The organism is Streptomyces sp. NPDC054932, assembly GCF_053610205.1.
The window spans coordinates 52,299-93,635 of the sequence record NZ_JBSGXU010000008.1 but is presented as its reverse complement, the minus strand read 5'-3'; the positions used below and the strand labels follow the sequence as shown (position 1 = coordinate 93,635).

The 41,337-nt window shown below is 71.6% G+C and carries 42 protein-coding genes and 1 riboswitch; of the genes, 21 read left to right on the top strand and 21 right to left on the bottom strand.

Annotated features, from left to right (window positions below):
• Positions 1 to 33 precede the first annotated feature (33 nt).
• Entirely contained in the window at positions 34 to 426 is a 393-nt protein-coding gene (locus ACWGE1_RS04140; protein ID WP_030385946.1) for a CBS domain-containing protein, read from the bottom strand.
• Between the two features lie 170 nt (positions 427 to 596).
• Positions 597 to 1,409: a histidinol-phosphatase gene (hisN, locus tag ACWGE1_RS04135; RefSeq protein WP_453419003.1), complete on the bottom strand. Its 813-nt coding sequence runs from the start codon at positions 1,407 to 1,409 to the stop codon at positions 597 to 599.
• Positions 1,410 to 1,534: 125 nt separating this feature from the next.
• Here hisN and ACWGE1_RS04130 point away from each other — a divergent pair, with 125 nt between their 5' ends.
• Positions 1,535 to 2,077: a TetR/AcrR family transcriptional regulator gene (locus tag ACWGE1_RS04130; protein ID WP_453419002.1), complete on the top strand. Its 543-nt coding sequence runs from the start codon at positions 1,535 to 1,537 to the stop codon at positions 2,075 to 2,077.
• Here the strand turns inward: ACWGE1_RS04130 and ACWGE1_RS04125 are convergent.
• The 4 genes from ACWGE1_RS04125 to ACWGE1_RS04110 all read right to left on the bottom strand — a co-directional run bounded on the left by ACWGE1_RS04125 (position 2,043) and on the right by ACWGE1_RS04110 (position 5,649).
• The gene (locus tag ACWGE1_RS04125) at positions 2,043 to 2,366 is read right to left on the bottom strand and encodes a DMT family transporter (RefSeq protein WP_453419001.1); all 324 of its coding nucleotides are present in this window, start codon (positions 2,364 to 2,366) and stop codon (positions 2,043 to 2,045) included. The genes ACWGE1_RS04130 and ACWGE1_RS04125 overlap by 35 nt on opposite strands.
• 103 nt (positions 2,367 to 2,469) lie before the next feature.
• Positions 2,470 to 3,480, bottom strand: a complete 1,011-nt coding sequence (gene rsgA, locus ACWGE1_RS04120) for a ribosome small subunit-dependent GTPase A (RefSeq protein ID WP_453419000.1) — start codon at positions 3,478 to 3,480, stop codon at positions 2,470 to 2,472.
• Positions 3,481 to 3,488: 8 nt separating this feature from the next.
• Complete coding sequence (aroA, locus tag ACWGE1_RS04115) at positions 3,489 to 4,871, bottom strand: 3-phosphoshikimate 1-carboxyvinyltransferase (RefSeq protein WP_453418999.1); 1,383 nt, start codon at positions 4,869 to 4,871, stop codon at positions 3,489 to 3,491.
• Between the two features lie 64 nt (positions 4,872 to 4,935).
• The gene (locus ACWGE1_RS04110; RefSeq protein WP_453418998.1) at positions 4,936 to 5,649 is read right to left on the bottom strand and encodes a M50 family metallopeptidase; all 714 of its coding nucleotides are present in this window, start codon (positions 5,647 to 5,649) and stop codon (positions 4,936 to 4,938) included.
• Positions 5,650 to 5,702: 53 nt separating this feature from the next.
• Here ACWGE1_RS04110 and ACWGE1_RS04105 point away from each other — a divergent pair, with 53 nt between their 5' ends.
• The 9 genes from ACWGE1_RS04105 to ACWGE1_RS04065 all read left to right on the top strand — a co-directional run bounded on the left by ACWGE1_RS04105 (position 5,703) and on the right by ACWGE1_RS04065 (position 14,898).
• The gene (locus tag ACWGE1_RS04105) at positions 5,703 to 6,521 is read left to right on the top strand and encodes an SOS response-associated peptidase (protein WP_453418997.1); all 819 of its coding nucleotides are present in this window, start codon (positions 5,703 to 5,705) and stop codon (positions 6,519 to 6,521) included.
• 25 nt (positions 6,522 to 6,546) lie between these two features.
• A complete protein-coding gene (locus ACWGE1_RS04100) occupies positions 6,547 to 7,197 on the top strand; it encodes an alpha/beta hydrolase family protein (protein WP_453418996.1) in 651 nt (216 codons plus the stop codon).
• Positions 7,198 to 7,485: 288 nt separating this feature from the next.
• Positions 7,486 to 8,130, top strand: coding sequence for a sigma-70 family RNA polymerase sigma factor (locus ACWGE1_RS04095; protein ID WP_453419007.1), 645 nt, complete (start codon positions 7,486 to 7,488; stop codon positions 8,128 to 8,130).
• Positions 8,127 to 8,432: a mycothiol system anti-sigma-R factor gene (rsrA, locus tag ACWGE1_RS04090; protein ID WP_453418995.1), complete on the top strand. Its 306-nt coding sequence runs from the start codon at positions 8,127 to 8,129 to the stop codon at positions 8,430 to 8,432. The genes ACWGE1_RS04095 and rsrA overlap by 4 nt, the downstream gene beginning before the upstream one ends.
• Positions 8,433 to 8,622: 190 nt before the next feature.
• On the top strand, positions 8,623 to 10,125 hold the full coding sequence (locus ACWGE1_RS04085; protein WP_453418994.1) for an HD-GYP domain-containing protein: 1,503 nt from the start codon (positions 8,623 to 8,625) through the stop codon (positions 10,123 to 10,125).
• Positions 10,122 to 11,381 carry an HD-GYP domain-containing protein gene (locus tag ACWGE1_RS04080; protein WP_453418993.1) on the top strand — a complete coding sequence of 420 codons (1,260 nt, stop codon included), beginning with the start codon at positions 10,122 to 10,124 and terminating at the stop codon, positions 11,379 to 11,381. The genes ACWGE1_RS04085 and ACWGE1_RS04080 overlap by 4 nt, the downstream gene beginning before the upstream one ends.
• 132 nt (positions 11,382 to 11,513) lie before the next feature.
• Positions 11,514 to 12,500 (top strand): tetratricopeptide repeat protein, encoded by a 987-nt coding sequence (locus tag ACWGE1_RS04075; RefSeq protein ID WP_030385957.1) that lies wholly within the window; start codon positions 11,514 to 11,516, stop codon positions 12,498 to 12,500.
• 82 nt (positions 12,501 to 12,582) lie between these two features.
• Positions 12,583 to 13,218, top strand: a complete 636-nt coding sequence (def, locus tag ACWGE1_RS04070) for a peptide deformylase (RefSeq protein ID WP_453418992.1) — start codon at positions 12,583 to 12,585, stop codon at positions 13,216 to 13,218.
• 27 nt (positions 13,219 to 13,245) lie between these two features.
• Entirely contained in the window at positions 13,246 to 14,898 is a 1,653-nt protein-coding gene (locus ACWGE1_RS04065; RefSeq protein ID WP_453418991.1) for a PQQ-binding-like beta-propeller repeat protein, read from the top strand.
• 157 nt (positions 14,899 to 15,055) lie between these two features.
• Here the strand turns inward: ACWGE1_RS04065 and ACWGE1_RS04060 are convergent, their stop codons facing one another.
• On the bottom strand, positions 15,056 to 16,021 hold the full coding sequence (locus tag ACWGE1_RS04060; RefSeq protein ID WP_453418990.1) for a helix-turn-helix domain-containing protein: 966 nt from the start codon (positions 16,019 to 16,021) through the stop codon (positions 15,056 to 15,058).
• Positions 16,022 to 16,102: 81 nt separating this feature from the next.
• Here ACWGE1_RS04060 and ACWGE1_RS04055 point away from each other — a divergent pair, with 81 nt between their 5' ends.
• Positions 16,103 to 16,330 (top strand): hypothetical protein, encoded by a 228-nt coding sequence (locus tag ACWGE1_RS04055; protein ID WP_453418989.1) that lies wholly within the window; start codon positions 16,103 to 16,105, stop codon positions 16,328 to 16,330.
• A gap of 72 nt (positions 16,331 to 16,402) precedes the next feature.
• Here ACWGE1_RS04055 and ACWGE1_RS04050 read toward each other — a convergent pair whose 3' ends face one another.
• From ACWGE1_RS04050 to ACWGE1_RS04025, 6 genes are all read right to left on the bottom strand, one after another.
• Positions 16,403 to 17,419 (bottom strand): ribonucleotide-diphosphate reductase subunit beta, encoded by a 1,017-nt coding sequence (locus ACWGE1_RS04050; RefSeq protein WP_453418988.1) that lies wholly within the window; start codon positions 17,417 to 17,419, stop codon positions 16,403 to 16,405.
• Positions 17,419 to 19,812, bottom strand: coding sequence for a ribonucleoside-diphosphate reductase subunit alpha (locus ACWGE1_RS04045; protein WP_453418987.1), 2,394 nt, complete (start codon positions 19,810 to 19,812; stop codon positions 17,419 to 17,421). The genes ACWGE1_RS04050 and ACWGE1_RS04045 overlap by 1 nt, the downstream gene beginning before the upstream one ends.
• Before the next feature lie 144 nt (positions 19,813 to 19,956).
• A riboswitch (cobalamin riboswitch) is annotated at positions 19,957 to 20,078 on the bottom strand.
• A 51-nt stretch (positions 20,079 to 20,129) separates the two neighbouring features.
• Positions 20,130 to 20,627, bottom strand: coding sequence for a GNAT family N-acetyltransferase (locus ACWGE1_RS04040; RefSeq protein WP_453418986.1), 498 nt, complete (start codon positions 20,625 to 20,627; stop codon positions 20,130 to 20,132).
• A gap of 108 nt (positions 20,628 to 20,735) precedes the next feature.
• The gene (locus ACWGE1_RS04035) at positions 20,736 to 20,933 is read right to left on the bottom strand and encodes a CstA-like transporter-associated (seleno)protein (protein ID WP_030016682.1); all 198 of its coding nucleotides are present in this window, start codon (positions 20,931 to 20,933) and stop codon (positions 20,736 to 20,738) included.
• A complete protein-coding gene (locus tag ACWGE1_RS04030) occupies positions 20,930 to 23,149 on the bottom strand; it encodes a carbon starvation CstA family protein (protein WP_453418985.1) in 2,220 nt (739 codons plus the stop codon). The genes ACWGE1_RS04035 and ACWGE1_RS04030 overlap by 4 nt, the downstream gene beginning before the upstream one ends.
• Before the next feature lie 163 nt (positions 23,150 to 23,312).
• Positions 23,313 to 24,077 carry a GntR family transcriptional regulator gene (locus ACWGE1_RS04025; protein WP_030016685.1) on the bottom strand — a complete coding sequence of 255 codons (765 nt, stop codon included), beginning with the start codon at positions 24,075 to 24,077 and terminating at the stop codon, positions 23,313 to 23,315.
• Positions 24,078 to 24,366: 289 nt separating this feature from the next.
• Here ACWGE1_RS04025 and ACWGE1_RS04020 point away from each other — a divergent pair, with 289 nt between their 5' ends.
• From ACWGE1_RS04020 to ACWGE1_RS04005, 4 genes are all read left to right on the top strand, one after another.
• Positions 24,367 to 25,647 (top strand): extracellular solute-binding protein, encoded by a 1,281-nt coding sequence (locus ACWGE1_RS04020; RefSeq protein ID WP_453418984.1) that lies wholly within the window; start codon positions 24,367 to 24,369, stop codon positions 25,645 to 25,647.
• Between the two features lie 75 nt (positions 25,648 to 25,722).
• Complete coding sequence (locus tag ACWGE1_RS04015) at positions 25,723 to 26,718, top strand: carbohydrate ABC transporter permease (protein WP_453418983.1); 996 nt, start codon at positions 25,723 to 25,725, stop codon at positions 26,716 to 26,718.
• Complete coding sequence (locus ACWGE1_RS04010) at positions 26,715 to 27,596, top strand: carbohydrate ABC transporter permease (RefSeq protein WP_453418982.1); 882 nt, start codon at positions 26,715 to 26,717, stop codon at positions 27,594 to 27,596. The genes ACWGE1_RS04015 and ACWGE1_RS04010 overlap by 4 nt, the downstream gene beginning before the upstream one ends.
• Before the next feature lie 7 nt (positions 27,597 to 27,603).
• A complete protein-coding gene (locus tag ACWGE1_RS04005; protein ID WP_453418981.1) occupies positions 27,604 to 29,085 on the top strand; it encodes a glycoside hydrolase family 3 protein in 1,482 nt (493 codons plus the stop codon).
• Between the two features lie 162 nt (positions 29,086 to 29,247).
• On the opposite strand, the gene nagB is transcribed toward ACWGE1_RS04005, so the two are convergent.
• Both nagB and ACWGE1_RS03995 read right to left on the bottom strand, forming a co-directional pair.
• Complete coding sequence (gene nagB, locus ACWGE1_RS04000; protein ID WP_453418980.1) at positions 29,248 to 30,033, bottom strand: glucosamine-6-phosphate deaminase; 786 nt, start codon at positions 30,031 to 30,033, stop codon at positions 29,248 to 29,250.
• 138 nt (positions 30,034 to 30,171) lie between these two features.
• Entirely contained in the window at positions 30,172 to 30,933 is a 762-nt protein-coding gene (locus ACWGE1_RS03995) for an SDR family oxidoreductase (protein WP_453418979.1), read from the bottom strand.
• Positions 30,934 to 31,017: 84 nt separating this feature from the next.
• Between ACWGE1_RS03995 and ACWGE1_RS03990 the strand changes: the two genes are divergently transcribed.
• Both ACWGE1_RS03990 and ACWGE1_RS03985 read left to right on the top strand, forming a co-directional pair.
• Positions 31,018 to 31,689, top strand: coding sequence for a TetR/AcrR family transcriptional regulator (locus ACWGE1_RS03990; protein ID WP_453418978.1), 672 nt, complete (start codon positions 31,018 to 31,020; stop codon positions 31,687 to 31,689).
• A gap of 293 nt (positions 31,690 to 31,982) precedes the next feature.
• Entirely contained in the window at positions 31,983 to 33,452 is a 1,470-nt protein-coding gene (locus tag ACWGE1_RS03985; RefSeq protein ID WP_453418977.1) for a sensor histidine kinase, read from the top strand.
• Between the two features lie 169 nt (positions 33,453 to 33,621).
• Here ACWGE1_RS03985 and ACWGE1_RS03980 read toward each other — a convergent pair whose 3' ends face one another.
• Both ACWGE1_RS03980 and ACWGE1_RS03975 read right to left on the bottom strand, forming a co-directional pair.
• Entirely contained in the window at positions 33,622 to 33,879 is a 258-nt protein-coding gene (locus ACWGE1_RS03980; RefSeq protein ID WP_003953983.1) for a WhiB family transcriptional regulator, read from the bottom strand.
• Between the two features lie 324 nt (positions 33,880 to 34,203).
• Positions 34,204 to 35,169 (bottom strand): diacylglycerol/lipid kinase family protein, encoded by a 966-nt coding sequence (locus ACWGE1_RS03975; protein ID WP_453418976.1) that lies wholly within the window; start codon positions 35,167 to 35,169, stop codon positions 34,204 to 34,206.
• Between the two features lie 84 nt (positions 35,170 to 35,253).
• Here ACWGE1_RS03975 and ACWGE1_RS03970 point away from each other — a divergent pair, with 84 nt between their 5' ends.
• Positions 35,254 to 35,703 carry a hypothetical protein gene (locus tag ACWGE1_RS03970; protein ID WP_453418975.1) on the top strand — a complete coding sequence of 150 codons (450 nt, stop codon included), beginning with the start codon at positions 35,254 to 35,256 and terminating at the stop codon, positions 35,701 to 35,703.
• A 19-nt stretch (positions 35,704 to 35,722) separates the two neighbouring features.
• Here the strand turns inward: ACWGE1_RS03970 and ACWGE1_RS03965 are convergent, their stop codons facing one another.
• The 3 genes from ACWGE1_RS03965 to ACWGE1_RS03955 form a co-directional block, all read right to left on the bottom strand.
• Positions 35,723 to 36,751 carry an RNA polymerase sigma factor SigF gene (locus ACWGE1_RS03965; protein ID WP_453418974.1) on the bottom strand — a complete coding sequence of 343 codons (1,029 nt, stop codon included), beginning with the start codon at positions 36,749 to 36,751 and terminating at the stop codon, positions 35,723 to 35,725.
• Positions 36,748 to 37,161 carry an ATP-binding protein gene (locus tag ACWGE1_RS03960; RefSeq protein ID WP_030012703.1) on the bottom strand — a complete coding sequence of 138 codons (414 nt, stop codon included), beginning with the start codon at positions 37,159 to 37,161 and terminating at the stop codon, positions 36,748 to 36,750. Before ACWGE1_RS03960 ends, ACWGE1_RS03965 begins: the two co-directional genes overlap by 4 nt.
• Before the next feature lie 205 nt (positions 37,162 to 37,366).
• On the bottom strand, positions 37,367 to 37,627 hold the full coding sequence (locus ACWGE1_RS03955) for a UBP-type zinc finger domain-containing protein (protein WP_453418973.1): 261 nt from the start codon (positions 37,625 to 37,627) through the stop codon (positions 37,367 to 37,369).
• Between the two features lie 212 nt (positions 37,628 to 37,839).
• Between ACWGE1_RS03955 and ACWGE1_RS03950 the strand changes: the two genes are divergently transcribed.
• Positions 37,840 to 39,420 (top strand): Na+/H+ antiporter, encoded by a 1,581-nt coding sequence (locus tag ACWGE1_RS03950; protein WP_453418972.1) that lies wholly within the window; start codon positions 37,840 to 37,842, stop codon positions 39,418 to 39,420.
• Between the two features lie 40 nt (positions 39,421 to 39,460).
• Here ACWGE1_RS03950 and ACWGE1_RS03945 read toward each other — a convergent pair whose 3' ends face one another.
• Positions 39,461 to 40,369 (bottom strand): 1-aminocyclopropane-1-carboxylate deaminase/D-cysteine desulfhydrase, encoded by a 909-nt coding sequence (locus ACWGE1_RS03945; RefSeq protein ID WP_453418971.1) that lies wholly within the window; start codon positions 40,367 to 40,369, stop codon positions 39,461 to 39,463.
• A 51-nt stretch (positions 40,370 to 40,420) separates the two neighbouring features.
• Here ACWGE1_RS03945 and ACWGE1_RS03940 point away from each other — a divergent pair, with 51 nt between their 5' ends.
• Together ACWGE1_RS03940 and ACWGE1_RS03935 are read left to right on the top strand one after the other, a co-directional pair.
• Positions 40,421 to 40,891, top strand: a complete 471-nt coding sequence (locus ACWGE1_RS03940; protein WP_453418970.1) for an NUDIX hydrolase — start codon at positions 40,421 to 40,423, stop codon at positions 40,889 to 40,891.
• A gap of 108 nt (positions 40,892 to 40,999) precedes the next feature.
• Complete coding sequence (locus tag ACWGE1_RS03935; protein ID WP_453418969.1) at positions 41,000 to 41,197, top strand: superinfection immunity protein; 198 nt, start codon at positions 41,000 to 41,002, stop codon at positions 41,195 to 41,197.
• Positions 41,198 to 41,337: the final 140 nt, after the last annotated feature.

Sequence of the window (41,337 nt, the reverse complement as noted above, 5' to 3'; positions counted from 1 at the left end):
GCCCTCCTCGGAGGACTGCGGCCCGGCGTCGTTTCACGCGGGGACCGTGCGCCGCGCCGGTACCCAGCAGCGGATGACGTCGCGCACGGACACGATGCCGACCGGTCCGCCGTGCTCCAGCACGATCAGGTGCCGGAAGCCGCCGTGGGCCATCGCCTCGGCGGCTTCCTGCACAGTGGCCTCCGGCGTGCAGAACACGACGTTGTTGGTGGTGTGCGCGCCCACGGACTCCCGGTCGGGATCGTGGCCCGCGCCGATCGAGTTGAGGATGTCGCGCTCGGTCAGGATGCCGATTCCGCTGTGGTCGGGGTCGAGGACGACGGCCGCGCCGACGCGCCGGCCGGACATCAGGCAGGCCGCCTGCCGGAGGGTGTGTGCGGGTCCGAGGGTGAGGATCACGGTGCTCATTGCGTCGCGGACGAGCATGAAGAGAGCCACCTCCTGGGGTGTGTCCCCCCGCTCGGGTGGGTGCGCGGAGAAGCCGCCTCCTAGAGAAACGCTTCACAAGCGCACAAGCGTGGGGAGTATCAGATTCCCACGGGCACGGAGGGCCGACAAGGAGGCGCGGGGCGGAGCGTGGGAGGCGCTCGGGAGCCTCAGGCGCGCGGGCGCAGCAGGCTCAGCATCTCCTCGTGGAGCAGTCCGTTCGACGCCGCGGCGTTCCCGCCGTGCACCCCGTCCACCCCGTCGAGGCCGGTGAAGCGGCCGCCCGCCTCCTGGACCACCACCGCGATGGCCGCCATGTCCCACAGGTTGAGCTCCGGCTCCGCGCACAGGTCCAGCGAGCCCTCCGCGACCATCATGTACGGCCAGAAGTCCCCGTAGCCGCGGGTGCGCCAGCACGCGCGGGTCAGGTCCAGGAAGCCGGGGAGCCGGCCCTGCTCCTCCCAGCCGCTCAGCGAGGAGTACGCGAACGAGGCGTCGCCCAGCCCGCCCACCTGCGAGACGCGGATCGCCGTGGGCTCCGCGGTCCCGCCGAGCGCGCCGCCCGCGTACGCGCCCCCGCCCTGCGCCGCCCACCAGCGGCGGCCCAGCGCCGGCGCGGACACCACGCCGACCACCGGCCGGAAGACGCCGTCGGCGTCCTCGGCCATCAGGGAGATCAGGGTCGCCCAGACCGGGACCCCGCGCACATAGTTCTTCGTGCCGTCGATCGGGTCCACCACCCAGCGGCGCGGACCGCTGCCCTTGAGCCCGTACTCCTCGCCCAGGATGGCGTCGTCCGGCCGGGCGGCCGCGATGCCGGCCCGGATGATCTCCTCGGCGGCCCTGTCCGCCTCGCTCACCGGGGTCATGTCCGGCTTCGTCTCGACCTGCAGGTCGAGGGCGCGGAACCGCTCCATCGTGGCGGCGTCCGCCGCGTCGGCGAGATCGAGGGCAAGGCGCAGGTCATCGTCATACTCGGGCATGCCCGAACAGTATCGAGACTCCCGGACCCCGACCAACGCAGTCCACAGTGCGGCCCGAACGCGCCCTTGACAGCATCTGGCGACCCGTCAACTCTGGCGGGGGAGAGCCGAACGGGGAGGCGCGGATGCCGGCAGCCCGGGAGTCCTTGCTGGAGGCGGCACTGGCGGCGCTCTCGGCGCGCCCCTGGCCGGACGTGCGGATGGTCGACGTGGCCGCCGCCGCCGGGGTGTCCCGCCAGACCCTCTACAACGAGTTCGGCGGCAAGGCGGGCCTGGGCCGCGCCCTGGTCCGCCGCGAGGCCGACCGCTACCTCGACGGGGTGGACCGGGCCCTGTCCGCCCCGGCCCAGGCCGCCGAGCGGCTCGCCGCCGTCGCGGAGTGGACCGTACGGGCGGCCCGCGCCCAGCCCCTCGTACGAGCCCTGCTCACCGGCAGCTGGGATGCGGGCCTGCCCGCGGCGGGCGGCCGCACGCCCGGGCCCGGCGAGCTGGCCCGGGCCGTCCGGGACCGGGCGGCCGCCGCGCTGACGCCGGGGGAGGGGCCGCAGCGCTGCGAACTCGCCGTACGCCTCGCCCTCTCCTACGTGGTCGCCCCGGGGGAGGAGCCGGGTCCGGGGGAGCTGCGCAGGCTGCTCAGTGTGCCGATCCGGACAGCTGGAGCCCGATGATGCCGAGGATGACCAGCGAGATCGAGACGAGTTTGAGGGTGGAGACCAGGTCGCCGAGGAAGACCATGCCGTAGATCGCCGTACCGGCCGCGCCGATGCCCGTCCACACCGCGTACGCCGGTCCCACGTCCAGTTTCTTGAGCGCCAGGGTCAGCAGACCGAAGCTGCCGAGCGCGAAGCAGGCGAAGGCGACGGTCGGCCACAGCCGGGTGAATCCGTGGGAGAGCTTGAGGCAGACCGCGAAACCGGTCTCCAGGAGTCCCGCGACCACGACCAGCAGCCACGCCATGTCGAATGCCTCCCCGCGTCACGTGACATCACGTCACTTGGTGCGATTATGCATTTATCCAGACAGGGCCCTCGGCAAACGCGGCCGAACCACAGCCGGACGGTCAGTCGCCCTCGCGCCGCTCGCGCGTCTCCAGCAGCCGCCGCAGCGAATACAGCCGCGCCGGGTCCGCGTGGCCGTCCTCCACCCACTTGTCGAGCGCGCAGTCCTGCTCGTCGTGGCTGCACGCGCGCGGGCACTCCTCGGTACCCGGCACCAGGTCCGGGAAGGCGAGGATCACCCGGGACGGGTCCACGTGGTGCAGGCCGAAGGAGCGCACGCCCGGGGTGTCGATGACCCAGCCGTCGCCGCTCGGCAGCGGCAGCGCGAGCGCGGAGGTGGTGGTGTGCCGACCGCGGCCGGTCACCGCGTTGACGTGGCCGGTGGCGCGCTGGCGGCCCTCGGCGACCAGCGAGTTCACCAGGGTGGTCTTGCCGACGCCCGAGTGTCCGACGAAGGCGGTGATGCGGCCGTCGAGCCGCTCGCGCACCCGGTCGGCCGCGTCGCCCGTGGCCAGCTCCTCGCGGTTGGTCACCACGTAGTTCACGCCGAGCGTCGAGTAGATCTCCAGGATCTTGTCCGCGGAGGTCAGGTCGGACTTGGTGAGCACCAGCAGCGGCTCCAGCCCGGCGTCGTACGCCGCGACCAGGCAGCGGTCGATCATCCGGGGCCGCGGCTCCGGGTCGGCCAGGGCCGTGACGATGGCCAGCTGGTCGGCGTTGGCGACGACCACGCGCTCGTACGGATCGTCGTCGTCGGCGGTGCGCCGCAGGACGGACCTGCGCTCCTCGATCCGCACGATGCGGGCCAGGGTGTCCTTCTTGCCGGACAGGTCACCGACGATCCAGACGCGGTCGCCGACCACCGCCGCCTTGCGGCCCAGCTCGCGGGCCTTCATCGCGTGCACCGTGCGGTTCTCGACCAGGCAGGTCAGCCGGCCGCGGTCCACGGTGAGGACGAAGCCCTCGGCCGCGTCCTCGTGCTTGGGGCGGATGCTGGTCCGAGGCCGGTTGCCCTTGGGGTTCGGGCGCTGGCGGATGTCGTCCTCGTCGGTGTGCTTGCCGTACCTGCGCATGACGGGCCCTACGCTCCCGCACCCGTTCCGGAGGTCCCGGAGCCACCGGCGTCCCCGGCGAGCATGTCCGTCCACATCTTCGGGAAGTCCGGCAGGGTCTTCGCGGTCGTCGCCACGTTCTCGATCTGCACGCCCTCCACCGCCAGGCCGATCACCGCACCCGCGGTGGCCATCCGGTGGTCGTCGTACGTGTGGAAGGTGCCGCCGTGCATCCGGCGCGGCCGGATGCGCAGGCCGTCGGCGGTCTCGGTGACATCGCCGCCGAGCGCGTTGATCTCCTTGGTCAGGGCGGCCAGCCGGTCCGTCTCGTGCAGCCGCAGGTGCGCGACACCGCGCAGCACCGACTCGGAGTCGGCCAGGGCCGCCACCGCCGCGATGCCCGGGGTGAGCTCGCCGACCTCGCTCAGGTCCACGTCGATGCCGTGGATCTTGCCGGTGCCGGTGAAGACCAGGCCGGCGTCGGTCAGCTCGCAGGAGCCGCCCATCTCGGTGAAGATCCGGCGCAGCGCGTCACCGGGCTGCGTGGTGCGGCTCGGCCAGTCCGGGACGGTGACCGTGCCGCCGGTGATCAGGGCCGCGGCCAGGAAGGGCTGCGCGTTGGAGAGGTCCGGCTCCACGACCATGTCGCGGCCCAGCAGCGCGCCGGGGGCGACCCGCCACACGTCCTTCTCGCCGCCGGCCTCGGGGGTGTCGACCTGGGCGCCGGCCGCGCGCAGCATCTCCACCGTCATCCGGATGTGCGGCATCGACGGCAGGTTGCCGCCCACGTGCCGGACCTCGACGCCCTGGTTGAAGCGCGGGGCGGAGAGCAGCAGCGCGGAGACGAACTGCGAGGAGTTGCTGGCGTCGATCTCGACCGTGCCGCCCTCCAGGGCCCCGCCGCCCAGGACGGTCATGGGCAGCGCGCCCCGGCCGTCGTCGTCGATCCGGGCCCCGAGGGTGCGCAGCGCCGTGATGACCTGGCCGAGCGGGCGCTCGTAGGAGCGCGGGTCGCCGTCGAAGCGGATGTCGCCGTCGGCGAGGGTGGCCAGGGGCGGCAGGAAGCGCATGACCGTGCCCGCGTTGCCGACGTCCACGGTCGTCGGGCCGTGCAGGGCCGCCGGGATGATCCGCCATGCCTCGCCGCCGACTGCGCCGTTGGTGGCACGGGCGGAACTGGAGGAGACGGTCTCCTCGATGCCGACGCCCATCGCGCGCAGGGCGTCGGACATCAGCTGGGAGTCCCGCGAGCGCAGCGGGCGGCGCACCCAGCCGGGCTCGGCCGCCAGCGCGGCGAGCACCAGGGCCCGGTTGGTGACCGATTTGGATCCCGGCACCGTGACGGTGGCGTGGACGGTCCCATCGGCGAGCGGAGCGGGCCAGAGGGCAGGGAGCGCGGGGGTCTCGGTCATGGCCACCACTTTAGTGGCTTCCCCCGATGCCAGATCTTGATCCCGGTTCCGTCTCAGGGAGCGGTCACAGGTCGAGCAGCCAGCGGGCGCCGCCGATCAGCGAGCACAGGGCGACGACGTGGAAGAAGAGCAGCCACACCACCGGGTGCAGGTGGGTGAGGCGGCCGAGCTGGTCGGCGTCGGAATCCGGTGCTCCGCCGTGCCGGCGCTTGGCCCCCAGCTCGAAGACCGGCCGGACCCCGCCGAGCAGCAGGAACCACACCACCAGGTACGCGAAGCCGGCCTGCACCTCGGCCGGGGTCAGCCAGGAGACCAGCAGGAAGGTTCCGCCGGTCAGCACGACCGTCAGCGCCCCGTACGCGTTGCGGATCATCACCAGCATCGCCAGCAGCAGGGCGGTGGCCGCCCACAGCAGCAGCGTGATCCGGTGCGCCGACAGCAGCGCCGCGCCGCCCAGCCCGAGCAGCGAGGGCGCCGTGTACCCGCCCGCGGCGGTCAGGATCATCCCGAGCCCGGTCGGCCTGCCCCGGCTGACGGTGACGCCGCTGGTGTCGGAGTGCAGCCGTATCCCGCTGAGGCGGCGCCCGGTCAGCAGGGCCAGCAGGCCGTGCCCGCCCTCGTGCGCGATGGTGACGGCGTTGCGCGACAGGCGCCACAGCGGGCGGGGCCCCACCGCGGCCAGCGCGACCACCCCCGTCACGATCACCAGCCACAGGTCGGGCGCGGCCTGTATGCCCGTGAGCCGGTCCCACAGACCGGCCGTCGTGCTGCTGTCCATAAGGTGGCGGACTCCTTGCGGTGGTGAGGGGGCGACATGGCAGTGTGACAGCCATGTGCGGACGGTATGCGGCGGGTCGTGGGCCCGAGGAACTGGTGGCGGCCTTCGGCATCGAGAGGTGGGAGCCGGAGGAGGCCCTGGCCCCCGACTGGAACGTGGCGCCGACGAAAGAGGTCCATGTGATCCTCGACCGTCCCCTCAAAGACGCCTCGCACTCCCGTCCGGTTCGCCAGCTGCGCGTCCTGAAATGGGGGCTGGTCCCCTCCTGGGCCCAGAACCCCGACGGCGCCGCCCGGATGATCAACGCCCGGTCGGAGACCCTGCACGAGAAGCCGTCCTTCCGCAGGCCCTTCGCGCAGCGCCGCTGCATCGTCCCCGCCGACGGCTACTACGAGTGGGTCACCGCCCACGACGAGCGCCAGCTGGAGGTGGAGGGGAAGAAGAAGCGGGCCCGCAAGCAGCCCTACTTCGTGCTCCCTTCCGACGGCTCCGTCTTCGCCATGGCCGGCATATACGAGTTCTGGCGCGACCGGACCCTGCCCGACGAGCACCCGCTCGCCTGGTGGGTCACCTGCTCGGTGATCACCACGGAGGCCGAGACCGGTCCGCTGGGCGTGGCCCCCGCCGAGGGACCGCGCTCGCTCTCCGACATCCATCCGCGGATGCCGCTGATGCTGCCCCCGGACCGCTGGGACGCCTGGCTGGACCCCGCGAACACCGACACCGAAGGCTCCCTGCGGGAGCTGCTGGCACCGCCGCCCGGCGGGCTGATGCGGGCCTACCCGGTGTCCACCGCCGTGAGCAGCGTGCGCAACAACGGGCCGGAGCTGCTGACCGAGCTCGCCGCGCCGGAGGAGGGCACCCTCTTCTGAGCGGGCGGGGCGGCACGATGGGGGCATGACCACGCGTACCGAGAGTGTCGACACCCCGGCGGGAGAGGCCCGCATCACCTGGCACGAGGCACCGGAGCCGAAGCTCGTGCTCGCCGTGAGCCACGGCGCCGGCGGCGGTATCGAGGCCCGGGACCTGCGGGCGCTGGCCGCGGCCCTGCCCGCCCGCGGGATCACGGTGGCCCTGGTCGAACAGCCCTGGCGGGTCGCCGGGAAGAAGGTCGCTGCCGCACCCAAGGTGCTGGACGAGGGGTGGCGCGGGCTGTGGCCGGCGCTCGCCGGGCCCGGACTGCCGGTGGTCGCGGGCGGGCGCAGCGCCGGGGCCCGGGTGGCCTGCCGGACCGCCGCCGAGCTGGGCGCCGCCGGGGTGCTGGCGCTGGCCTTCCCGCTGCACCCGCCGGGCCGCCCCGAGAAGTCCCGCGCCGGGGAGCTCACCGGGGCCGGCCGGCCCACCCTCGTGGTCCAGGGCGGCCGGGACCCCTTCGGGCGGCCCGAGGAGTTCCCGCCGCCGGGCGGGCCGGACCCGTACGAGCTCGTGGAGGTCGCGTACGGGGACCACGGCTTCGCGGTGCCGAAGAAGGCGGACACCACCCAGGAGGAGGCGCTCTCGACGATCACCGCAGCGGTGGGGGAGTGGCTCGCCCGGCTCCCCGTGTGAGCGAGGCCGGCCCGGCCCGTGGACGGACCGAAAACCCGCCGGGTGCCCGGGAATGCGCCGCACGCCCCTTCTGTTGTCTCGGATGTCGGAACGTACGGGAACTCGTCGGAGGAGAGGGAGCGCATGACCCAGGTCATCAGCCAGAACCGTCGGCAGGCCGCTGACCTGGACTGGACCGTGCTGCCCGCGCCCAAGCGCAGCTCGCTTCGGGCGGCGGACGGCCGGGAAGGTCGACTATTCTCCGATTCGAGCGGATCCGCTTTCGGAGCCGCCACGCTGTCGGAGGAGGTGGGTCCTGTCGCTGGGACCGACGAAGGCCACGCGGAGGAGACGACCCTGGAGCGCAATGCGCGCTTCGAACGGGACGCCCTCGGCTACCTCGACCAGATGTACTCGGCCGCGCTGCGCATGACGCGCAATCCGGCCGACGCCGAGGACCTGGTCCAGGAGACGTACGCGAAGGCGTACGCGTCCTTCCACCAGTTCCGCGAGGGCACCAACCTGAAGGCGTGGCTGTACCGCATTCTGACCAACACCTTCATCAACTCCTACCGCAAGAAGCAGCGCGAGCCCCAGCGCAGCGCCGCGGAGGAGATCGAGGACTGGCAGCTGGCGCGCGCCGAGTCGCACATGTCGACCGGACTGCGTTCCGCCGAGTCGCAGGCGCTCGACCACCTGCCCGATTCGGATGTGAAGGAAGCCCTGCAGGCCATTCCGGAGGAGTTCCGCATCGCGGTCTACCTTGCCGACGTAGAGGGCTTTGCGTACAAGGAGATCGCGGACATCATGGGTACACCCATCGGTACGGTCATGTCGCGACTGCACCGTGGCCGCCGTCAACTCCGCGGAATGCTGGAGGACTATGCCCGTGAGCGCGGGCTGGTTCCCGCGGGCGCGGGGGAGTCGAACGACCGGAAAGGCACGGGCTCATGAGTTGCGGAGAGCCGCACGAGACAGAGTGCTCGGAGGTCCTGGATCACCTGTACGAGTTCCTCGACCAGGAGATGCCGGACAGTGACTGCACGAAGTTCGAGACGCACTTCGGCGAGTGCAATCCCTGCCTGGAGAAGTACGGCCTGGAACAGGCCGTGAAGAAGCTGGTGAAGCGTTGCTGCGGGTCGGACGACGTGCCGACCGACCTGCGGTCGAAGGTGATGGGCCGGATCGAGCTGATCAGGTCCGGTCAGGCAGTGCCCGACCACGATGTCACCGCCGACAACCCGGCTACCGGCTGACCACTCGACAAAGCGTTCAACATCCGCCCCCGGAAGGGCACTTCGTTCACCCGAATGTGCTAATCCGGGGGCGTCCGCATGGCCCAATGCGGAAATGTGGCCCACCTCGCTCCGGGCCCCACCTATTCTCCCCAATCGGTGCCGGTTCGATTTCGGTACCCGGTGTCACGGCACAGGGGAGGAGAGCGCCATGCGGACACTTCCGCCGGTGGCGCGCGGATACATCCTGTGCGCCGTCCTCGCGGCCGTCGCGTGCGTCACCCCGGCCCTCACCGATTCCGGTACGCCCTGGACCTCCGTGACCGTGCTCGCCGTGCTCCACCTCGGCTGCGAACTCGTCCGGGTCTGCCCGCTGCTCGGCAGCCGGGTGCCCGAGGGCATCGGCTCCTTCTTCCCGGTGGTGCTCGCCGCCGTCTTCCTGCTGCCGCCCGCCGCCGCCGCGCTCGTGGCGCTGCCCGGGGGCTTCGCCGGGACCGTCGTCCACCCGCCCGTCCCGGTGCGCCGCGTGTGGCACGGCGCGCAGCAGGCGACAGCCGCCTGGGCCGCGGGGCAGGCGTACGGACTGCTGCACGGCCCGGCCGCCCCGGGCGGCGGGCCCGCCACCGGGGGCGGGCCGCCCGCAGGGACGGCCGACTTCCCCCACCTGCTGCTTCCCGCGATCGCCGCGGCCGTCGTCTTCTGCCTGGTGCTCACCGCCCTCGACGGGGGCGTCCTGGCCGCCGCCGAACGCCGGCCCGCCGCCACCGCCTGGCGCGCGGCGCTGCCCCGCTCCCTCGCCCCGCACTGCGTCCACGGCCTCGCCGGCCTGATGATGGCCGTCATGTGGCGCAGCCCGTACGGGCTCCCGGCGGCGCTGCTGGTCCTGCTGCCGATGTACATCTCCTGCTGGGTCTTCGCCCAGTACCACCGCGAACACGCCGCCCACCGGGCCACCATCCGCGCCCTCGTCCAGGCCGTCGACATCAAGGACCGCTACACGCGCGGCCACAGCGAACGGGTCGGCCAGGCCTCCGCGATGATCGCCCGCGAGCTGGGCATGACCGAGGACCGGCTGGAGACGGTGCGCATCGCGGGGATCCTGCACGACGTCGGCAAACTCGGCGTCCCCACCCGGCTGCTGCGCAAGGACGGGCCGCTCACCCCGCAGGAGCGCCGGATCATCGAGCTGCACCCCGAGTACGGCCACGAGATGGTGCGCGGCATCGGCTTCCTCGGGGAGGCCCGGTCCGCGATCCTGCACCACCACGAGCGGGTCGACGGCTCCGGCTATCCGTACGGGCTGACCGGCGAGCAGATCCCGGTGCTGGCCCGGGTGGTGGCCGTGGCCGACGCCTTCGACGCGATGACCTCGACCCGCTCCTACAGCCGGGCCCGGCCGGTGCCGGTCGCCCTCGCGGAGCTGGAACGGTGCGCGGGGGCGCAGTTCGACCCGTCGATGGTGCGGGCGCTGGTCGACGCGATCGGCCGGACCGGCTGGCACCCGGTGGTGACCTCCGACGAGGACCTCCAGGTGATCCCGGCGGGTACGGCCGCGCCGGGTCCGGGGCCGGACCCCGCGGCCCTGGCCGGGCTGCCGGACCGGGGCTCCCGTCCCCTCGCACCCGTCCCGCCGCCACCGGGCAGGGTCCCCGCCGTCCCCGGCCCGGCCGGCGGGTCCGCCCCGGACGCCGACGGCACCGGGGCGGGCGGATGAGCGCCCCGGCCGTGTGGACGGTGCGGGGGGCCGCGGCCGCGCTCACCGTCGCCGGCCTCGGCCACACCCTGTGGAACGGCGTCGCCGAGCCGGGCGCCGCCCTGGCCTTCGGCACCCTGATCGCCGTCGGCGAGCTCGCCCGCCGGGACCGCCCGGGCCCCCTCGACCGCCGGCCCGCCCCGCTCGGCTCCGCCGGCGCCCTCGCCTACGCCCTGCTGGGCCAGAGCGCCGGGCTGCCCACCCACCACGGGGTGCTCCAGATCGTCGCGGTCGCCGTCGCCGCCGCCCTCGCCGGGATCGTCCCGCACATCGCCCGCGGCCGCGGCCCCGCCCTCGACCACCTGTCCCGCCGGGTCCTCACCGTCGCCTTCGCCGCCGCCTGTTTCCAGCCGCTCTACAACTCGGGCCGACTGGAGCAGTGGGTGGGCCAGGGCCCCTACCTCGTCCTCTTCCTGCTCCTCCTCCTGGGCCTCACCGCCCTGTGCGACGCCGTGCTCGCCGCCGCACTGGCCGGGGCCCGGACGGGCTGGCCGTACGGTCCCCTGCTGCGCGACGAGCTGCGCGCCCAGCTCGGCATCGGCTCGGCGATCTGTGCCACCGGGGTGGTGATGGCGCTCGGCGCGGCCGTCGCGGGCCTGTGGGCCCTGCCCGTCTTCAGCGTGCCCCTGCTGCTGACCCAGCTGTCCTTCCACCGGATCACCGCGATCCGCACCACCTACCGCCAGACCATCACCTCGCTGGCCCGCGCCACCGAGATCGCCGGCTGCACCCGGCCGGGCCACGCCCGCCGGGTGGCCGCCCTGAGCTGTGCCGTCGGCCGGGAGCTGGGCCTGTCGGAGCGGGAGCTCACGGTGCTGGAGTACGCCGCGCTGATGCACGACATCGGGCAGCTCTCCCTCGTCGACCCGGTCCCGGACGGGGCCACCGCCGGGCTGCCGGACGCGCAGGCCCGCCGGATCGCCGAGCTGGGCGGGGAGGTCGCCCGGCAGACCGGGGTGCCCGCCGAGGTCGCCGTGGTGGTGGAGCGGCAGGCGGATCCGTACCGGGAGCAGCCCACATCCGCCCGGATCGTGCGTACGGTGAATGCGTACGACGATCTGGTCGGCGGGAGTCGTCACCCGGGCGGCTCACTGGCCGCCCTGGAGCGGCTCCGCCTGGGCACCGGGCATGATTACCAGCCGGAGGTCGTGGAGTGCCTGGCAAGGGTTCTGGCCAGGGGTGGACGTGACAGAGTTGTTCCCGTCCCACCTGGGTAACCCATGGGTAATGAGCGGCCGTCCGAGTGGGCATGGTTGGATGCCAGTAAGAGGGACCGTAGGAGTGTCCGCAAGGCTGCACCGTTCTCCCCCAGCCACCGGCTGGGAGGTGCCCCCAGGCAGGCGGGAATCGTGAGGATCTTCGGGAAGGTACGGCATCGGCCCTCCGCCTCGTGGCGGCAGGCCACCGACCGCGCGTTCACGCTGATCGGCGACGGGCGGTACGAGGACGCGGGCGCGCTCCTGACCAGAGCCGCGGACCTGGAGCCCTGGCTGTCCGAGTCCTGGTTCAATCTGGCGCTGCTGCACAAGTTCCGGCACGACTGGGAGCAGGCGCGGGCCGCCGGGCTGCGCGCCGTGGCCCTGCTGGACCGGGAGACCGGCGCCCCGGACTGGTGGAACGTGGGGATCGCCGCCACCGCGCTGCAGGACTGGCCGCTGGCCCGGCGGGCCTGGCAGGCGTACGGGCTGAAGGTGCCCGGGGACGCGGCCGGGGCGGGCGAGCCGGTCGGGATGGAGCTCGGGAGCGCCGCCGTGCGGCTCTCGCCCGAGGGCGAGGCCGAGGTGGTCTGGGGCCGCAGGCTGGACCCGGCCCGGCTGGAGGTCCTCTCGATCCCGCTGCCCTCCTCGGGGCGGCGCTGGGGCGAGGTCGTGCTCCACGACGGCGTCCCGCACGGCGAGCGGGTGACCGCGGCGGGGCCCTCGTACCCCGTGTTCGACGAGATCGAGCTGTGGGCGCCGTCCCCCGTGCCGACCTGGGTGGTGCTGCTGGAGGCGGCCACCGAGGCGGACCGTGACGCGCTGGAGCAGCTGGCCTCCGACGCCGGGTTCGCCGCCGAGGACTGGTCCTCGTCGGTGCGGCTGCTGTGCCGGACCTGCTCGGAGAGCGAGATGCCGAGCGACGAGGGCGACGGCGAGCACCTCGATCCCCACGACCACAGCGAGCCGGGGCATCCCGGACCGCTGGGGCACCGTACGGCCGGCTCCGGCTCCCTGTGGGTGCCCGAGCGCGAATGCGGGATCGCGGCGCCGGCCGGTCTGGTGCGCGGACTGCTCGACGGCTGGGTCGCCGACAGCCCGGGCACCCGCGAGTGGCGGGATCTCGAAGAAGTCTGCTGACCCGGGGCCGTAGGCTGTACCGGCACATCGGTGGCCACCACGGCCATCGGTGACCGGGACTTACGGAAGGCGTACGGCGGACATGGCGCAGCAGGAGAACGAGGTTGTCGAGGTCGTGAACGACGGGTACGTCGTGGACACGGAGGACTGTGCGGAGCGCGAGCTCGCCCACCGTGAGCGCGGCACCGCCCGCCCGATCACCGTCGTCGGCAACCCGGTCCTGCACCGGGAGTGCAAGGACGTCACCGAATTCGGCGACGAGCTGGCGCAGCTGATCGACGACATGTTCGCCAGCCAGAAGGCCGCCGAGGGCGTGGGCCTGGCCGCGAACCAGATCGGCGTGGACGCCAAGGTCTTCGTCTACGACTGCCCGGACGACGACGGCAAGCGCCACACCGGTGTGGTGGTCAACCCGAAGCTGATCGAGCTGCCGGCCGGCGCGCGGGTGCTGGACGACTCGAACGAGGGCTGCCTGTCGGTCCCGACGGCGTACGCCGCGCTGGCCCGCCCGGACTACGCCGAGGTCGAGGGCCAGGACGCGCAGGGCAACCCGATCAAGGTGCGCGGCACCGGCTACTTCGCCCGCTGCCTGCAGCACGAGACGGACCACCTGTACGGCTACCTCTACATCGACCGCCTCTCGAAGCGGGACCGCAAGGACGCCCTGCGCCAGATGGAGGAGGGCACTCCCCGCTACGAGACTGTCCCCAACGCCTAGGGGGCGGAACCCGGGGGGAAGAACCGTATGACCCGTGAGGCCCCCGGGATTCCCGGGCCGACCGTGGGGCGCGTGCTCGGCGGCGGGCCGTTCTCCGAGATCGGGGAGCCCGCCGTGGCCGTCGCCGACGACCGCTCGGGGCTGCTCGCGGTCGGCGGCGACGTGGGGTCGGCCCAGTGGACCGGCGGGACCTGGTACAGCGGGTGGAGCGGCCACAGCATCGGCGTGTACGAGCGGGACGGCCTGCGCTGCCGGTACGTGCTGCGTTCCGGCAAGCCCGTGCACTCGCTCGCCTTCCACCCCGTCCTGCCCCTGCTGGCCGTGGGCACCGGACGCTACGACGGCGGCTGCTTCTTCGAGGGTGAGCTGCTGCTGGTCCATCTGGACACCGGCGACGTCGTGTCCGCCCTGGAGTACGAGCGGGAGGTCCTCGACCTCGCGTGGCGCGGCGCGGACGCACTGCGCCTGGTGCTGAGCCCGTCCGAGGACTGGGAGGGTCCGGTCGCACACGAGCAGGGGCACACGGCCGTCGTCCGTCGTGCGGACTGGGCCGCGGTCGGGGCGGGGGGCGTCCTCGGCGAGGAGCTGGACGTGCCCGTGGCGCCGTACGACCGGCCGGACCGCGGCCCGGAGGCCCGCCGCCTGTTGACGGAGCTGGCGCGGGCGGCCGGGCGGGAGTGGTCCCTGCGCCGGCGGGTGTGGGCGGTCGAAGGACTGGCGGACGGCCGGGTGCTGGCCGCGCTGGACGGGGTCCTCGCGGAGTCCTGGCTGCCGTCCGGGGAACGGCAATGGGCGGTCGGGGACGAGGAGGGCGGCCGCCAGCTGGTGATGTCCGGCGACGCGGCGTCCGTGTGGGCCAACGCCGAGCGGATCCGGCGTCACGTTCCCCCCGGCTGGAAGCCGGGCGGGGCCCGGGTCGCCCGGATCGAGGTCGACACCGGTCGGGTGGTCGGGACTGTGCGGCCTGACGGGTACGCGGTCCTGGTGCCGGGCGGCGGGCGGCAGATGGTCCTGTGGCCGGTGGGGGAGCCGAGCGCGGGACGCGAGCGGCTGTCGATGCTCGAACTGGACGGCATCACCGACGGACCGGCCGCCGGAGGACCGGCCGCCGACGGGCACCAGGGGCCCGGGGCGGGGGGCTTCGCCCTGTTCAACCATCCGTTCCCGGTGCGCCGTCCGAGCCGCCCCTACCTCCTGGTGAGCGCCCGTACGGAGTGGTCCCAGCGGGACCTGTGGGTCAGCGCGGTGGACGAGGACGGCACGCCGCGTCCGCTCTTCCCGCACGGCCGGCCGCCGGAGGAGCAGCACTTCGGCGGTCCGGCGGTGGAGATCGGGGAGTCCCTGGTGTACGCCGGGTCCGTCCACGAGCCGCACGGGCGCAGGCCGGGCAGCTGCTTCGTCGTACGGCGTTCCCTGGACGGTGCGGTGTTGTGGGAGCACCGCGGCGACCACCGCGCGACGGCCCTGGACTCGGACGGGGCGAGCGTCTACGCGGCGGACGGCTCCGGGGCCCTGACCGTCCTGGACGCCGAGACGGGCGCGGTGCGCCACCGGATCACCCTCGCCGTCGACGGGGTCCCGACCTGCGCGCTGTCCCTCGCGGTGACGCCGCAGGGGCGGTTGCTGGTCGGGACGGTCGACGGCCGCATCGTGGAGTACCGGTGGGACGACACGGCCTAGTGCTGTGACCGGCAAGGTTCACCGCGTCGCGGCCCCCGGCACGGCCCCTCGCCGCGTTGTCGGACCTTGCTGGTACGTCCAGTACGAGCCGCGGCCCTCCGCCTTGCGACGCACCGCACCGGACGCCGCGACCCGGCAAACCTTTCCGGCCACAGCACTAGGCGGCCTGCGGGCCCCGGAAGGTGCGCCGGAAGGAGTTCGGCGTGGTGCCCAGGGTCCGCAGGAAGTGGTGGCGCAGGGCGGCCGCGTTGCCGAAGCCGGAGCGGCCGGCGATCGCGTCGACCGTGTCGTCGGTGGACTCCAGCAACTCCTGCGCCAGCAGGACCCGCTGGCGCAGCACCCACTTGTACGGGGTGGTGCCGGTCTCCTGGAGGAAGCGGCGGGCGAAGGTCCGCGGCGACATGTGCGCGCGCTCCGCGAGCTGCTCCACGGTGATCTCGTCCTCCAGGTGGCGGGCCATCCACTCGATCACCTCGCCCACCGTGTCGCAGGCGGTGCGGGGCAGCGGCCGCTGGATGTACTGGGCCTGCCCGCCGTCCCGGTGGGGCGGTACCACCATCCTGCGCGCGATGATGTTGGCCACCTCGGCGCCGTGCTCCTGGCGGACCACGTGCAGGCAGGCGTCGATGCCCGAAGCCGTGCCGGCGGCGGTGATCACCGAGCCCTCGTCCACGTAGAGGACGTCCGGGTCGACGAAGGCCCGCGGGAAGCGGCGGGCCAGGGCCGCGGAGTGCATCCAGTGAGTGGTGCACCGGCGGCCGTCGAGCAGCCCGGCGGCGCCGAGGACGTAGGCCCCGCTGCACACGCTCAGGACCCGCGCACCCCGGTCCACGGCCCGGCGCAGGGCCGCCAGCAGGGGCTCGGGGTAGACGCGTACGCCGGCGTCACCGGCGGCGGGCAGGCAGATGAGGTCGGCCTCCTCCAGCCGCTCCAGCCCGTGCGCGGGGGTGATCCCGAAGGCGCCCCCGCCCACGGTCAGCGGCCCTTCCTCCGCCGCGCACACGGCGAAGTCGTACACCGGTACGCCCATCTCACTGCGATCGATTCCGAACACCTCGCAGAAGATCCCCAGCTCGAAGGGGGCGACTCCGTCGACGAGGGCCACGGCCACGTTGGTCAGCATGAGAGCAGTGTGGCAGTAATTCGGTCTTCCATGACAGTCCTGCCACTGTCGATCATGGGCGATCAGGCGGACAGTAGAGGTATGACCACTTTCGTGAGTTACCTCGTCGTCATCGCCTTCGCCGCCCTGCTGATCGGGCCCGGCCTGTACGGGATCCTGCACGACCGGCGCATCGACCGGCAGCTGCGGGCCGTCGCGACCCGGCTGGTGTGGCTCCCCCGCCAGCGCGCGGGCGGCCTCCCGCCCACCCCGCGGCGGCGGGCCCTGCGGCCCTCCGTCCGGCGGCACTGGGGCCCCATCGCCCACTGAACACCGGGGAACGCGAGAAGCCGGGACACGGAAACTCCGCATCCCGGCTCCCCGGTCGGACCGCACGAGGTCTCAGAAGTCCTCGTCCAGGTCGACCGTGCCCTCGACCGCGACCTGGTAGGCCGACGGACGGCGCTCGAAGAAGTTCGTCAGCTCCTGGACGCCCTGCAGCTCCATGAAGGAGAACGGGTTCTGCGAGCCGTACACCGGCGGGAAGCCCAGACGGACCAGACGCTGGTCCGCGACGCACTCCAGGTACTCGCGCATCGACTCGGTGTTCATGCCCGGCAGGCCGTCGCCGCACAGGTCGCGGCCGAACTGCAGCTCCGCCTCCACGGCCTCCTTCAGCATGTCGGTGACCTGCTGCTGGAGGGCGTCGTCGAAGAGCTCCGGCTCCTCCTTGCGGACCGTGTCCACGACCTCGAACGCGAAGTTCATGTGCATGGTTTCGTCGCGGAACACCCAGTTGGTGCCGGTCGCCAGGCCGTGCAGCAGGCCGCGCGAGCGGAACCAGTAGACGTACGCGAAGGCGCCGTAGAAGAACAGGCCCTCGATGCACGCGGCGAAGCAGATCAGGTTCAGCAGGAAGCGGCGGCGGTCGGCGGCCGTCTCCAGGCGCTCGATCTTCTCGACCGAGTCCATCCACTTGAAGCAGAACTGCGCCTTCTCGCGGATGGAGGGGATCTCCTCGACCGCGTCGAAGGCGGCCGCACGGTCGTCCGGGTCGGGCAGGTAGGTGTCGAGCAGCGTCAGATAGAACTGGACGTGCACGGCCTCCTCGAACAGCTGGCGCGACAGGTACAGGCGCGCCTCCGGGGAGTTGATGTGCTTGTAGAGCGTCAGCACCAGGTTGTTCGAGACGATCGAGTCACCCGTCGCGAAGAACGCGACCAGGCGGCCGATCATGTGCTGCTCGGAGGGCGTCAGCTTCGCCAGGTCGGCGACGTCCGAGTGGAGGTCGACCTCCTCGACGGTCCAGGTGTTCTTGATCGCGTCCCGGTAGCGCTCGTAGAAGTCCGGGTAGCGCATCGGGCGGAGCGTGAGCTCGAAGCCCGGGTCCAGGAGGTTCTTGGTGTCGTTGGAGCTCATTACTGGCAGGCCTCGCAGGACTCGGGGTTCTCAAGGGAGCAGGCGAGCGCTTCCGCGGCCGCGGCGTCGGCGGCGGCGTCGGCCAGCGGGAGCGCTGCGGGAGCGGCCGCCTGCGCGGCGCGGGCGATCTTCGTCGCCGGGCGCGAACGCAGGTAGTACGTGGTCTTCAGGCCCTGCTTCCAGGCGTACGCGTACATCGAGCTGAGCTTGCCGATGGTGGGCGTCTCCAGGAACAGGTTCAGCGACTGCGACTGGTCCAGGAACGGCGTACGGGCCGCCGCCATGTCGATCAGACCGCGCTGCGGGATCTCCCACGCCGTGCGGTACAGCTCGCGGACCTCGGCCGGGATCCAGCCGAAGCCCTGGACCGAGCCGGAGGAGTCGCGCAGCGCCTCACGGGTCTGGGCGTCCCACACGCCGAGCTGCTTCAGCTCCTCCACCAGGTAGCCGTTCACCTGGAGGAACTCACCGCTGAGGGTCTCGCGCTTGAAGAGGTTGGAGACCTGCGGCTCGATGCACTCGTACACGCCGGCGATCGAGGCGATCGTGGCCGTCGGGGCGATGGCCAGGAGCAGGGAGTTGCGCATGCCGGTCTCGGCGACACGGGCGCGCAGCGCCTCCCAGCGCTCCGGCCAGTTCAGCTCCACGTCGTAGTGGTCCGGGTGCAGGACACCGCGGGCGGTGCGGGTCTGCTCCCAGGCCGGCAGCGGGCCGCTGCGCTCGGCGAGGTCGCACGAGGCCTCGTAGGCGGCCAGCATGATGCGCTCGGAGAGCTTGGTGGACAGGGCCTTCGCCTCGGGGGAGTCGAAGGGCAGCTTCAGCTTGAAGAAGACGTCCTGGAGGCCCATCGCGCCCAGGCCCACCGGGCGCCAGCGGGCGTTGGAACGGCCGGCCTGCTCGGTCGGGTAGAAGTTGATGTCCACCACGCGGTCGAGGAAGGTCACGGCGGTGCGGACGGTCTCGTCCATCCGCTCCCAGTCGATGTCGCCGTCCACGACGAAGGCGCCCAGGTTGACCGAACCGAGGTTGCAGACGGCGGTCTCGCCGTCGTTGGTGACCTCGATGATCTCGGTGCACAGGTTCGAGGAGTGCACGACGGTGCCCGGCTCGGCCGTCTGGTTCGCCGTGCGGTTGGAGGCGTCCTTGAAGGTCATCCAGCCCTGGCCGGTCTGCGCGAGGGTGCGCATCATCCGGCCGTACAGGTCGCGGGCGGGCATGGTCTTGCGGGCCAGGCCCTCCGCCTCGGCCTTGCGGTAGGCGGCGTCGAACTCGTCGCCCCACAGGTCGACCAGCTCGGGCACGTCGGCCGGGGAGAACAGCGACCAGTCGGCGTCGGCGTTCACGCGGCGCATGAACTCGTCCGGCACCCAGTGGGCGAGGTTCAGGTTGTGCGTACGGCGCTGGTCCTCACCGGTGTTGTCGCGGAGCTCCAGGAACTCCTCGATGTCCGCGTGCCAGGTCTCCAGGTAGACGGCGGCGGCACCCTTGCGGCGGCCGCCCTGGTTCACGGCGGCGACGGACGCGTCGAGGGTCTTCAGGAACGGCACGATGCCGTTGGAGTGGCCGTTGGTGCCGCGGATCAGCGAACCGCGGGCGCGGATGCGGGAGTACGAGAGGCCGATGCCGCCGGCGTGCTTGGAGAGCCGGGCGACCTGGTGGTAGCGGTCGTAGATCGAGTCGAGCTCGTCCAGCGGGGAGTCCAGCAGGTAGCAGGAGGACATCTGCGGGTGCCGGGTGCCGGAGTTGAAGAGCGTGGGGGAGGACGGCAGGTAGTCCAGACGGCTCATCAGCCGGTACAGCGAGGCCACTTCCTCCACGGCCTGGACGCTGTCGTCCGCGGCCAGGCCGCAGGCCACGCGCAGCATGAAGTACTGCGGGGTCTCGATGACCTGACGGGTGATCGGGTGGCGCAGCAGGTAGCGGCTGTGCAGGGTGCGCAGGCCGAAGAAGCCGAAGCGGTCGTCGGCGCCCTCGGCGAGCGTGAGCTCGACGAGCGAGTCCAGGCGGGCCGCGTGGGTGCGGACGAACTCGGCCGTGCGGTCGGCGATGAGGCCCTCGCGGTGACCGACCTCGACGGAGGCCGAGAAGGAGGTGGAGCCCTGGCTCGCGGCCTCGTCGCGCACGGCCAGCGTCAGCAGGCGGGCGGCGAGCCGGGAGTAGGCCGGGTCCTCGGAGATCAGACCGGCGGCGGCCTCCGTGGCCAGCCCGCGCAGTTCGGCGTCGTCGGCGGCGGAGCTGCGGCCGCGCAGCGCGGAGGCCGCGACCCGGCCGGGGTCGGTGTCGGGGAGGTCCGCCGTAAGTTCGGTGAGGGTACGCAGCAGCGTGGCCCCCGGGCCCTCGGTGTTGTCGCCAGAAGTGGACTCGGCGCGCGGTGCGGAAGGCGCGATGGTCACGGCGGGAGCTCTCCCTCGCTCGGCCCGGTCATCGGCGGGGCGGGGCGCGAGCGGGCGCATGCGGGCGCGACGAGAACGCGTACCCCCGCATGGCGTCCACCGGCCCAACCGCGAGGCCCGGACGAATCGGCACCCGGTTCGGTCGAGCCGGGCACGCTGTAGGCAGGTCATCGGACTTGGCGTCCGGTAGCCGGACACTTCATACCGTTGCGGGACAGTTCCGGATTCGCACCGGATTCCCCTGCAGCGACAGCAGGCATGAGCATACATGTGGGGGCGGCCCGTTGCGGCAACCCCCACATGTAGTGTCGGCGTGGCTACAGCTTGAGTCGATACGTGAGGAGTGTCAGGCCGTCGATCGGCGCCCAGTCCCGCTCCGGCGTGCGCACGAAGCCCAGTCGTACGTAGATCCGGTGGGCCCCGGCCATGCTGCGCTGGGTGGAGAGCGCGAGGCCCGTCACACCCTCGATCGCCCGCGCCCGCTCGATGCACGCCCGCACCAGGGCCTCGCCGGCGCCCTGGCCGCGCGCCCCGTGGGCCACCGCGAGCATCCGGAACTCCGCCTCGTCGGGGGCGGCGATGTCGGCGAGCGGGCTGCCGGGGGCGGCGAAGGTCACCCCGCCCAGCACCCGCCCCTCCCGCTCGGCGACGAGCACCTCGGCCCGGGCCGCCCGGCCGGCCACGTCGCGCAGCACGTGCAGGTATTCGTCATCCTCGTTGAAGTCCAGATGCCCGTCGGCGAGGTAGGCCTGCGCCGTGATCTCACCCAGCTCCGCGTACTCGGCGGGCCGCACCGCCCTGATCGTCATGTCCATGCGGTCGAGTGTGCAGGACGGGTGACGGCGGGCGCTGTCCTCGAAGTCGGCACCGACGCGAAGGCCCCGCCGGAAGCATCCGGCGGGGCCTTCGGCGTGCGGGGCGGCTCAGCAGCAGCGGAAGCCCTCGCGGGGGTCCGCCTCGCGGGCGTCCGTACGGGCGCGTTCGAAGGCGCGGCGGGTGAGGACCTCCGCGTCCGGGTCGTGGGAGCGGGCGTGGGCGACGTACCGGTCGTACGCGGCCTCCCCCGAGAACTCCCGTACGTAGAACCGGGCCCTGGCCAGCACGCTCCGTACGGTGCTCACGCCACCGGCTCCTTGACGTGTCCGCCGCCCGCGTCCGGGCCCGCCGCGGCGAGCTCCGCCCGCTCCTCGGCGGTCGCGATCAGTCCGGCGGGGGCGACGATCTTCGACTCGGTCCACGGGACCTCGGAGAGGGTCGCCGACTCCGGGTTGCGGACGGCCTTCAGGCAGGTCCGGGCCGCGTCCGCGAGGACCACCAGGATCAGGACCGCGAAGAAGGCGCACAGCACGCCGTCGACCGTGGCGTTGGTGACCACGGTGTGCATGTCGTCCATGTTCTTCGCCGGAGGCAGGACCTTGTCGGCGTCGATTCCGGCCTGGTACTTGTCGCGCTGGGCGAAGAAGCCGACCTTCACGTCCTTGGAGAAGATCTTCTGGTAGCTCGCGGTGAGGGTCACCGTGGCGTCCCAGACCAGCGGCACGCCCGTCACCCAGGCCCACTTGAGCCGGCCGGACTTGACCAGCAGCGTGGTGCAGACGGCGAGCGCGACCGCGGCGAGCAGCTGGTTGGCGATGCCGAAGAGCGGGAAGAGCTGGTTGATGCCGCCCAGCGGGTCCTTGATGCCGACCCACAGGAAGTAGCCCCAGCCGCCGACGACGATCGCGCTCGCGAACCACACGCCGGGCTTCCAGCTGACGTCCTTGAAGGACTTGTGGACGTTGCCGAGGGTGTCCTGGAGCATGAACCGGCCGACGCGGGTGCCCGCGTCGAGCGTCGTCAGGATGAAGAGCGCCTCGAACATGATCGCGAAGTGGTACCAGAACGCCTTCATGCCCGCGCCGCCGATCACGGCGGAGAAGATCTCCGACATTCCGAGTGCGAAGGTCGGCGCGCCGCCCGTGCGGGAGAGGAGGCTGGCTTCCTCGACGTCCTTGGCGGCCTGGGTGAGCGCCTCGGGGGAGATGGCGAAGCCGAAGTTCGTCACCGCCTGGGAGGCGGACTCGACGGTGGTGCCGATGACCCCGCCGGGGGAGTTGACGGCGAAGAAGAGGCCGGGCTCGATGATGCAGGCCGCGATGATCGCCATGACGGCGACGAAGGACTCGGTCAGCATCGCGCCGTAGCCGATCATGCGGACCTGGGTCTCCTTCTGGATCATCTTCGGGGTGGTTCCCGAGGAGACCAGGGCGTGGAAGCCGGAGAGCGCGCCGCAGGCGATGGTGATGAAGACGAAGGGGAACATCGACCCGGCGAAGACCGGTCCGTCGCCGCTCGCCGCGAAGTCGGTGATCGAGGGCATCTTCAGGGTGGGCATCGCGATGACCACGCCGAGCGCGAGGAGCGCGATGGTGCCGACCTTCATGAAGGTGGAGAGGTAGTCGCGGGGCGCGAGCAGCATCCACACCGGCAGCACCGATGCCAGGAAGCCGTACACCACCATCCAGATGACCAGCGTCTCCTTCTCCAGGGTGAAGGTGCCGGCGAAGGAGGACTCGGCGACCCAGCCGCCGGCGACGATCGCGAGCAGCAGCAGGGCGACGCCGATGACGGAGACCTCGGTGACCCGGCCCGGCCGCAGGACGCGCAGGTAGAAGCCCATGAAGACGGCGATCGGGATGGTCATGCCGATGGAGAAGACGCCCCAGGGGGAGTGCGCCAGGGCGTTGACGATGACCAGTGCCAGCACCGCCAGCAGGATGATCATGATGGCGAACACGGCGATGAGGGCGGCGGCCCCGCCGACGGGACCGATCTCGTCCCTGGCCATCTGGCCGAGCGAACGCCCGTCGCGGCGGGTGGAGAAGAACAGTGTGACCATGTCCTGCACGGCCCCGGCGAAGATGACGCCCGCGACGATCCAGATGGTGCCCGGCAGGTAGCCCATCTGCGCGGCGAGCACGGGTCCGACGAGCGGGCCGGCGCCGGCGACGGCGGCGAAGTGGTGGCCGAAGAGGACCCGGCGGTCGGTGGGATGGAAGTCGACACCGTTGTCAAGGCGTTCGGCGGGGGTGGCCCGGGTGGCGTCCACCTTCAGCACGCGGTGGGCGATGAAGCGCGCGTAGAAGCGGTAGGCGATGGCGTACGAGCCCAGTGCGGCGGCGAGCAGCCAGGCCGCGGAGATCTCCTCGCCGCGCGAGAGCGCGAGCACGCCCCAGCCGATGGCGCCGACGAGTCCGACGAGCACCCACACGGCGATGGACCGGGGAGAGGGCGAGTCCGGCCCGGTGGCCGGACTCGCCGTGTCCCGTTCTGTCCCTGTTGCTTCCGGTTCAGGCATGACCTCGTCCCCTCGTCGATCATCTGCGTAAGGGCAGGGAATCTACGGGGGATTGCCCGGTGAGCGTAAGGGTCCGTCCGCATTCCGGTATGTGAAGGAATTCGGTAGGCCGGGGTCCGCCGGGCGGAGCCGGGCGAGCTCGGACGGGCCCGAACGTGCGAGGTCAGACCGCCGGGCGCTTGAGCCTGGCGACGAACTTGTAGCGGTCGCCGCGGTACACCGACCGCACCCACTCCACCGGTTCGCCGTCGGCGTCCAGGGAGTGCCGGGAGAGCATCAGCATCGGCAGCCCGACGTCGGTGCCGAGCAGGCCGGCTTCGCGCGGGGTGGCCAGTGACGTCTCGATGGTTTCCTCGGCCTCGGCCAGGTGCACGTCGTACACCTCGGCCAGAGCGGTGTAGAGGGAGGTGTACTTGGCGAGCGACCGGCGCAGTGCGGGGAAGCGCTTGGCCGAGAGGTGGGTGGTCTCGATGGCCATCGGCTCGCCGCTGGCCAGCCGCAGCCGCTCGATGCGCAGCACCCGTCCGCCGGTGGTGATCTTGAGCAGTCCGGCGAGGGTGTCATCGGCCGTCACGTAGCCGATGTCGAGGAGCTGGGAGGTCGGTTCCAGTCCCTGGGCCCGCATGTCCTCCGTGTACGAGGTCAGTTGCAGGGCCTGGGAGACCTTGGGCTTGGCGACGAAGGTGCCTTTGCCCTGGATTCGCTCCAGTCGCCCCTCTACGACCAGTTCCTGGAGGGCCTGCCGCACGGTGGTCCGCGAGGTGTCGAACTCGGCCGCGAGCGTGCGCTCCGGCGGTACCGGGGTGCCGGGCGGCAGGGTTTCGGTCATGTCGAGCAAGTGCCGCTTGAGCCGGTAGTACTTGGGCACGCGCGCCGTGCGGGTGGCTGCCCCGCCTTCCGGCTCAGTGGTCGCCCCTTCGGTGGCCATCGCCGCCCGCCTTCCCGACTCCATTTTCGCTGCCGTCACCGGCTCCTCCGATATGTGCGGTCACATGGTGACACGTATGGGGGGACAGGCCTTCTCTCTCCCCAGGTGTCGGTCCGATAACGGACCGGGCACCCGCTCATTAGACCCTTGACACCCCTAAAGGTCTAGGCCAAGCTCCAGCTACTGGTCTAAACCAATATGGATCAGATCCCGGCCCCACGGCAGTACTTCGCGTATGTCACCGCGGCGGGCAAGGGAAGTGCAGGCAGGCATCCCTGAGGAGGGTGGCGTGAAGCGCAAGCTCATCGCGGCGGTTGGAGTCGCGGGCATGGTTATCGGCCTCGCGGCGTGCGGTGATTCCGACAGCAAGGGCGGCGACAAGGCCTCCGAAGCCAAGGAGCTCACCGTCTGGCTGACGGTCGACGCGCAGAAGAACTGGCCGGAGCTCGTGAAGGCGGCCGACGACGCGATCGTTGCCAAGCACCCGGGTCTCACCATCAAGCACGAGTACTACGGCTGGCCGGACAAGAACGCCAAGCTGGATGCCGTGCTCGCCACGGACAAGGCCCCGGACGTTGTCGAGATGGGCAACTCCGAGATGATCGGCTACATGTCGACCGGCGCCTTCGCCGAGGTCGACCCGTCGAAGTTCGAGAACTCGGCCGCCTGGCTGGACGCCCTCAAGGAGTCCGTGACCTACGACGGCAAGACCTACGGCGTCCCCTACTACGCCGGTGGCCGCGTCGGCACCTGGCGCAAGGACATAGCCGCCGAGGCCGGCGTCACCGCCGCGCCGAAGACGTGGGCCGAGTACACCGCCGCGCTCGACAAGATCCAGGCCGCGAAGGGCGACAAGTTCAGCGCCCTCTACCAGCCCTCCCCGGACTGGTACGCCGCGATGTCCTTCGTCTACGAGGCGGGCGGCAGCATCGCCAAGAAGGACGGCGACAAGTGGAAGGGCAACCTGTCCTCCCCCGAGTCGCTGAAGGGGCTCAAGCAGTACAAGGAGCTCCTCGACAAGTACATGCACGCCGACAAGACCAAGGACGAGTCCGACCGTCCGGTCGTCTTCGGCCAGGGCAACTCCGCGGCGATCTTCGCCGCCGCCTGGGAGGGCGCCACCGCCGCCACCCCGGAGAACGACAAGGTCGGCGGCCTGAAGGACAAGCTGGAGAACTTCGTCCAGCCCGGTCCGAGCGGCAAGAACCTCCCGGTCTTCCTGGGCGGTTCGGACCTGGCCATCCCGGCCAAGTCCAAGGCCAAGGACATCGCCGCCGAGTGGATCAACGTCTTCACCGGCGCCCAGGGCCAGAAGGGCCTGATCGAGAAGGGCAACCTGCCCAACAACAAGACGGACCTCGGCCCGCTGAAGGCGGACCCGAAGACGCAGGTCGCGGCCACCGCTGCCGAGTCCTCCTGGTTCGTCCCGACGGCGTCCGGCTGGGGCCAGATCGAGAAGGCCAAGCTCCTCCAGACCACGCTGCGCGACATCGGCACCGGCAACAAGTCGGTCGAGGACGCGGCCAAGGCCGCCGACGCCGAGATCGACAAGGTCATCAACACCAAGTGACCTGAGTGGGCAGGGCCCCGCCGGACCGGCGGGGCCCTGCTGCCCGTCAAGAGAGGGACCCCCGAGGAGCGCGCGATGAGTGCCGCACAGACAACCACCGCCGACCTGCCGCCGGCGAAGCAGAAGACTCCCCCCGGAGCGGAGTCGGGCAGCCCCGCCGCACCGGGCCGGACCGGCCGCAAGGGCCCCGGCGCCACTCCCTGGCTGCTGCTGGCCCCGTGCCTGCTGGTCATCGCCCTCGTCATGGGGTACCCGCTCTACCGGCTCGTGGCCCTGTCCTTCCAGAGCTTCGGCAAGTCCGAGCTCTGGGGCTTCAAGGATCCCGAGTTCGTCGGCTTCGACAACTTCGCCAAGATCCTCGGCGACGGCGAGTTCTGGGCCGTCGTCCTGCGCACGGTGATCTTCGCGGTCGGCGCGGTCGCCGCGACGATGGTGATCGGCATGCTCATCGCGCTGCTGCTGCAGAAGGTCTCCGGCTGGGTCAAGGCACTCATCAGCATCGCCCTCGTGGCCAGCTGGGGCATGCCCATCATCGTCGCCACCGCCGTCTTCAAGTGGCTCTTCGACGCCGACTACGGCGTCCTCAACTACCTGATGAGCAAGCTCCCCGGCGTCGACATGATCGGTCACAACTGGTTCACCAGCGGCCCCCAGGGCCTTGCGGTGATCATGCTGCTGGTGGTCTGGGGCGCGGTCCCCTTCGTCGTCATCACCCTCAGCGCGGGCCTCACCCAGGTGCCCAAGGAGCTGGAGGAGGCCGCCCGGCTCGACGGCGCGGGCGCGTGGGGCGTGTTCCGGCACGTCACCCTCCCCATCCTGAAGCCGATCCTCGTCATGCTGACGACCCTCTCCGTCATCTGGGACATGGGCGTCTTCCCGCAGGTCTTCGTGATGCGCAACGGGAACCCGGAAGCCGAGTTCCAGCTGCTGACCACCTACTCGTACCAGCAGGCCTTCGTGGTCAACGACTACTCGGGCGGCTCCGCGATCGCCCTGGTGACCGTCCTGCTGCTGCTCGGCGTGGTCGCCGTCTACATGCGCCAGATGCTCAAGATCGGAGAGGTGGAATGAGCGTGACCACCACGTCCACCACGTCCACCGCGACCCCGCGCGTCGCCGGCCTGAAGCAGCGGGGCAAGTCCAAGCTCGGCTGGAACCTCCTCGGCCTGCTGGTCTTCGCCACCGCGGGCTTCCCGGTCTACTGGATGCTCAACACGGCCTTCAAGCCGTCCAAGGAAGCGATCAACCCCGATCCGCAGTTCTTCCCGCACACCTTCACGCTGGCCAACTTCTCCCGCGCGCTGGACGTCGCCGACTTCTGGGGTCCGGTCGGCCGCAGCCTGATCGTCTCGCTCGTCGTGGTCGTCATCGGCATCGCCGTCGGCATGCTGGCCGCCCTGGCCATCTCCCGCTTCGCCTTCCGCGGCCGCAAGGTCGTGATCGTCGGGATCCTCGCCGTCCAGATGGTCCCGCTCGTCGCGATGATCATCCCGGTCTTCCTGCTCCTGAACGACCTCGGTCAGTACGACAAGCTCACCGGCCTGATCATCACGTACCTGACCTTCGTCCTCCCCTTCACCGTGTGGACGCTGCGCGGCTTCATCGTCAACATCCCCAAGGAGCTGGAAGAGGCGGCCATGGTCGACGGCTGCACGCCGACCGGCGCCTTCCTGCGGGTCGTCTTCCCGCTGCTGGCCCCGGGCATGGTCGCCACCTCCGTCTACGCCTTCATCCAGGCGTGGAACGAGTACCTCTACGCGCTGATGCTGATGAGCCAGCAGAACCAGACCGCCACCGTCTGGCTCGGCAACTTCACCACCAAGCACGGCACCGAGTTCGCCCCGATGATGGCCGGCTCCACCATGATGGCCGTCCCGATCGTGGTCCTCTTCCTCATCGTCCAGCGCAAGATGGCCGCGGGCCTCACCGCCGGCGCCGTGAAGGGATAACGGCCCCATGACTGTTCTTGCGCACCGCACCGATACGGTCACCCGCGACGCCCTCGCCGTCCTCCAGCCCGGCTTCGAGGGAACCACCGCCCCCGCCTGGCTGCTCCGCCGGGTCGGCGAAGGCCTCACCGCCGTCGGACTGTTCGGCCGCAACATCGCCTCGCCCGAGCAGCTCGCCGCGCTGACCGCGCAGCTGCGCGAAGAGCGGGACGACGTGCTGGTCGCCATCGACGAGGAGGGCGGCGACGTCACCCGCCTGGAGGTCCGCGGCGGCTCGTCCTTCCCCGGCAACCTGGCCCTCGGCGCCGTCGACGACACCGCACTGACCCGTGAGGTCGCCCGTGAGCTGGGCCGCCGCCTCGCCGAGTGCGGGGTCAACCTCAACTGGGCCCCGTCCGCGGACGTCAACTCCAACCCGGACAACCCGGTCATCGGCGTACGGTCCTTCGGCGCCGACACCCACCTCGCCGCCCGGCACACCGCCGCCTACGTCGAGGGCCTGCAGGCCGCCGGCGTGGCCGCCTGCACCAAGCACTTCCCGGGCCACGGCGACACCAACGTCGACTCGCACCACGCGCTGCCGCGCATCGACGTGGACCTCGACACCCTGAGGGCGCGCGAACTCGTCCCGTTCGAGGCGGCCATCGAGGCCGGCACCAAGGCCGTGATGAGCGCGCACATCCTGGTGCCCGCCCTCGACCCGACCCGCCCGGCCACCCTCAGCCCGCAGATCCTGACCGGTCTGCTGCGGGAGGAGCTGGGCTACGAGGGCCTGATCGTCACCGACGGCATGGAGATGAACGCCATCGCCGGGACGTACGGGATCGAGCGCGGCTCGGTCCTGGCCATCGCGGCCGGCGCCGACGCCATCTGCGTCGGCGGCGGACTCGCCGACGAAGCCACGGTCCTGCGGCTGCGCGACGCGCTGGTCGCGGCCGTCCGCGAGGGGGCACTGCCCGAGGAGCGCCTCGCCGACGCCGCCGCCCGCGTCCGCGCGCTCGCCGCATGGACCCGCGGGGCCCGGCCGGACGCGCGACCGGAGGGGAGCCGCGCGTCCGGCATCGGGCTGACGGCCGCCCGCCGGGCCGTGGCCGTCACGGGCTCGGCCAAACCACTCACCGGCCCCTACGTCGCCACGCTCGCGCCCGTCGCGAACATCGCGGTCGGGGACGAGACCCCGTGGGGCGTGGCGGTGGAACTGGCCGAACTGCTCCCGGGCACCGGCTCGGGCGTCTACCCCGAGGGCGCCTCGGCCGGGGACATCCTGGTGGCCGCGGGGGACCGTACCGTCGTCGCGGTGGTCCGCGACGCGCACCGCCACCCCTGGATGACCGAGGCCGTCGACGCGCTGGTCGAGGCCCGGCCGGACACGGTCGTGGTCGAGATGGGCCTGCCGCGCGCCGAGCCGCGCGGGGCCCTGCACATCGCCACGCATGGCGCCTCGCGCGTCTGCGGCCGCGCCGCCGCCGAGGTGATCGCGGGCCTCTGACCCCGCCAAGAGCCCCTGACCAGGGCGACAGCCCCTGTGCCGGACACCGTCCGGGGCAGGGGCTGCCGGGTTTCGGGAGCGGTTCGGCCCCGTACGGCGAAGGGCCGGACATCCCGTCAGGGGATGCCCGGCCCTTCGCCGTACGCGGGTGCGGGGTCGGTCCTACAGTCCCTGCCAGGAGGGCTTGTTGGCGTAGGTGTGCCGGAAGTAGTCCGCCAGCTTCAGCTTCGAGGCGGCGGCCTCGTCCACGACCACCGTGGCGTGCTGGTGCAGCTGCAGCGCGGAGGCCGGAACCAGCGCGGACAGCGGGCCCTCGACGGTCTGCGCGACGGCCTCGGCCTTGCCCTCGCCGGTGGCCAGGAGGACCAGGTGACGGGCATCGAGGATGGTCCCGATGCCCTGGGTGATGACGTGGTGCGGCACCTGTTCCAGGTCGTCGTCGAAGAAGCGCGCGTTGTCCACGCGGGTCTGCTCCGTCAGCGTCTTGATGCGGGTGCGGGAGGCGAGGGACGAGCAGGGCTCGTTGAAGCCGATGTGGCCGTCGGTGCCGATGCCCAGCAGCTGGAGATCGACGCCGCCCGCCTCGGCCAGGGCCCGGTCGTAGGCCTCGCACGCGCCGACGATGTCCTCGGCCGAACCGTCGGGGCCCATGAAGGAGGCCTCGGAGAGGCCCAGGGGCTCGACGACCTCGCGGAGCACGACCGCGCGGTAGGACTCGGGGTGACCGGCCGGCAGGCCGACGTACTCGTCGAGCTGGCAGATCCGGGCCCGGGAGGCGTCGACCTGCCCGGCCCCGACCTTGGCGGCGAGCGCCTCGTAGATGGGCAGCGGGGTGGAGCCGGTCGCCACGCCGAGCAGGGCGTCGGGCTTGCGCCGCACCAGAGCGGCCATGGCCTCCGCGATGAGCTCGCCGCCTGCCTTGGCGTTCGGGACGATGACAACTTCCACGCGGGGCCTGCCGATCTGGAGTGGATGACGTGGTATAGACCAATCTAGCAGAGGTCGATGCCTCCGGCGGGGGTCTCTCCGATGTTCGTGGTGAGCGTCATCGGCGACCCCCGACCGGCGCCGTCCGGTACGGCCCGATCACAGCAGCGCGAGCTGCAGGCCCCCCGTCGCGTCCAGGTGCTGGCCCGTGACCCAGCGGGAGTCGGGCGAGGCCAGGAAGGCCACCACGTCGGCGACCTCCTCGGCCGTGCCCACCCGGTGGAAGACCGAGCGGGAGGCCAGGTGCGCCCGGGTCGCGTCGTCCGCGAGGAGGCCCGCGTTGAGGTCGGTCGCGGTGATGCCGGGGCCGACCGAGTTCACGGTGATGTCGCGCGGAGCCAGTTCCGCGGCCAGCGACCGGGTCAGCGCGTTCGCGGCGCCCTTGGCCATGACCGTGGCCAGGATGGCCGGCAGGGCGATGTCCGGGGTGCCGGTCACGTTCACGATCCGGCCCCCGTCCCGCAGCCGCTCCAGCCCGTACTTGATCACGAAGAACGGAGCCCGGGCGTTGAGCGCGTGCGCCCGGTCGTACAGCTCCTCGTCGGTGTCCCCGATCCCGGCGAAGGCGGCCGCCCCGGCGTTGTTGACCAGGATGTCCACGCCCGCGGTGTGCGCGGGATGGGCCTCGTACGCGGCCCAGAGGGCCTGTGCGTCGCCGGGGACGCCGAGTTCGGCCCGGATGGCGAAGGCCCGTCCGCCGGCCGCCCCGATCGCGGCGACCGTCGCCTCCGCCGCCCCCCTGTCACGTCCGTAGTGCACCGCGACCAGTGCCCCGTCCCGCGCCAGCCGCTCGGCCACCGCCCGTCCGATGCCCCGGCTGCCGCCGGTGACCAGTGCCGTCTTTCCCTCGAGCACGCCCATGACGCGCCCCCCTCCGCTAATCGCTAGTGGTCGCTACAGAAATGACCGTACCAGATTCCCTAGCGCTCGCTATAGAATGTCGGCATGGTGACCGGACAGCGCGGCAGGCCCCGCTCCTTCGACCGCGACGCCGCCCTCGACAAGGCGATGCTCGCCTTCTGGGAGCGCGGCTACGAGGCGACCTCGATCGCCGACCTGACCGCCTCGCTCGGCATCAGCGCGCCCAGCCTCTACGCGGCCTTCGGGGACAAGCGCAAGCTCTTCGACGAGGTCGTGGTGGTGTACGGGGGCCGGTACGGGGACTTCGCGGGCGTGGCGCTCGCGGAGGAGCCCACCGCCCGCGCGGCCGTGGCCCGCATCCTGCGCGAGGCCGCCGAGATCTACACCGACCCGGCCCATCCGCGGGGCTGCATGGTGATCAGCGCCGCGATCAACACCACCTCGGACGAGGTGGCGCAGGCACTGCGCGAGCGGCGCAACGCCAACCTGGAGATGTTCGAGAGCCGGATCCGGGCCGATGTGGCCACCGGCGCGCTGCCCGCCGACACGGACGCGCGGGCGCTGGCCCGGTACGCCGGAGCGGTGCTGCAGGGGATGTCCCAGCAGTCGCGCGACGGGGCGACCCGGGAAGAACTGGAAGCGGTGGCGGAGCGGGCCCTGCTGGCCTGGCCGGCGGCACAGGCGCCCGAGCGCCCTCTGGAAGTTCCTCTGGGCCACGGTGCCGGGGCGGGACCCTCGACCCGCCCGGCACCGTAGCCCGGAGTACTTACGGCCGACAGGTGTGCGGTTCCCGACGGCCGGTGGGAGGTGCCTGCGCGGTCAGGGCAGAGCGCGCGGCTTACCTCGATCCGTCCTCCTGTGCGGGGAGGGCGGAGGTTCTGAAGTCAATTGTGGACTAGACCATTCTGTTCTGTCCATCCAATGACAGGGCCTGGAAACCCGTCACTTCCTCCAACAGTACGCGGCTCGCGGCCCCCTTGGATACTCCTGAGTACCGTCGTGGGCAAAGTCATGGCGCGTACCCGGGGTACGCTCGCAAGGTGCCCTCCATGAACGACCTCGTACGCCAGCACACCGCTCTCGGTGAAACCGACCTGGAGTGGCTCCACCTGCTGGTCTCGGAGTGGCAGCTGCTCTCCGACCTGTCCTTCGCCGACCTCGTGCTGTGGGTGCCCACCCTCGACGGCACCCGGTACGTCTCGGTCGCCCAGATGCGCCCGAACACCGGTCCCACCTCGTACCAGGACGACATGGTCGGCCACCTGGTGCCGCGCGGCCGCCGCCCGCTGCTGGACGCCGCGCTCGACGAGGGCCGCATCGTGCGCGAGGGCGACCCCGAGTGGCGCGAGGAAGTGCCGGTCCGCGTCGAGTCGATCCCCGTCCGCCGCGAGGGCCGGGTACTGGGAGTGATCGCACGCAACACCAATCTGCTCACTGTGCGTACACCGAGCCGGCTGGAGCTGACCTACCTCCAGTCCGCCTCCGACCTGGCCCAGATGATCGCCGCGGGCTCCTTCCCGTTCCCCGGCCAGCAGGTCGACATGGACGCCTCGCCGCGCGTCGGGGACGGCCTGATCCGGCTCGACGCCGACGGCGTGGTCACGTACGCCTCCCCGAACGCGCTCTCCGCCTACCACCGGCTCGGCCTCGCCTCCGACCTCGTCGGCCAGCACCTGGGCAAGACCACGGCCGAACTGGCCCCCTCCCGCGGACCGGTGGACGAGGCCCTGGTCAAGCTCGCCAGCGGCTGGGCCCCCCGGGAGACCGAGATCGAGGGCAACGGCGGGGTCATCCAGCTGCGCGCCATCCCGCTCAAGCCGAAGGGGACCCGGATCGGTTCCCTGGTCCTGTGCCGCGACGTCACGGAACTGCGACGTCGCGAACGTGAATTGATCACCAAGGACGCGACCATCCGGGAGATCCACCACCGGGTCAAGAACAACCTCCAGACCGTGGCAGCACTGTTGCGGCTCCAGTCCCGCCGGATGGATTCGCCCCAGGGCCGCGAGGCGCTCAATGAGGCCGTGCGCCGTGTCGGATCGATCGCGATCGTGCACGAGACGCTCTCTCAGAACCTCGACGAGCGCGTCGAGTTCGACGAGATCGCCGACCGCGTCATCGCGATGGTCTCGGAGATCTCGCCGGGCAAGGTCGACTGCCGGCGCACCGGCAGGTTCGGGATCCTGGACGCCGAGGTCGCCACGCCCCTGTCGATGGTGCTGACCGAGATCCTCCAGAACGCCCTGGAGCACGCCTTCACCCAGGGGGAGCGGGGCACCGTGGAGGTGGCCGCGATGCGCACGGGGACCGGTCGCACCGACGGCCGGCTGCTGATCACCGTGCTCGACGACGGCAGCGGTCTGCCCGAGGGATTCGACCCCCAGCGGGCCGGCAATCTCGGGCTGCAGATCGTACGGACCCTCGTGGAGGGGGAGCTCGGCGGCACGTTCGACATGGTCCGGGCCGAGCCGCGCGGCACCAAGGTCGTCCTCGACATCCCGTCCAGCCCGCAGAAGTAGCGGCGGAATCGTCACCCAGCGTGATGGTCGGGCCTGGTGCGGCCGACCGTCACCGGGCCCGGAACAGCACTGAGCCCCGGACCGATTGATTCGGTCCGGGGCTCAAGAGCACGTTGCTGAGCGCTTATTCGGTTCTACGCGCTGCGCGTCGAGGCTCGAAAGTCGTTTGTCAGGCGCTGGCGTTGCGCGCCCGGTTGCGAGCGGCGCGGCGCTTCATGGCGCGGCGCTCGTCCTCGCTGAGACCGCCCCAGACGCCGGAGTCCTGACCGGACTCGAGCGCCCACTGCAGGCACTGCTCCATGACGGGGCAACGGCGGCAGACGGCCTTGGCTTCCTCGATCTGCAGCAGCGCAGGACCGGTGTTGCCGATGGGGAAGAAGAGTTCCGGGTCTTCCTCACGACAAACGGCGTTGTGACGCCAGTCCATGGCTGCTCCATCTCCTTGTATTGCGGGCACTTTGCTTGTGAATGTGAACGCTTTCACGAATCCCCCCGTGAGGGAAGCGCGACCGCCCGGTTTCACGCGGGTGATCCATCAGAGATTCGTGGAGGGGTTCTGGCGGTCTGTGTGGGTGCCGGGTGTTGCGGGCTGTCCCGATCGCCATGAAGAGATTCGCAAACCTCGGACGGGGATACAACCCCTTCCGGAAAGTTTTTTTTGATTCGTCGGTGTCTACTAGGTCACAGCCCTACATCGTGAGGGTGGACCGGCGTGTAAACGTTCGAGTGAAAGGCCGGCGGGCCCTTCTACTCACACAATCACACGCAGTGCCCGGCGTACGCCTGTGAACCGAACGCTGGTCCGCAGTCCGAGGTGATCGCCGTCCATCTGGAACGGAAGCGGAACCTTCGAATGCAAGGTGAAGTCGGTCAGATCGTGCAGAGACACCGCGTGCTTGCCGTGCGGACCCCGCTCAGGAGTGGAGGTCAGGAGCTGTGTCGCGTAGCGCGCGACCGCCGGAGTTGACAAACGGTCCAGTGCCAATACGTCAAGCGCAGTATCGAACGAGGCTTCGGGGGAGGCGTAAAGCGGACGATTCCCCAGATACGTCCACGGTGAGGTATTGCACACTATCGACAGCACCAGATCGGTCACCGGGTCCGCGCCGGGGCGCTCCAGCGTGACCGTGCCGTGATGCCGGTTCGGCTCCTCCCAGAACTGGCGCATCAGCTGTCGCACATACAGAGCGTGCGTCGAACGCTTGCCGCGCTCGCGCTGCTGCTCCACCCGGCCCACCACACCCGCGTCGAAGCCGAAGCCCGCGCAGAAGGTGAACCAGCGGGCCGGGACCGATTCGTCCTCCGTGCCCGGGGTGCCGGCCGCCAGGCCCAGACCCACCGTCCGCTCGCGCTGCTCCCGCAGCGCGTCGAGCAGGGCGCCGGTCGCCTCGACCGCATCGTTGGGCAGCCCCAGGGCCCGGGCGAACACATTGGTGGAGCCGCCGGGAACCACCGCCAGCCGGGGCAGCCGGTCCGGGTCGGGCCCGTTGTGCAGGAGCCCGTTGACCACCTCGTTGACCGTGCCGTCGCCGCCCAGTGCGACGACGAGGTCGAGCCCCTCGTGGGCGGCCTTGCGCCCGAGGTCCCGGGCGTGCCCGCGGTACTCGGTGGTGATCGCCTCCAGCTTCATCTCGCTGGCCAGGGCGTGGGTCAGGACGTCGCGCGTGCGCGCACTGGTGGTCGTCGCTGCTGGGTTGGCCACGAGAAGTGCACGCATGAGCGCCAGACTACCCACCCCTTCACGGGCCGACCCTACTGCCCGTCCCCTCCGGCCTCCGGGGCTCGCCGCTACCCTGCTGGAGTGAGTAAGAAGCAGCCCGCGAATGCCCCCGCCCCCGCCGCCGCCCCGACCGCCGCGCTGCCCGGCCGGCTGACCGCGGCCGCCGCGCTCACCGCCCTGGAGGGTCTGGCGCTGGCCGGCCTCGGCGTCTACATGCTGTTCGTGGGGATCGCCGGTGACCCCGATTCCCCCCAGCAGGCCGAAACGGGCGGGATCACCCTGCTCGCGCTCGCCGCGCTGCCGCTGGTCGCGGCCCGCGGACTGCGCCTGGGCCGCCGGTGGAGCCGCGGCCCGGCGCTGATCACCCAGCTGATGGCACTGCCGGTGGCCTGGACCCTGTACAGCACCGGCGGTGCGATGATCGCGGCCGCCGTGGCGCTGGCGGTGGCCGCGGTGGCCGTCGTGGCGCTCCTGGTGAATCCGACGGCGACCGAGGCTCTCGGTATCGGGCCCGGGGAACAGGCCCGATAACCGGTCGTCCGGTCGGCGCCTACTCCTCGACGAGGAGCTTCTCGCGGAGCTGGGCCAGGGTGCGGGCCAGCAGCCGGGAGACGTGCATCTGGGAGATGCCGACCTCCTGGGCGATCTGCGACTGGGTCATGTTGCCGAAGAACCGAAGCAGCAGGATCCGCTTCTCCCTCGGCGGCAGACCCTCCAGCAGCGGCTTGAGGGACTCGCGGTACTCGACCCCCTCCAGGGCCTCGTCCTCCGCGCCCAGGGTGTCCGCGACCGCCGGCGACTCGTCGTCGGTGTCCGGGACGTCGAGGGAGAGCGTGCTGTAGGCATTGGCCGATTCCAGCCCCTCCAGCACCTCCTCCTCGGAGATCCCCAGCCGTTCGGCCAGTTCGTGCACCGTCGGGGAGCGGCCGTGCTGCTGGGACAGTTCGGCCGTGGCCGTCGTCAGCGAGAGCCGCAGCTCCTGCAGACGGCGCGGCACCCGCACCGCCCAGCCCTTGTCACGGAAGTGGCGCTTGATCTCGCCGACCACCGTGGGCGTGGCGTACGTGGAGAATTCGACCCCGCGGTCCGGGTCGAACCGGTCCACCGACTTGATGAGGCCGATCGTCGCGACCTGGGTCAGGTCGTCCAGCGGCTCACCCCGGTTGCGGAAGCGCCGTGCCAGGTGCTCCACCAGCGGCAGGTGCATCCGGACCAGCCGGTTGCGCAGCTCGGCCTTCTCCACCGACCCGTCGGGCAGTGCCCGCAGTTCGATGAACAGGGCCCGCGCACCGCTCCGGTCACGCGGATCCGGCAGCGCCGGGGTCACTGGGAACACCGGCGGCGCCGCCGTTCCCGGTGTTTCCGGCGCCGTGGCAGCGGCCTCCGGTGGCTGTGGTTGGTCTTGCTGGTTCTCGCTCATAGGGCCCGCCCGTCGCTCCGCCGAGTCCAAAAAGCCGTCTTCCGCATCCGCGTCAACCGGGTGCGGCCGGGCGTGCTGCTGTTCCGGGATGCCGCCGTCGACCTCGTGCCGTACCGGGGGCCGATCCCCGCCCCGCACCGGGACCTCCCCGCCGCTCACGCCGGGCCTGGTCCTGCGCCGCGCTGTTTGTAGAGACTGATGCTCACCGTCCGGTTCTCCTCGACCGTGGCCTCGACCTTGCCGGCGAGCGCCGACAGGACCGTCCACGCGAACGTGTCACGCTCCGGTGCGCGCCCGTCGGTGGTCGGCGCCGAGACGGTCACCTCCAGCGAATCGTCGATCAGCCGGAACACGCAACTGAGGACGGAGCCCGGCACGGCCTGCTGGAGCAGGATCGCGCAGGCCTCGTCCACCGCGATGCGGAGGTCCTCGATCTCGTCGAGGGTGAAGTCCAAACGTGCCGCGAGACCGGCCGTGGCCGTCCGCAGCACCGACAGGTAGGCACCCGCAGCGGGCAGCCGGACTTCCACGAAGTCCTGAGTCCCGGGCTCGCCTGCGATTTGGGACACCCTCACCTCCAAGGTGGTACGAGCTCTGTTCGCCGGTGACGCTATCGCGATCCGGGCGATCGTGTCGCGGCACCCCTCTTGGTGCCCGCTTCGAGCACCCCGCCTGCGAGCCAGTGACTGATGGTAAGTCCATGGGTACGCACAGTGGCTAGGGGTCTGCGGGGCCCAAATCAGGGGAACCGGCGGAGGGTTGAACTACCCCGCTTCAGACGATCGAACCGTCGACAAAACACCATCGCCACGTCTCACCCGGTTCGAAGCTGCGCATCACCGGATGTCCGGTCTCCTGATGGTGCGCCGTGGCGTGCCGGTGGGGCGAGGAATCGCAGCAGGCCACGTACCCGCACCCCAGGCACATCCGCAGTTGCACGGGGTGGCTGCCGAGCGCCAGGCACTCGGGGCAGGTCTGGGCGGACGGCACCGGCTCGGGACGCGGCAGTCCGGCAACGTGGGTGCACTCGCTCATCGCATTCTCCTTGTACCGGAACCCCGGCCCTCAGTCTCGGGGCGAACCGCGCGCACGGGCCGGAGCCGCGATGCAGCGGAGTGTCGTTGCGTCACGCTTTGACCGGAGCTTGATCTCGTACAGAATACGTTCCCGCCGTGTGAGCCATGAGGATCTCCTCGGTCAAGCGTGCACGTTCGGGGCGAGCGGCCGACGATTGAGGTGGATCTTCGATGGAGGTATTGCCGCTGGTGGCGCTGGTCGCCGGCAGTGCGGCCGTCGCGGGGCTGGCGCGCCGGACCCCGGTGCCCGCGCCGCTGCTGCTGGTCGCCGCCGGGCTGCTGGCCGGGTACGTCCCGGGGGTGCCGGCGTACGCCCTCGACCCGCACATCGTGCTGCCGCTGCTGCTCCCGCCGCTGCTGTACACGGCGGCCGTGGACAGCTCGTACCTGGACCTGCGCGCGAACGTCCGGCCGATCGCGATGCTCTCGGTGGGCTACGTGCTCTTCGCGACGGTCACCGTCGGATACACGGCCCACCTGCTGGTGCCGGGGCTCGCGCTGCCGGTGGCGCTGGTGCTGGGCGCGGTGATCGCCCCGCCCGACGCGGTGGCCGCCACCGCGATCGCCCGCAAGCTCCGGCTGCCGAACCGGATCACGACGATCCTGCAGGGCGAGTCCCTGGTCAACGACGCCACCGCGATCACCGCGTACAAGGTGGCGCTGACGGCGGCGGTCGGCGTGAGCGCCGGCTGGGCGGGCGGCATCGCCGAGTTCCTGCTGGCCTCGGTGGGCGGGATCGGCGTGGGTCTGCTGCTGATGGTGCCGATCCACCACCTGCGCACGCGGCTCAAGGAGCCCCTGCTCCAGAACACCCTCTCGCTGCTGATCCCCTTCGTGGCGTACGCGGCCGCCGAGCGGGTGCACGCCTCCGGGGTGCTGGCGGTGGTCGTGGTCGCGCTGTACCTCGGACACCGGAACTGGCAGGTCGACTTCGCCACCCGGCTCCAGGAGGAGGCGGTGTGGAAGGTCGTCGCCTTCGTGCTGGAGTCGGTGGTCTTCGCGCTGATCGGGCTCCAGCTGCCGGTGGTCCTCAAGGGGCTGGGCGAGTACGACGGCCTGCACGCGGCCTGGTACGCGATCGCCGTGTTCATCGCGGTGGTGGTGGCCCGGTTCCTGTGGGTGTTCCCGGCGACCTTCGTGCCGCGCCGGCTGTCACGGCGGATCCGGGAGCGGGAGCCGGAGACCGACTGGAAGGCCCCGGTGATCGTGGGGTGGGCCGGGATGCGGGGCGTGGTCTCGCTCGCCATCGCCTTCTCCGTGCCGATGACGGTGCCGCACCGGAACCTGATCCTCTTCCTGACCTTCACGACGGTCATCGGGACGCTGGTGGTGCAGGGGCTTACGCTGCCCCCGCTGATCCGCGTGCTGAAGCTGCCGCCGAGGGACGTGCAGGCCGAGACCCTGGCCGAGGCGCAGGCCCAGAGCGAGGCCTCGCGGGCGGCCGAGGACCGGCTGGCGGAGCTGCTGGAGGCACCGGAGAACAGCACGCTGCCGCCACCGCTGGCGGACCGGCTGCGGACGGTGCTGGAGCGGCGGCGCAACGCGGTGTGGGAGCGGCTGGGCGAGGTCAACCCGGTGACGGGCGAGTCGGCGGACGACATCTACCGGCGGCTCGCGCGGGAGATGATCGCGGCCGAGCGGGAGGTCTTCGTGACACTGCGGGACGACCGGCGGATCGACGACGAGATGCTGCGGGCGCTGCTGCGCAGGCTGGACCTGGAGGAGGCCGCTGCCTACCGCGAGGAGGGCTGAGCCGGGTCCCCGGGCAGCCGGGCCCCGCGGGCCCGGCGGGTCACGGGCGGCCCGTGACGACCGCGGCCAGGGTCGTGCCGTGCGGGAAGGCGCCGGACGCGGTGAGTTCGGTCAGGGCCCAGAGCAGCTTGGCCACGTAGATCCGCTCCACCGGGAGGCCGTGGCGGGACTCGAACTCGACGGCGAAGGTCTCCAGGGCGGCCGGGACCCGGGCGTAGCCGCCGTGGTCGAAGCCCTCGGCCAGGGTCCAGTCGCCGGCCGGGCCCGCGAAGGCGGCCGCCTGGAGGGAACGTATCTCCGCGGTCAGGAAGCCGCCCGCGAGCACCGGAACCCCGAGTGCCCGCTGCCCGGGGGCCAGTCCGGCCGCCAGGCCGGCCAGCGTTCCGCCGGTGCCGCAGGCCACCGCCACCACATCGGCGGCGCCGCGCAGCTCACGGCCGAGCCCGGCGCAGCCGTGCAGGGCGAGGGCGTTGCTGCCGCCCTCGGGAACCACGTACGCGCCCTTCGCGCCGGCCGCGTCCACCAGCCGCGCCAGCTCCTGCGGCTCGGCCTTGCGGCGGTACTCCGACCGGGACACGAAGTGGAGCCGCATCCCGTCGGCGGCGCACCGGGCGAGGGACCCGTTCAGGGGCCGCCCGGCCAGCTCGTCCCCGCGGACGATGCCGACCGTCCGCAGGCCCAGCAGCCGCCCGGCGGCCGCGGTGGCCCGCAGGTGGTTGGAGTACGCCCCGCCGAAGGTGACCAGGCCGTCGTGGCCGGCGTCCAGGGCCGCCCGCAGGTTGGGCGCGAGCTTGCGCCACTTGTTGCCGGGCAGCTCCGGGTGCACGAGGTCGTCACGCTTGAGCAGGAGCCGTACGCCGTGCCGGTCGAACCTGTCGTCGCGGATCTCCTGCAGGGGCGACGGCGGGCGCGGCTGCAGGAGCACGTCAACGTTCGGGGGGCGGTTCACCCGTCCATTTTGCCGTGTGGAAGACAGCGCGTCCCGTGGAGGCATGACCCGATGGCCCGGACCGAGTACTACGACGATCCCCACGCGCCCGAGCCGAACAGCATGGTCGTGGCCGCCTCGGCGGTGGTCACCGACGGCGGGGGCCGCATCCTGCTGCAACGGCGCACGGACAACGATCTGTGGGCGCTGCCCGGCGGCGGGATGGATCTGGGCGACTCGCTGCCCGGTACGGCCGTCCGTGAGGTCAGGGAGGAGACCGGGCTCGACGTGGAGATCACGGGACTGGTCGGTACGTACACGGACCCCCGGCACATCATCGAGTACAGCGATGGCGAGATCAGACGACAGTTCAACGTCTGCTTCACGGCCCGCATCACCGGCGGAGAGCTGTCCCTCTCGCACGAGAGCACGGAACTGCGGTTCGTGGCGTCGGCCGACCTCGACGCGCTGCCCATGCACCACACCCAGCGCCTGCGCCTGCGGCACTTCTTGGAGCGCCGTTCCGCTCCGTACCTCGGCTGACCACGCGCCGACTGCGGCAGGGTGCGGAACGGTGCGCGGAGGTGGTTCACGTGCAGTGGGCAATCAGTGATGATGGATCGTCATATCCATTGGCTGTGGGGGGAGTTCATGGGCAGTAGCAGTGATGCGATTCCGTTCGGCGTGGTGGGGCTGTTGGTCATCGTGCTGGCCTACTTCATTCCGACCGCTGTCGCGTTCGGGCGAGGGGTGCCCAACAAGGGCTCCGTGCTGGTGGTCAACCTGTTCTTCGGCTGGTCCGTCGTGGGGTGGGTGATCGCGCTGGCCATGGCCGCGCGCAGCAGGTAGCGGTGCTCCGTCGTCGGCCCCGGCGGGGCGGCGGGGGCCGCCGGGCGGGGCGGCTACGTGCAGGGCGCGGCGGGGTGGGTTGGCCGGGAGGCCAACGGGAATCCCCCGGGGGGGGGGGTGGCCGGCGGCCCCCCCCCGGG

Coding starts and splice junctions, on each gene's coding strand:
- ACWGE1_RS04140 (WP_030385946.1), bottom strand. CDS start 426: ATGCTCGTCCGCGACGCAATGAGCACCGTGATCCTCACCCTCGGACCC.
- hisN (WP_453419003.1), bottom strand. CDS start 1,409: ATGCCCGAGTATGACGATGACCTGCGCCTTGCCCTCGATCTCGCCGAC.
- ACWGE1_RS04130 (WP_453419002.1), top strand. CDS start 1,535: ATGCCGGCAGCCCGGGAGTCCTTGCTGGAGGCGGCACTGGCGGCGCTC.
- ACWGE1_RS04125 (WP_453419001.1), bottom strand. CDS start 2,366: ATGGCGTGGCTGCTGGTCGTGGTCGCGGGACTCCTGGAGACCGGTTTC.
- rsgA (WP_453419000.1), bottom strand. CDS start 3,480: ATGCGCAGGTACGGCAAGCACACCGACGAGGACGACATCCGCCAGCGC.
- aroA (WP_453418999.1), bottom strand. CDS start 4,871: ATGACCGAGACCCCCGCGCTCCCTGCCCTCTGGCCCGCTCCGCTCGCC.
- ACWGE1_RS04110 (WP_453418998.1), bottom strand. CDS start 5,649: ATGGACAGCAGCACGACGGCCGGTCTGTGGGACCGGCTCACGGGCATA.
- ACWGE1_RS04105 (WP_453418997.1), top strand. CDS start 5,703: ATGTGCGGACGGTATGCGGCGGGTCGTGGGCCCGAGGAACTGGTGGCG.
- ACWGE1_RS04100 (WP_453418996.1), top strand. CDS start 6,547: ATGACCACGCGTACCGAGAGTGTCGACACCCCGGCGGGAGAGGCCCGC.
- rsrA (WP_453418995.1), top strand. CDS start 8,127: ATGAGTTGCGGAGAGCCGCACGAGACAGAGTGCTCGGAGGTCCTGGAT.
- ACWGE1_RS04085 (WP_453418994.1), top strand. CDS start 8,623: ATGCGGACACTTCCGCCGGTGGCGCGCGGATACATCCTGTGCGCCGTC.
- ACWGE1_RS04080 (WP_453418993.1), top strand. CDS start 10,122: ATGAGCGCCCCGGCCGTGTGGACGGTGCGGGGGGCCGCGGCCGCGCTC.
- def (WP_453418992.1), top strand. CDS start 12,583: ATGGCGCAGCAGGAGAACGAGGTTGTCGAGGTCGTGAACGACGGGTAC.
- ACWGE1_RS04065 (WP_453418991.1), top strand. CDS start 13,246: ATGACCCGTGAGGCCCCCGGGATTCCCGGGCCGACCGTGGGGCGCGTG.
- ACWGE1_RS04060 (WP_453418990.1), bottom strand. CDS start 16,021: ATGCTGACCAACGTGGCCGTGGCCCTCGTCGACGGAGTCGCCCCCTTC.
- ACWGE1_RS04055 (WP_453418989.1), top strand. CDS start 16,103: ATGACCACTTTCGTGAGTTACCTCGTCGTCATCGCCTTCGCCGCCCTG.
- ACWGE1_RS04050 (WP_453418988.1), bottom strand. CDS start 17,419: ATGAGCTCCAACGACACCAAGAACCTCCTGGACCCGGGCTTCGAGCTC.
- ACWGE1_RS04040 (WP_453418986.1), bottom strand. CDS start 20,627: ATGGACATGACGATCAGGGCGGTGCGGCCCGCCGAGTACGCGGAGCTG.
- ACWGE1_RS04030 (WP_453418985.1), bottom strand. CDS start 23,149: ATGCCTGAACCGGAAGCAACAGGGACAGAACGGGACACGGCGAGTCCG.
- ACWGE1_RS04025 (WP_030016685.1), bottom strand. CDS start 24,077: ATGGCCACCGAAGGGGCGACCACTGAGCCGGAAGGCGGGGCAGCCACC.
- ACWGE1_RS04015 (WP_453418983.1), top strand. CDS start 25,723: ATGAGTGCCGCACAGACAACCACCGCCGACCTGCCGCCGGCGAAGCAG.
- ACWGE1_RS04010 (WP_453418982.1), top strand. CDS start 26,715: ATGAGCGTGACCACCACGTCCACCACGTCCACCGCGACCCCGCGCGTC.
- ACWGE1_RS04005 (WP_453418981.1), top strand. CDS start 27,604: ATGACTGTTCTTGCGCACCGCACCGATACGGTCACCCGCGACGCCCTC.
- ACWGE1_RS03995 (WP_453418979.1), bottom strand. CDS start 30,933: ATGGGCGTGCTCGAGGGAAAGACGGCACTGGTCACCGGCGGCAGCCGG.
- ACWGE1_RS03990 (WP_453418978.1), top strand. CDS start 31,018: ATGGTGACCGGACAGCGCGGCAGGCCCCGCTCCTTCGACCGCGACGCC.
- ACWGE1_RS03985 (WP_453418977.1), top strand. CDS start 31,983: ATGAACGACCTCGTACGCCAGCACACCGCTCTCGGTGAAACCGACCTG.
- ACWGE1_RS03980 (WP_003953983.1), bottom strand. CDS start 33,879: ATGGACTGGCGTCACAACGCCGTTTGTCGTGAGGAAGACCCGGAACTC.
- ACWGE1_RS03975 (WP_453418976.1), bottom strand. CDS start 35,169: ATGCGTGCACTTCTCGTGGCCAACCCAGCAGCGACGACCACCAGTGCG.
- ACWGE1_RS03955 (WP_453418973.1), bottom strand. CDS start 37,627: ATGAGCGAGTGCACCCACGTTGCCGGACTGCCGCGTCCCGAGCCGGTG.
- ACWGE1_RS03950 (WP_453418972.1), top strand. CDS start 37,840: ATGGAGGTATTGCCGCTGGTGGCGCTGGTCGCCGGCAGTGCGGCCGTC.
- ACWGE1_RS03940 (WP_453418970.1), top strand. CDS start 40,421: ATGGCCCGGACCGAGTACTACGACGATCCCCACGCGCCCGAGCCGAAC.
- ACWGE1_RS03935 (WP_453418969.1), top strand. CDS start 41,000: ATGGGCAGTAGCAGTGATGCGATTCCGTTCGGCGTGGTGGGGCTGTTG.